The organism is Pseudomonas sp. 7P_10.2_Bac1 (assembly GCF_025465935.1).
GTDB lineage: Bacteria > Pseudomonadota > Gammaproteobacteria > Pseudomonadales > Pseudomonadaceae > Aquipseudomonas.
The window spans coordinates 173,014-230,684 of the sequence record NZ_JANLNV010000090.1; the positions used below are offsets into that span (position 1 = coordinate 173,014).

The window sequence follows — 57,671 nt, forward strand, 5'->3', positions numbered from 1 at the left end:
CGCTGCAACAACATCGCGTGACCCTGTGGAACAGCGTGCCAGCCCTGCTCGACATGCTGCTGGAGGCCAACACCCATGACCGTCAGCCACTGGCACTGAAGGTAGCGTTGCTGTCGGGCGACTGGATTGGCCTCGACCTGCCGCAGCGCCTGCAACTGCAGGCGCCGGGCTGCCGCTTTATCGCCCTCGGCGGCGCCACCGAAGCGGCGATCTGGTCTAACCACTTCGAGGTGCGGCAAGCCTTGCCAGGCTGGCGTTCGATCCCCTACGGCGTACCGTTGGCCAACCAGGCCTACCGGGTGGTCGATGCCCTGGGCCGCGACTGTCCGGACTGGGTCACGGGGGAACTGTGGATTGGCGGGGCCGGTGTCGCCCGCGGCTACCGGCATGCGCCACAGTTGAATGCCGAACGCTTTGTCGACGGTTGGTACCGCACCGGCGACCTTGGTCGCTACCACCCCGACGGCCTGCTGGAATTCCTCGGGCGCGCCGACAGCCAGGTGAAAATCCGTGGCCATCGCATCGAGCTGGGCGAAATCGAAGCCGCCCTGGCTCGTCACCCTTGCGTGAATAGCGCCGTGGCGCTGGTCGCGGACAACCGGCTGATGGCCGCAGTGACCGCCAGCACCTGCGCCGAGGTCCTGGCGCAGCACCTGGAGCAGTGCCTGCCGGCGTATATGCGCCCGGAACAGATCCTGGTGCTGGAAAGCCTGCCTCTGAGCAGCAACGGCAAGGTCGATCGCCGGGCGCTGCTAGCCCCGTTGGCCGCCGCTGCCCAGCCACGCCCTCCCATGGACGAACAACCACTGAGCCCCGGCGAACAGAGGATCGCCGAGCTCTGGCAGCAATTGCTCAACGTGCCGAGCGTGTCGCGCCACGACAACTTTTTCCGCCTCGGCGGCGACAGCCTGCTGGCCACGCGTTTTCTCGAAATGCTGCGCACCCGCCTCGGCCTGGAACTGCCCATGGGCCAGTTGTTCGGCGCCGCCACCCTGATGGAAGTAGCACAGACCCTCGAGCGCCAGCCCGCCCCGCATACCGTTGAAGAAGGCGTTATCTGATGCCCGCGCAATCTCCCTTTTTCCAGGAGCTGTACCCATGCCCGCCGCCACACTGTTGAGCGAACTCAAGTCCCTGGGCGTCGAGCTCTGGCACCAGGACGGACAACTGAAATTCCGCGCGCCCCAGGGCCTGCTCGATGCCGAACGCCTGGCGCAACTGCGCGAACACAAACAGCAAATCCTGCACCTGCTCGAGAGCCAGGAACGCCCCCTGGTCCAGGCCGACTCGGCGCTTCGGCATGCGCCCTTCCCCCTCACCGACGTGCAGAACGCCTACCTGCTGGGCCGCCAATCGTCGTTCGGCTACGGCAATGTCGCCTGCCATGGCTACCTTGAACTGAGCTGGCCAACACTCGACCCGCAGCAGGTGGAACAGGCGTGGAACCGCCTGATCACCCGTCACGACATGCTACGCGCGGTGATCGCTAGCGAAGGCTCGCAGCGCGTACTGGCCGACGTTGCCCATTACCCGGTGGCCGTCGCGGACCTACGTGGCGCCCCCCTCGAGCAACATCAACACGCGGTGCAACAGATTCGCCAGGCCATGGAACAGAAGCTCTACCCCACCGAACAATGGCCACTGTTCGAGCTGCGCCTGAGCCACAGTGACAGCGGCGACACCCTGCACTTCTCCATGGACTCACTGATCGCCGACTGGGCCAGTGCGCAGTTGCTGTTCAATGAGCTGGAGCAGTTGCTGCAGGATCCCCACACCGAGCTGCCTCCACTCGACATCACCTTCCGTGACTACCTGCTCGCCGAGCGTGGTTTGCTCGAAGGCAGCCGCCATCAACGGGACCGCGAGTATTGGCTCGCGCGCATCGATGAACTGCCCGCCGCACCGCAATTACCTGTGCCTCTGAGCGGTGAAGACACGAGCGTGCCGCGCTTCCAGCGGCACTCGGCACAACTCGACCGGGCGCAATGGGCCGCCCTGAAAACCGCCGCCAGCGAGCGTGGCCTGACCCCGTCGATCGTGGTGCTCAGCGCCTATGTCGGCACCCTGCAACGCTGGAGCCAACAACCCGTCTTCAGCCTCAACCTGACGTTGCTCAACCGCTTGCCGCTGCACCCGCAGGTGGACCGGCTGGTGGGGGATTTCACCTCGGTCAGCCTGTTGCAGGTCAATGACCCCCAGGGCCAGGACTTCACTACCCAGGCACGGCAACTGGGCAGCCAACTGTTTGCCGACCTGGAGCACCGGCTGTTTTCCGGTGTCCAGGTGATGCGCGAAATCGGCCGTCGACGCGGGCGTGAAGCCTCCGCCATGCCGGTGGTGTTCACCAGCGCCATCGGCCTGTCGATCGACCCACCCGCGGCCAGCCAGCGTAGGGTCGGCCATGGCCTCACCCAGACCCCGCAGGTCACCCTCGACTGCCAGGTGATGGATGACACGCGCGGCTTGCACATCCACTGGGATGTGCGCCAAGGCGTGTTCCCCGATGGCTTGGTGGACGACATGCAGCAGGCCTTCCTGGCCGAACTGCAGCTATTGGCCCTGGACCCGGCCGCCTGGGAACACCCCATGCAAGTGCCGCTGCCGGCCTGGCAACGACGTGAACGCCTAGCGGCGAATGCCACCGCAGCACCGCTGCCCAACGGCCGTTTGCACGACGGCCTGCTGGCCATGGCCTGGGAGCATCCGCACGCCCTGGCGGTGATCGACGCCAGCGGCAACCTGACCTACGCCGCACTCGCCGAGCGCGCCCTGGCCGTGGCCGCGACCCTACAAGCTGCCGGTTGCACCGCCCAGGAGCCGGTGGCAATCCTGATGCCCAAGGGCCTCGACCAGGTCGTCGCGGTCTACGGCGTGTTGCTCGCCGGCGCCGCCTACCTGCCCCTCGACAACAACGCCCCGGCCGCCCGCCGCGATCGCGTGCTGCGCAGCGCCAAGGTGCGTCATGTGCTCGGCCAGTCCCAGGCCCAGCCCCACGAGCCGCTGCCCGAGGCGTTGCACTGGCATGCGGTGGACGGCCTGTCGCCGGCCAGGCCTGATTTCGAAGTCGTCGACGGCAGCCCCGATGACCTCGCCTACGTGATCTACACCTCCGGCTCCACCGGTGAACCCAAAGGCGTGATGATCAGCCATCGCGCCGCCCTCAATACCGTGCAAGACATCAACCGCCGCTTCCAGCTCAACGCCGATGACCGTGTACTGGGGTTGGCGCAGTTGAGTTTCGACCTGTCGGTGTATGACCTGTTCGGCCCCCTCGCGGTGGGTGGCACCCTGGTATTGCCCGACCCGGCACGCGGCGCCGACCCATCGCACTGGGCCGAACTGGTACAGCGCCATCAAGTGACGTTGTGGAACTCGGTGCCGGCGCAGTTGCACATGCTTGCCCACTACCTGCACGCTGAGCCACGCCCGCTGGACAGCCTGCGACTGGCGCTGTTGTCCGGGGACTGGATTGCGCTGAACCTGCCGCCGCAACTCCAGCAATTGTTACCCGGCCTGGCGCTGGTGGGCCTGGGTGGCGCCACCGAAGCCTCGATCTGGTCCAACCTGCATCCCATCGGTGCGATTGACCCAGCGTGGCGCAGCATTCCCTACGGCCTGCCCCTGGCCAACCAGGGCTTTCGTGTACTCGACAGCCAATGGCGCGATGCGCCGACCTGGGTACCGGGCGACCTGTACATCACCGGTGTCGGCCTGGCCCAGGGTTACCTGGGCGATCAGGCATTGAGCGACGCGCGGTTCTTCGCCCACCCGCTCGACGGCCAACGCCTGTATCGCACCGGCGACCGTGGCCGCTACCTGCCGGGAGGTGAACTGGAATTCCTCGGTCGCGAAGACGGCCAGGTGAAAATTCGCGGGCATCGCGTGGAACTGGGCGAGATCGAAGCCGCCTTGCTCGCCACTCCCGGCGTGGACAGCGCGGTCAGCCTGGTCACTGGCGAGGCGAGCGGCGAACGAAGCCTGCTGGCCTTCGTCACCGCTGCGCGGGTAGAACCCGAACCGCTGCCCGACGTGCCCTTGCTCGCGGCGATCAACCGTTATGCCGATAGCCAGATCGGCACGTTTGATGCGCAACAGGTGCGCGATTATCAGGCCGACCTCAGCGCTGCCGCATTGAGTTCGATGCTGGAGGTCATGCTCAAGGCCAAGCTGTTCAGCGGCGAGCTGGCCGAGCCCGATGCCCCCGCCATCCTGCACGCCTTGCAGGCCGAGCCGCGCCATCACTGGCTGGTGCGCCGCTGGTTGGGCGCGCTGTGCGAAGCAGGCCTGTTGCTCCAGGAACAATCACGTTATCGCCTGCCGCACACCGCGCCAAACCCGGCATTTGCCTGGGGCCGGGTGGAGCAGGCGGTCGCCACGGGGTTGTGCAGCCAGGCGCTGTTCGACTATCAGCTCAACCATGTACGGCAATTGCCGCAACTGCTCAGGGGCGAGGTCAACCCCTTCGACCTGCTGTTCCCCCAAGGCCAACAGAACCTGGCCTTTCAGCTGTACGGCGGGGATGCCGTGTCGCGCTACAACAACCACAGCGTCGCCGCGCTGATCAACCGACTCGCCACTCACCATGCCGGTGACGGTCCGCTGCGCATCCTGGAAATCGGTGCCGGCACCGGGGCTACCAGCACGCCGGTGATCAGCCTGCTCGATGGCCTGGAGGTCGATTACCTGTTCACCGACATGACCGCGTTTTTCCTGCCGGCGGCCAAACAGCGCTTTGCCGACCACGTCTGGGTGCGCTATGGCGTGCTGGACATTGACCAGGACATCCGGCCGCAAGGGCTGGCCAGCAACACCGTGGATATCGTGCTGTGCGCGGGCATGCTCAACAGCGTCAAGGACATCGACAATGCCCTCGGCCAGATCACTGAATTGCTCAGCCCCGGTGGGTGGCTGGTGTTCAGCGAACCCACCGGCGAATGGCCGCCGATCCTGTTGACCCAGGGCTTCATGATGACGCCGGTCAATGGCGACCACGACCAGGGCCGCAGTGGCTTGCGCAACGCCGAGATCTGGCAGGCGCAGGTCAAGGCGTTTGGCGGTGAATGCCTGCCCGCCCTGCCCCGCGCGGACCACCCGTTGGCCGCCCTTGGCATGCAGGTGTTTGCCGCACGCTTCAAGGCCGGGTTCCAGCGCCTGGACGTCGAGAGCCTGCGCCGTGCCCTGGCGCAGCGCCTGCCGGACTATATGCTGCCGGCGCACCTGCAAGTGCTCGACCGTTTGCCACTGACCGCCAACGGCAAGGTCGACCGCAAGACCCTGGCCGGTTGGCGCCCCGCCGCCGATGCCCAGGCACCAGCTGGCCAGGAGGCACCGATCGATCCGTTGACGGCCGAGTTGTGCCGGTTGTGGGCCGAGGCCTTGGGCCTGGCGCAGATTGGCGTCGACGACAGCTTCTATGAGAAAGGCGCCGACTCGCTGATCCTCGCCCGCGTCGCCGGCCAACTGCGTGAACAACTGACCCAGGCCCAAAGCCTGAGCTACGACACACTGCTGCGGCAGATGCTCAACGAGCCGAATGTCGCCGCCCTGGCGCGCCTGCTCAACCATGGCGAAACAGCGCCTGCCGCCACAGCAACGAGCGGCGAAGCCCAGCGCTCATCGAGCAGCAACGCGTTGGTGGTGCCGTTTGGCGGTGGCGAGGTTGGCCCAGTGCGAGTGATGTTCCATGCCGCCCTCGGCACCCTGGATTACTTCCAGCACCTGGGCCGCGCCCTGGCCGAGCAGCAGGCCGGGCCGGTGATCGGCTTTGCCGTGGCCGACACCGCGCAATACCTGGCGCTGGAGCCCAAGCGCCTGATCGAAAGCGTGGCCCAGGACTACGCCGAACGCTTGATCGCCGAGGGCCATCAACGCTTCCAGTTGATCGGTTACTGCCTCGGCGGGCTGCTCGCCACCGAGGTCGCCCGGCGCTTGCTCGAACGCGGCATGGAAGTGGTGGACCTGAGCCTGATCGACAGCATCCCGATGTTCATCGACACCGACGAAGAGCTGGCCTACGAGGCGATCTTCGTGCCCAACCTGAACCTCGACCCGGTCAAGACCGTGTTCGGCGCACATATCGAAGACTACGACGTGTACCGCGCCATCGACCTGTTGATGGCCCGCGACAACCGCCGCGTCCCCGCCGGGGCCATGGCGGCGTTGAGCGGCGATCCGGGGCTGGAAGCCTTGGCGCTGGCGGTGCAGCAACAGTCGGCGCGCAGCCAGGAAGAACGCCTGGCCGAGTACGCGCGCCTGGCGTCCGGCCAGGCCGGTGTGCCCATCGGCCCCGAGCTGGTGCCGACGCTGTTCCGGGTGTGCCGCCACAGCATGCGCGCGGCGCGGTTCGACCCGCCGCCGTTGCTCGGCAACATGACCTACCTGCGCTGCCTGGAGCAGCAATCGTTCGGCATCACCGGCGGTGTCGGCCACCTGGCGGCACCGTTCTGGGAAAACGCGTGCCTGGGGCGGTTCGACTTGATCGATGTGCCCGGCAACCACTTCAGCGTGATCGAACCGCCCCACGTCCACATCGTCACCGCACACCTGCTCGAGGCCCTTCGGAAAAACTCATGACGACCGCTCTGGATACCCTGAAACGCCCGGTCAACCGCCTGATCCGCATCGGCGTGGTGTTTGCCGCGATTGGCGCGCTGGTCAACCTGGTGCCCTTTATCGGACTGACCGAACTGGGCCGCTTGCTGCTGGCCGGCAGCGCCGACAGCCACACCTTGTGGCTATGGGCCGCGCTGGTGGTGATCGCCCTGAGCCTGGGCTGGATGGCCAGCGGCGTGGCCCTGTGGCTGACCCACCTGGCCGACCACCGCTTGCAGGCCAGCCTGCGCGAAGCCATGGTGCGCAAGCTGGGGCGCGTGCCCTTGGGCTGGTACACCGACACCACTTCGGGCGCCGTGCGCAAAGTGGTGCAGGACGACCTCGAAGACCTGCACCACCTGATCGCCCACCATGCGGTGGAACTTACGGCGGCGATCGTCACGCCCCTGGCCGGGCTGGCATGGCTGGCCACGTTGAACTGGCGCCTGGCGCTGCTGGCGGTGCTGACCCTGCCGATCTATGCGGTGGCCTACAGCCTGATGATGCGCGGCTTCGGCGCCAAGATGCAGTTGCTGGACAAGAGCATGACCCGCGTCAGCGCGGCGATTGTCGAGTTTGTGCATGGCATTGCGGTGGTCAAGGCGTTTGGCCGCGTAGGCCAGGCCCATCGCAGCTATCAACAGGCCGTCAACCAGTTCAGCGAGCAATACGCCGGCTGGGTCAAGCCGCTGCTACGCCTGGAAGCGTTTTCATCGATGGCCTTGAGTGTGCCGGTGATTCTGCTGGTGAGCCTGGGGGTGGGCAGCCTGTTGCTGGCCAGGGGCTGGATCACGCCCCTGGAACTGTTTGCCGAGACGCTGGTGGCAGTGGTCATTCCACAATCGTTGCTGGTGATCAATCAGAGCCTGACCGCCCAGCGCACCGCCCTTGCCGCGGCCGACCGTATCGAAGCGCTGCTGGACGTCGAAGAACTGCCCACGCCCAAGGTCTGCATGCAGCCCCAAGGCAGCGACATCACATTTGAACAGGTGCAGTTCGGCTACGACCCCGCGCACCTGATCCTCAATGGCGTGGACCTGCACTGCCCGGCCGGCAGCGTGACCGCTCTGGTCGGCGCTTCCGGTTCCGGTAAATCGACCCTGGCCAAGCTCGTACCGCGCTTTCACGACGTGAATGCCGGCCGCGTGCGGGTGGGCGGTGCCGATGTGCGCGAGATCGACCCGCGCCAGCTGTACCAGCAGGTCGGCTTCGTGTTGCAGGACGCGCAACTGGTGCACGGCACCGTCGCCGATAACCTGCGCCTGGGCCGCCCCGAGGCCAGTGACGAGGACGTCGAGGCGGCGGCGCGTTCGGCACAGATTCACCAACGTATCCAGGCCCTGCCCCGGGGGTATCAGTCGATGATCGGCGAAGACGCGATTTTCTCCGGCGGTGAAGCACAGCGCTTGTCCATCGCCCGCACGCTGTTGGCCGACACCCCGGTGCTGATCCTCGATGAGGCCACCTCCCATGCCGACCCCGAATCCGAGGCGCTGATCCAGGACGCTCTGTCGGCCTTGGCCCGAGGCCGCACGGTGCTGGTGATCGCCCACCGCCTGGCGAGCATCAGTGGCGTGGATCAGATCGTCGTCCTCGGCCAGGGCCGCGTGCTCGAAAGCGGCCGCCATGAGCAATTGCTGGCGGCCAACGGCGCCTATGCCCGCCTGTGGCGCGCCAGCGCCGAGACCACCGCCCCCGACCTGGAGATGCCCCTGTGATCCGCAGCCTTGTGACTTTATTGGGCCCGGCCCATGCTACGCGTCTCTACCGCTACCTCGCATGGCTGGTGACCAGTGCCGTACTGCAAGGCCTGGCCGTAGCGTTGCTGGTGCCGATCCTGCACGCGCTGTTCGCCGGTGACCTGCCCACGGCCATGGCCTGGCTGGCCGGCCTGGCGGCAATGGTAGTGTTGACCTGCATCGCTCATTACCAGCAGGCGATGAAGGGCTTTGCCCTGGCCCTGGTGGTGCTGACCACCCTGCATGATCGCCTCGGCCAGCACCTGGTCAGACTGCCATTGGGCTGGTTCAACTCGGAGAAAGTCGGACGCCTGTCGCGCAGCGCCACCAGCGGCACGCTGATGGTCACCGGGTTGTTTGCCCATTACCTGGGGCCGGTGGTATCCGGCGTGGTGGTGCCGGCCACGGTCGCGCTGACCCTGTTCGTGTTCGACTGGCGCCTGGGGCTGACCGCCGTGCTGTGCGCGCCGCTGATCTACTTCACTCATCATTGGTCGGCCGCCGCCATCGGCAGCAACGATGCGCGGGTTGAAGCCGCCGCCACCCTCGCCGGTAACCGGGTCGTGGAGTTCGCCCGCTACCAGCAAGTACTGCGCGCCTTTGGCCGGACCCAGCACGGTTATCAACCATTGCAGGCGGCCAACCTGGCACAGAAACAGGCCGGCGGTTCGATGCTGTCCCAGACCTTTCCCAAGCTGCTGGCCGGCGGGCTGACCGTGCAACTGGCGTTCGCGCTGCTGGTGGGCGTGGGCATTGCCCTCGCTGCCCAGGGCGAGATCGACGCTATCCAACTGGTCGCCCTGCTCGCCCTGGCGGCGCGGTTTGTCGGGCCGCTGGCCGAAGCGGCGGCGCGCAGCGGCCTGTTGCGCATGGCCGGCAACGACCTGGATCAACTGGTAGGCATCCTGCGCGAGCCGCCGTTGCCGGAACCCGTGGCCAGCCAGCCGTTGACCGCACCCGGCAGCCTGGCCTTCGAACAGGTGAGCTTCGCCTACCCCAGCGGCCCCACGGTGTTGAGAAACCTGACGTTCGACGCGCCGGCCCACTCGATGACCGCGATTGTCGGTGCCTCGGGCTCGGGCAAGACCACCGTCACTCGCCTGCTGATGCGTTTTTTCGATGCGACCGAGGGCCACGTCAAGGTCGGCGGCGTGGACGTGCGTGAGCTGTCCAACGAGGCGCTGATGGCGCAACTGTCACTGGTGATGCAGGACGTCTACCTGTTCGACGACAGCCTCGAAGCCAATATCCGCGTGGGCAGCCCGGATGCCAGTGCGCGCCAGGTGGCCGAAGCGGCAAGGCTGGCCGGCGTCGATGAAATCGTCGCGCGCCTGCCCCAGGGTTGGAACACGCCAGTGGGCGAAGGCGGCGCATCATTGTCGGGTGGCGAACGCCAGCGGGTGTCCCTGGCCAGGGCGTTGCTCAAGCGCGCGCCCATCGTGCTGCTGGATGAAGCCACCGCCGCGCTCGACCCGCAGACCGAAGCCTTTGTGCAGGCCGCCATTCGCAGCCTGATGCAAAGCTCCACCGTGCTGGTGATCGCCCATCGCTTACCGACCATCATGGCCGCCGACCAGATCCTGGTACTGGACGAAGGCCGCCTGATGGAAGCCGGCACCCATGCGCAGTTGCTGAGCCTCGAGGGCCGCTACGCCAGGTTCTGGCATGACCGCCAGCGCGCCGGTGGCTGGCGCCTGAATGCGCAGGCCGAGCCATGCTGATCGGTGTAGTGGGCGCCAGTGGCGACGTCGGCCTGGCCAGCGTCCAGGCGCTGTTGAGCTTGGGCGTGAACGACCTGCGCCTGGGCGGGCGTAACCCGAAAAACGGTGCGCGCTGCCTGGCGCTGCTCCAGCAGCAATGGCCCGACGCACGCCTGCAATGGACAACGGTGGACTTCAACGACGCGCCTGCCCTGGCCGCGTTCGCCCGCCGCTGCGACGTGCTGCTCAACTGCGCCGGCCCGTCCTGGCAAGTGCAGGACCGTGCCGCGCAGGCGGCGCTGAAGGCCAATGCCCATTACGTCGATGCAGCAGGCGATATGCATCTTGAGCCGTCGCGGTGGCGTGGTCGTTGCGCGGTACTCGGCGCTGGCCTGCAACCGGGATTTACCGGCCTGCTGCCACGCTGGCTGGCGGAGCAGGCATTCACCCAGGTGCAGGGCCTGACCAGCTATTTCGGCCTGCGTGATCAATTCACCGCCGTGGCCGCCGACGACTTCCTGCAAGGCGCGGTGGACGGCTCCAGCGAACCCTTGGCCGCCTGGCGCAACGGCCGTCGCAGCCGCGCGCTGAGACGGCGCCGGGATGTGGTGTTGCCGTGTTTCCCAGGCCAAGTCCATCTGCTGCCCTACTTGAACCACGAAGGCGAACGCCTGGCCAGGGACCTGCGCCTGGACGTCGGTGAATGGTTCAACGTGATCACCGACGGCTACGTGCTGAAGGCCCTCGACCAGGCCCATGGCCTGCCGCGCGCCGACGCCGTGCAACGGTTGTGCGCAGCCAGCCTGCTGGACCTCAGCGGCCAGGCGCCCTTCGTCACCCTGCTGCTGCAACTCGAAGGTCTGTGCGACGGCCAGGCGCGAACCCGCAGCCTGATTTTCAGTGGCACAGGCAACGCGGCGCTGACCGGTGCAATGGCGGCGGCCACGGTGGTGAGCGTGCTGGAAGGCGAGATCAGCCCTGGCTGCCATTACGCCGCCGAGGCGTTGCCCCCCGCCGCCAGCCTTGAACGCCTGCAACGTACGGCGGCGATCCGCGCGCTGAACCTGCTGCACGGCCCGCTCGATCACTTGCACCGCGTCGAAGAAGGTTGCTTATGAATGCCGCCCTGAATGAGCTTGAACACCTGAGCCTGTGCGTCATGGCCCAAGTGCTGCTGCACACCCAGGCTTTGCCGGTGCAGCTCTGGCGCAGCCCTGCGCATATCAACCAGGCCCTGGGCACGGCCCCACGTCATGCCTGGATTGTACGGCGCTGGCTGGCAGCACTGTCACGCACCGGTGTTGTACGGGACGACGGCGAACGCCTCGCCTGGCAGGGCACGCCGCCACAAGCAGCAGTCGGCGAGTTGCCACGGCTGTATGCCGCCCTGGGCTTCCCCGCCAACATGGCGTTCCTGCACACCCAGGTCATCGAGTACCTGCCCGCGCTGCTGCGCGATCATATCGCCCTGGCGCCCTTACTGCTGCAAGCCGGTGACCCTGTGGCGGTGCTTGGGGCCTACCAGCAGAACCACTTCACCACGGCAATCAATCAAGCCCTGGCGGCACGGGCTCGCGAAGTCAGTGCCGCCGGCGATCGGTTACGTGTGCTGGAACTGGGCGGCGGTGCCGGCTACACCACGCGCGCCGTGCTGGCAGCGCTGGAAGACCGCGAAAAAGACTATCGCTTTACCGACATCAGTACGCTGTTCACCGGCGCGGCCCAGCGCCAATTTCGCCTGGAACCGGGGATGCAATTCGGCTTGCTCGACCTGGACCGCGACTTCAGCCACCCGGGCATCGAGGCCCGCGGCCAGGACCTGGTGATCGCCGGCAATGTGCTGCATAACGCCCGCGACCTGCCACGCAGCCTGGCGCAAATCCGTGCCTGCCTGCGCGATGGCGGCACCTTGTTGTTCAGTGAGTCGATCGCCGACAACCCGGCGATGCTGACCTTCATGCACCTGTTGCTGTCACCGCCCGCCGATGCGCCACAGCGGACCTCGGATGAAGCGTTCATGGCGCCCGACGCATGGCGCCAGGCCTTGCAAGCCCAAGGTTTTCAGTTGCTGGGCGTATGGCCCGATGCAGCCGACCCACTGGCGACTGCCGGGCAACGCTTGTTCCACGCCACAGGAGTTTCATGATGACGCTGAACGTCGACACCCTGCTGATCGACCTGCCCAGCGGCCGGCACCCGTGGCACTTGCCCGCCTTCACCGACCTGGGCAGTCATCACCTGGCCCCGGCGCGTCTATTGGCCGTGCTCGAACGCCAGCGCCCGGCGGTGGTGGTGATGGGCGCCGAACAACTGGAGCGGCTGCTGGATTTCCCCGCCCTGCCCTTGAGTGACCTGAGCCACCTGGAGCAGGTGTTGTTTATCAGCCCTCATCCGGGCGACTGGCAGCTCGCGGAACGGGCGGCGGGGCAACTCAATTGCCAGGTCCAGGGGTTCACGGATGCTCAGGGCACATGGCGAGACCTGGCCAGCGTCAAGCTCGAACACCAACGCTGGCGCGAACGTGCCCTTGGCCATCCAGACGTGAATGCCGTCACGCTCCACGGCCAGACGTTATTCGCCGTGCCGCGCCTCTGCGAGATAGCGCCGGTCGAGGATCACCTGGCCGCGACCGAGGCCGCCCTCGACCAGCAGTTTGCCGCCGGGCACTTGACCGAAGCGGTGCAACTCAACGATCAGCTCGGCCACGCCGCCTTACTGTCAATGCTCAATGGGCTGGACCATTGCGGCCTGCTGCCCGCGCCGCTGAACGATGTGGCCCAGGCCCTGGCCCATGCGGGCATCGCGCCTGGCCACCGGCCATTGATTGCGCGCTGGCTGGATGTATTGCAGGCGCAAGGTCTGTTGCGCCGTGAAGGCACGCAACTGCTGCCCACCCTCGACGCCAGCGTCTGGAGCGACGCAACCCTGGAATCTATCTGGGCGCGACTGACGGTAGACTGGGCCCGCAACACCGGCGGCAGCGGCACCCTCGAGTATGCGCGGGACAATGCCCGCCAGTTGCCGTCGTTGATGCGCGGTGACTGCGCGGCGGTGCACCTGCTGTTTCCCGAGGGCCGCACCGAGCGCGCGGCGGCGTTGTACCGCGAAAGCCTCGCGGCGCAATACCAGCACCGCGCCGTGGCCCATTGGATCGGCGCCTGGGCTGCGCGCCAGGCAATCGGCGTGCCGTTGCGCGTACTTGAAGTCGGCGCCGGCACCGGGTCCACCACCCAGGCCGTATTGCCCGCCCTGGCCGACGTGTCGGTGGACTATCTGTGCACCGATGTATCCCGCTACTTCAGCGAGCAGGCCGCCGAGCGCTTGCAGGCATGGCCGTGGGTACGCCACGGCGTCTTCGATATCGACCGCCCGGCCCTGGCGCAGGGTTATCGCAGCCAAAGCTGGGACCTGATCGTCGCCGGTGGCGTGCTGAATGCCGCCCGCGACATAGAGCGCTCCCTGGCCACCCTGCTGGCCTTGCTCAAACCGGGCGGCTGGCTGGTGTTCAGCGAGCCGACGCGAGAGGAATTCTGGGTGATGGCGTCCCAGGCTTTCATGCTCAACCAGGCCAACGATGAGCGCCAGTTGAGCAGCGCCACCTTCCTCGACCTCACGCAATGGCAAACCGCACTGGCCAGGGCCGGGTTCCAGGGCAACCGCAGCCTGCCTGCCGCCGGGCACCCGCTGGCGAGCCTAGGCCATCGCGTATTCGTCGCCCAGGTGCCCGCCCAGCGCCTGAGCCGCGCGAGGCTGGCCGATCATCTGGAACAACCCGCCCTGCACCTTGAACTTTCCGACCAGTTGCCCGACAGCCACACGCTGGGCCAGTGGGCCTCTTTCATTGCCATCAAGGACCTCACATGACCCCGCCCACCTGCCCCGTGGCCTACCCCTTCAACGCCTTCACCGACCTGGACCTGGCCGAACCCTATCGCAGCGCCCAGCAAGCGCCGGGACTGTTGCGCATCCAGATGCCCATCGGCGCGCCCGCCTGGCTCGCCACCCGCTATGACGACGTGCGCCTGGTACTCGGCGACCGGCGTTTCAGCCGCAGCGAAGCGTTTCGCCGCGACGATGCCCCGCGTGCCTTCCCGCGCATCGCCGGGGGCATTGTGATGATGGACCCGCCGCAACTCACCCGCATCCGCTCGCGCGCCGCCCAGGCCTTCACCCGTCGCCGCGTCGAAGCCTTGCGCCCTCACGCCCGCGAATACGCCCACCAGTTGATCGACCGCATGCTCGCCGCCGGCCCGCCCGCCGACCTGGTCAACGACTACGCATTACCCCTGCCCCTGGCATTGATCTGCGAACTGCTGGGCGTGCCGTTGCAGGACCGCGAACGCTTCAAGGCGTGGAACGATTCCTTGCTGTCCACCCGTGCCGAAGACGCCGCCCAGGCTCAACAACACCTGGGCGAACTGGCGGCGTATATCAAGGGCCTGGTCGCCGAGCGCCGACGCGAACCCCGCGACGACTTCATGACCGCCCTGACCCAGGCCGATGAAAAGGGCGAACACCTCAGCGAAGAACAATTGCTGCTGTTGTGCATCGCGATCCTGGTCGCCGGTTATGAGGGCAGTGCTTCGCAGATCCCCAATTTCATCCAGGTGTTGCTGGACAATCCCACACAGTGGCAACAGCTCAAGGACCATCCCGAACAGATACCGCAGGCGGTGGAAGAACTGCTGCGCTATATCCCGCTGGCGTCGGCGGCGATGTTCGTGCACTACGCCCTGGAAGATATCCAGATGGGTGAAACCCTGGTGCGCCAGGGTGAAGCGGTGTTCGCCTCCATCGGCGCGGCCAACCATGACCCGGCACGGTTTGCCAACCCTCAGGCGCTGGACCTGCAGCGCGATGCCAGCGGGCACTTTGGCTTTGGCCACGGCCTGCATCACTGCATCGGTTCGGCCCTGGCGCGGGTGGAATTGCAAGAGGCGTTGCACGCGCTGGTGGTGCGCCTACCCAACCTGCAACGCTGCGGCGAGGCGCAATGGAAAACCGCGACGTTCTTTCGCGGCGCCCACTGCCTGCCGGTGACCTGGTCATGAGCCGCGCACGCAAACGCGTGATCGTTGCCGGCACCGCGTTCGGCCGCATCTACCTGCAAGCCCTGGCCCGCGCCCATGACCGCTATGAACTGGCGGGCATCGTGTCGCGCGGCAATACCTACTCCCGGGCCTGTGCCGATCACTATGGGGTGGCGCTGTACGAAGCCGTCGAGCAAGTACCCGATGACGTCGATATCGCCTGTGTGGTGGTGCGCTCCGGCGCCACCGGCGGTGCTGGCAGCGAACTGGCCCAGCAACTGTTGCGGCGTGGCATCCACGTGTTGCAGGAACACCCGGTGCACCACCGCGAAATTGCCGCGTGCATGCAGGCCGCCCGCCAAGGTCAGGCGGCCTATGCGGTGAACACTCTGTACCCCAATATCCTGGCAATCCGTCGCTTTCTCGCCGTGGCCGCTTACCTGCGCGAACAACGGGGGCTGGCGTATATCGAGGCCGCCTGCAACAGCCAGGTGGCCTACCCGCTGCTGGATATTCTCGGGCGCCTGGCGGGCGGATTACGGCCCTGGGTGTTCGCCGCACCGGCAGCCGGTGTCGGGGCGCAGCCTTTCACGCGGCTCAATGCCAGTTTCAACGGTGTACCGATCAGCTTGCGGGTGCAGAACCAAGTGCATCCTCAGGACCCGGACAACCACTCGTTCCTGCTGCATCGCCTCGAAGTGGGCTGTGAAGCCGGGGTGCTGAGCCTGTGCGACACCCACGGCCCGGTGCTGTGGAACCCACGCCTGCACGCCCCACGGGACAACACCGACCGCCTGATCATGGCGGGCCCCGGCAGCGAGCGGCTGGCCGGGCCGACGATGGTGGTGCTCGACCCGCAGATGCCGGCGAGCTACCACCAGGTGTTCAACCAGATCTGGCCCGACGCAGTCACCGTCGCCCTCGGCGAGCTGTGCCGCGACATCGACGACCCCACGCGGCGCCTGCACAGCGGCGTATGGGCCACCGAGGTGTCCATGGCCTGGCGTGAAATGAACAGCCTGATCGGCATGCCCGCCTTGATTGAACCCGCGGTGCCCCACGCACTGCCATTGGCCGAACTGCACAACCGTGCCGACGCCGTGCACCCCCCTGGCGGTGACGACACCGCGCAACTGCTGGGAGCCTTGCCGTTTTGAACAGAGCCCTATTCCCTTCCACCTGCAGCCATGTGCTGTTGTGGGTGCGTGACTTGCACCAGGCCGTGGCGAATTTTCGCGCTGCCGGCTTCGAAGTGACCTACGCCACCGCCGAGGCCCGCGCCCAGCATGCGCATATCTGGTTCAGCCAGGGGCCGATCATAGAGCTGCTCACCACGCCGCGTCACGCCTGGCTATTCAAGTGGCCCATCGACTGCCTCGCCGGCCGTGGCGCCGGACGGCGCATGTTGCGCTGGGCCGCTCAGGGCGAAGGCTTTTGCGACCTGGCGCTGCGGTGTGACGACCCGCTCCTAGCGCCACGCGTCAAGAGCCTGGCGGCCTGTGGCGTGAGCATGGGCCGTGCGGTGAACTGGCGGCGAACCTGCGCGGACGGCAGCCACACACGCTTTCGTTTCGTCTACCCGCGCCATGATCGCCTGCCGTTCCTGGTCACGCCCTATGAGCCCGCCCAGCACCCGGCGCGCATGACCCACCCCAATGGCGCCACGGGGCTGGCGGCGATCCACCTGGGCGTACACCCCGCCGACCAGACCGCCCTCAACCTGCTGACCGGTGACGATCCGCTGCTGCAAATCCGACCAGCCGAACACACCGGCGTACAGGCGGTGCAAATCACCGGCCTGACGCACCCGCTGACTCTGCACGGCGCCCGCTTGCTGGGTTGCCCGACCGCTCAAGGAGATACCCATGCTTGATGGATGCACCGACTGGCCCGACGACTTTATCCGCCGCTATCGCGAGCAAGGCTACTGGCAAGGCGTGTCGCTGGGCCAACTGCTGCGCGAGCAGGCACAACGCACGCCACACAAGGAGGCGCTGGTAGACGGTACCCGGCGCTGGAGCTACGCCGAGCTGGACCAACAGGCCGACCGACTGGCGGCCGGCCTCGCCGACCGAGGACTGCGCGCCAGCCAGCGGGTGCTGGTGCAACTGCCGAATATCGCCGAGTTCTTCAGCCTGACCTTTGCCCTGCTGCGCCTGGGCGTGATCCCGGTGTTTGCGCTGCCGGCCCATCGCGAACATGAGCTGGCTCACCTGGCGCATCTAAGCCAGGCAGTCGCCTATGTGATTGTCGATCAGCACCTGGGCTTCGATTACCGACCACTGGCACGCACCCTGCGCAAACAAGTGCCAAGCCTGCAACAGGTGTGGGTGGTGGGTATGGCCGAGGAGTTCGTGGCCCTGGCACAGTGCGTTGCCAACCCGCGTGAGCTGCCGGCGCCGGACTCACGGGAGGTCGCCGTGCTGCTGTTGTCTGGCGGCACCACCGGCCTGCCCAAGCTGATCCCGCGTACCCATGACGACTTCGCGTGCAATGCGCGCCTGGCGGCGCGCGCATGCGGTTTCGATGGCGACACCCGTTACCTGGCGGCGTTGCCGGTCGCCCACAACTTCCCCCTGGCTTCGCCCGGCGCACTCGGCGTGTTCAGTGTCGGCGCCACCCTGGTGCTGGCCCCGGAACCGAGCCCGGACACCGCCTTCGAACTGATCGAACGCGAACGCATCACCCATACCGCCTTGATCCCGCCGCTGGTGCTGTTGTGGCTGGAAGTGGCGCAATGGTCCGACAACGACCTGACCAGTTTGCAATGGCTGCAGGTCGGTGGTGCGCGGCTCAAGGCCGAGATCGCCGCGCGCATCCGTCCGGCCTTGGGCTGTGGCCTGCAACAGGTGTACGGCATGGCCGAAGGGCTGCTGTGCTTTACGCCGCTGGATGACCCGCAGGAACGTGTATTCGACACCCAGGGACTGCCGCTGACGGTCGCTGATGAGATCCGTATCGTCGACACCGATGACGTGCCGGTCGCACCTGGCGCCGTGGGTGAATTGCTGGTGCGCGGCCCCTACACCATTCGCGGCTATTACAACGCTGGCGAGCAGAACCAACGTGCCTTTACCGCCGACGGTTTTTACCGCAGCGGCGACCTGGTACGGCGCCTGCCCGAAGGACATTTGATCGTCGAGGGGCGCACAAAGGATGTGATCAACCGCGGCGGTGAGAAAATTCCGGTGGAAGAGATCGAGAACCTGCTGCTGGGCCATCCGCTGATACGCGATGTGGCGCTGGTGGCCCTGGCCGATGAGCTGCTGGGTGAGCGCAGTTGCGCCTGCGTGCTGGCCCACGGCGCGTGTGTCGACCTGGCATCGATCAATGCCTGGCTGCGCGACCATGGTCTAGCCGCCTACAAATTGCCGGATCGCTTACAGGTGCTGCGCGAGTTCCCGCTGACGCACCTGGGCAAGGTCAACCGCAAGGCCCTGGCGGAACAGGTGCTGGCTTTATGAGCGGCGCCCCATCCCCCTGGCTGCGCGGGCTGCGTGAGGGTGCCCAGGCACGGGCACGCCTGGTGTGCCTGCCCCATGCTGGGGGCAGTGCGAGTTTTTTTCGCCCGTGGCTGGCGCACCTGCCGGGAGATATCGACTTGCTGGCCGTGCAGTATCCAGGGCGTGAAGAGCGCTTCAATGAAACGCATATCCCGTGCCTGGCCAGCCTGGCCGAACACATTGCCCACGCACTGCTGGCCCTGCCCGCCCGGCTACTGCTGCTGTTCGGCCACAGCATGGGCGCAGCGCTCGCCTACGCCGTGGGCCTGCGACTGGAAGCGGCAGGCTTGGGTGCCGCCCATGTATTCGTCTCGGCCCACCCGCCGCCACACCGGCAACCGTCGAGTGACCTGCACCGCCAGGACGACGCCGCGCTGATCGCCGACATCCTGCGACAGGACGCCGAAGCCGCCGGCCTGTGGGCCAACCCGCAACTGCGCGCGCTGTTCCTGCCAACCTTGCGCAGCGACTACCAGGCCATCGAAACCTGGCGCCCGGCGCGGCTCGCCCCCTTGGCGGCACCCATCGACGTACTGCTGGCCCGCGATGACGCGGAGGTCAGCCTTGACCAGGCCCGCGCCTGGGCCGACTTGACCGCTCACACCCCGGATATCCGCCTGTTCGACGGTGATCACTTTTACCTCAAGCAACAGCCGCGACCGGTGATCCATCACCTGTTGCAACGCACTGCCTACCTTCAGGGAGACTCGGTATGAAAACCCCGGAACACTGCACTGGCCTTTCGGACATTCGTCACGCCATCGACACCCTCGACCAGCAGATCATCGATGCCCTCGGCCTGCGCATGCAGTACGTCAAGGCGGCCTCGTCGTTCAAGCCCGACCAGGCCAGCATCGCCGCACCGGAGCGCGTCGCGGCGATGTTGCCCCAGCGCCGGCAATGGGCGCAAAACGTCGGGCTGGATGGCGAGTTTGTCGAAAGTTTGTTCAACCAGATCATCCATTGGTACATCGCCGAACAGACAGCCTACTGGCTGCAGAAAAAGAGCAAGGCGGTATGAACGCAGCCGCTTTGCTGAAGGTGTTTGAAACGGCCCGACAGCGGGCGGTACAGCACCAGCGCCCCGTTATCGCCGTGAGTGCGCACCCCGCGCCGACCCTGGCTCCCTTGGCGCTCTACGCAGCGCATCGTCAGGGTTTCTTCTGGTGTGCGCACTCACCGGACCTGACGATGTTCGGCCTGGGCTGCGCCTGGCAGATCGAGACCACGGGCCCGCAGCGCATGGCCGAGTTGGACCGGCAATGGTCCGCGCTGTGTGCCGATGCGGCGGTCGATGGCCCGTATTCGCCATTGTTGCTGGGCGGCATGCGTTTTGATGAGCAGCAACCTTGCTCGCCCCATTGGGCGCCGTTTGCCGACGCCAGTTTTCAACTGGCCCATTGGTTGCTCAGCGAGGATACCAACGGCCGCTGGCTGCGCTGCCAGCGGGTGGTCGCACCCGACAGCGACCCGGCGGCGCTGGCACGCGAAAGCCTGGCCGCCTATCAGCAACTGCTCAACCCGCCCACCTCGGCGGCCACTGCGCCCGACGTTATCGAACGCAACGCGCTGCCTTCGCACCAATGGCAAGCCAAGGTCGATACGGCGTTGCAGGCCATTACCCGCGGCGACTTGAACAAAGTGGTGTTGGCGCGGCATATCGAGTACCAACTGGACGCGGCCCTCGACAGTGGTGCAGTGATGCAGCGGCTGCACGCACGACGCAACGCGTCCCATCTGTTCGCACTGCACCGTGGCAAACATTGCTTCATGGGAGCCACCCCGGAACGGCTGCTCAATTCCCAAGAAGGCCACCTGACCACCCACGCCCTGGCCGGCAGTGCGCGACGTGGCATCACCGCGGACGAGGATCACGCCATCGGTGAACGGTTACTGGCCGATCCCAAGGAACAACATGAACACCAACTGGTGGTACAGACCATCACCCATGCCCTAGGCGACAAGGTCAGCGACATCCAGGCCGCGCCATGCCCCGGCCTGCTGAAACTGGCCACCGTGCAACACCTGAGCACACCGATCGCGGCACAACTCAACCCCGACAAACGTTTACTGGACGGTATCCAGGCACTGCACCCGACACCGGCGGTCGGTGGCTTGCCGAGGGCACCGGCCTTGAATTTCATCCGCGACCACGAAGGCTTCGACCGGGGTTGGTACGCGGCGCCAGTGGGCTGGCTGGACTCAAAGGGCAATGGAGATTTTCTTGTAGCCCTGCGTTCGGCATTGATCACTCATCAACACTGTCATTTGTTCGCAGGGTGCGGGATTGTTCATGGCTCCTGGCCTGCCGATGAGTATGAGGAAACTCAAATCAAGCTTGCCAGCATGGAGCATGCATTACTGCTCTTCCCACACCGATCAATAACGTAGGAGCGAAGTTTAGCTAAAACTGGACAATGCCCCATTCGATAACTACAAAAATCTTTTTGGAGCACGCGTCTAACTTGAGTGAATTTTCTTCTACGTTCTAAAAGCGACTGAACATACTTCAGATTTTTTACTGAGTGAGTAATCTGCTCACTTGATGCTGCCTCCAGACTCACACGGGGCAGCATTATGCTAATTAAAAATATCCGCAATTTGTTGCTACTTCCAATAGCATTGGCCTACAGCAGTAGCTATGCCGCCTTGGCTCATGAGCAGGTGTAGTGGTCAACCAGCAGATACCGCGCACCGCGCGTCTTTAACTGCATCGAGCTCCAGCACGTCACCACGAGAAATATCCGCGATCGGAAGATCGCCCAAACACGGCAGCATGTCCTTCTTCAGGTATTTGCTGGCTTGCCCTGCACTGCCCTTATTACTTTTCTTCAGTTTTTTACTTCGGAACTCATGCCAGCGATCAGCAACCGCTTCAAATGTGTTGCTGGCGGCGTGAGAGGCTTTCTGCCGCTCGGCGCGACGATGTGATCGGGGATCAATATGTTGGCCACCAGCGTACGTGCAGCCCTCTCCGCTGGCGAGCCTCCTTGAGACTCACGTCGGGATAGGTGCCAAGGGAAATACGCAATTGCTTGTCATGCCAATAGAAACGGAAATGCCAGCGGTGTACTTAAATATGTACTTAAAACCGTGGTTGGAGATGGATTCCAGTGGAATTCAGAAAACGAAAAAAGCGGCTCAAGGCCGCTATTTCCGTGACTTCCAGGCATTCAGTGGGCCTTAGTGGAAGCGAATATGGCGCAGCGGACGGGACTCGAACCCGCGACCCCCGGCGTGACAGGCCGGTATTCTAACCGACTGAACTACCGCTGCGTATCGCTCGGACTTGCGTCCGTTTGAATCGTTTAAACCGTTGATTGAAAGGCTTCGGTGCTTTTCAATCGCAAGCCAGGCTAACCTGACTTGTACGAATATGGCGCAGCGGACGGGACTCGAACCCGCGACCCCCGGCGTGACAGGCCGGTATTCTAACCGACTGAACTACCGCTGCGCGTCGGTTGGTAGCTTCGTTAGAAGCGACCTTCTCTTTCGAGAAACTCAAGAAGTGGTGGGTGATGACGGGATCGAACCGCCGACCCTCTGCTTGTAAGGCAGATGCTCTCCCAGCTGAGCTAATCACCCTTTGCTTCGTTGAGGCCGCGAAATTTACGCAGGTATCGAAGCTAAGTCAAGGGGATTATTGGGTTTTTTTCAAAAAACAGTAAAAACAGGCGCAACCTTCAAGCGGCAAGTAAAAGCCATAAAGCAAAAGCTCGGTTACAGCGCTTGTACTTTTACTTGCCGCTTGCAGCTGCCTCATCCCCCATAAATCATTTTCTTGCTCATGCCACCGTCGACCACAAACTCTTGGCCGGTGACAAATCCGGCATTGCGTGACAGCAGCCAGGCCACCATTGCCGCAACGTCTTCCACCGTCCCTACTCGACCGGCCGGGTGCTGCGCATGATCCTCGTCAGTTAACGGTTCTGCACGCCGCACCGCGGGGTCGCGCGCGTCGATCCAGCCAGGGCTGACAGCATTGACGCGAATTTCTGGCCCAAGACTAATGGCCAACGCGTGGGTCAAGGCAACCAGGCCGCCCTTGCTCGCCACGTAAGCCTCGGTGTCCGGCTCGGATTGACGGGCGCGGGTAGACGCCAGGTTGACGATCGAACCGCAGTGCGCGCGCAAGTACGGCGCACAGTGCTTGGCCAGCAGCATCGGCCCAGTCAAGTTGACGGCAATGACGCGGTTCCAATGCTCCAGGTCGAGGCTTTCAAGAGTCATATTGTGCGGATCGGCAATCGCGGCGTTAGAGACCAACGCATCGAGCCGACCGAACTGGCCGAGCACCTGTGCCACGCACTGGATCACGTCGGCTTCTACCGACACATCCATGGCCACGAACCAGGCGCGCTCGCCAAGCGCCTTCACAACCCTGGAGCCGCGCGCGCGATCAATGTCGGTCAGCACCACTTGCCAACCTTCACTGATCAACCACGCCGCAATCCCCAACCCAATGCCCCGCGCAGCACCTGTCACCAGCGCTACACGGCCATTGCCTTCAATCGGTTCCTGAAGCGCCCATTCGGTCACAGTACGGCCAAGCCTCTCGACAGGTCTGCTTGCAGGTCGACGACGTCTTCCAGGCCGACCGCGATGCGGATCAGGCTGTCACGAATGCCGGCCGCCTCACGCTCTTGTGGCGCCAGACGACCGTGGGAAGTGGTAGCCGGGTGGGTAATGGTGGTTTTGCTGTCACCCAGGTTAGCGGTGATCGAGATCAGGCGGGTGGCGTCGATAAAGCGCCAGGCGCCCTCTTTGCCCCCCTTGACCTCAAAGCTGACCACCGCGCCAAAGCCACGCTGCTGGCGCTGGGCCAAGGCATGCTGCGGATGGCTCTTGAGGCCCGCATAGTGGACTTTCTCGACTCCGTCCTGCTGCTCCAGCCACTCGGCCAGCGCGAGTGCACTGGCGCAGTGAGCGCGCATACGCAGGTTCAGGGTTTCCAGGCCCTTGAGGAAGATCCAGGCATTGAACGGGCTGAGGGTCGGCCCGGCAGTGCGCAAGAAGCCGACCACTTCTTTCATCAACTCGCCGCGCCCGGCAACCACACCCCCCATGCAGCGGCCCTGTCCATCAATGAACTTGGTGGCCGAATGCACAACAATATCGGCACCCAATTTGATCGGTTGCTGCAAGGCTGGGGTGCAGAAGCAGTTGTCGACCACCAGCATGGCGCCCTTGGCATGGGCAATCTCTGCCAGCGCACTGATATCGACCAGCTCGGCCAGCGGGTTGGACGGCGACTCGACAAATAGCAGTTTGGTGTTTGGCTTGATGGCCGCATCCCAGCCTTGCAGCTCGGCCAGCGGCACGTAATCTACTTCAATGCCGAAACGCTTGAAGTACTTCTCGAACAGGCTGATGGTCGAACCAAAGACGCTGCGCGAAACCAGAACGTGGTCTCCAGCGCTGCACAGGCTCATGACCACCGACAAGATGGCCGCCATGCCCGTGGCGGTGGCCACGGCCTGCTCCGCCCCTTCCAGTGCCGCGATACGCTCTTCGAACGCCCGCACCGTCGGGTTGGTGTAACGCGAATAAACGTTGCCTGCCACCTCACCCGAGAACCGCGCCGCCGCATCGGCCGCCGTACGGAACACGTAGCTGGAGGTCAGGAACATTGCATCACCGTGCTCGCCTTCTGGCGTACGGTGCTGGCCGGCACGCACAGCCAAGGTGTCGAACGCTACGCCCTCGAGGTCGCTGTCCAGCCGACCGGCATCCCAATCCTGACTCATGCTGCCCACTCCTTGCTTTGTATGAATTGCTTTGTGTTGGAACAATGCAAACCGGCCCCTCAGGGCCGGTGTGTTGAAGCTTAGTTGTTGTACAAGCCTATCGTTGCACCGACACCTTGAGCAATAACCTTGGATGCATCGTTGCGCTCGCGCTCGATACGGTCCAGGTAGTTCTCGTCAATGTCGCCAGTCACGTACTTGCCGTCGAACACTGCGCAATCGAATTTTTCGATCTTGATCTTGCCGCCGCCGACCGCTTCGATCAGGTCTGGCAGGTCTTGATAGATCAGCCAGTCAGCGCCGATCAGATCAGCCACGTCCTGGGTGGTGCGGTTGTGAGCGATCAGTTCATGGGCGCTTGGCATGTCGATGCCGTACACGTTCGGGTAGCGCACAGCCGGCGCCGCCGAGCAGAAGTAGACATTCTTGGCACCGGCTTCACGGGCCATCTGAATGATCTGCTTGCAGGTGGTGCCCCGCACGATCGAATCGTCAACCAGCATCACGTTCTTGCCACGGAACTCAAGTTCGATGGCGTTGAGCTTCTGGCGCACGGACTTTTTACGCGCAGCCTGGCCCGGCATGATGAAGGTACGGCCGATGTAACGGTTTTTCACGAAGCCTTCGCGGAACTTGACACCCAGGTGGTTCGCCAGCTCAAGCGCTGCAGTACGGCTGGTATCCGGGATCGGGATGACCACGTCGATGTCGTGGTCTGGACGCTCGCGCTGGATCTTCTCGGCCAGCTTCTCGCCCATGCGCAGACGCGCCTTATAGACCGAAACGCCATCGATGATCGAATCCGGGCGCGCCAGGTAGACGTGCTCGAAGATGCACGGGGTCAGTTGCGGGTTTACCGCGCACTGACGGGTGTGCAGTTGGCCGTCTTCGGTGATGTAGACCGCTTCACCCGGTGCCAGGTCGCGAATCAGGGTAAAGCCCAGCACGTCGAGCGATACGCTTTCAGAGGCGATCATGTACTCGACACCTTCATCGGTGTGACGCTGACCGAAGACGATCGGACGAATACCGTGCGGATCGCGGAAACCGACGATGCCGTAGCCGGTGATCATCGCCACAACGGCATAGCCACCACGGCAGCGGTTGTGCACGTCGGTGACGGCAGCGAAGACGTCTTCCTCGGTCGGCTGCAACTTGCCGCGCTGTGCCAGTTCGTGGGCAAAGACGTTGAGCAGTACTTCCGAATCGGAGTTGGTGTTGACGTGACGCAAGTCAGATTCGTAAATCTCCTTGGCCAATTGTTGAACGTTGGTCAGGTTGCCGTTGTGCGCCAGAGTGATGCCATAGGGCGAGTTGACGTAAAACGGCTGAGCCTCTGCTGAAGTCGAGCTACCTGCAGTCGGGTAACGCACGTGGCCAATGCCCACGTTACCGACCAGGCGCTGCATGTGGCGCTGTTGAAACACATCACGCACCAACCCGTTGTCCTTGCGCAGGAATAACCGGCCGTTATGGCTGGTTACAATACCGGCAGCATCCTGGCCGCGGTGCTGGAGGACGGTTAGCGCGTCATACAGCGCCTGATTGACGTTCGACTTACCGACGATACCGACGATGCCACACATGCGACGCAACCCCTACTTAATGGATCTGAACTGAACACCACTCACTTGGGCTGGATAGCCGGCGAGAGGTGTTCCTTGAACGGAATATCAGCAGGTACGCTGATACCGCTGGCCAACCATTGGCTACTCCACCCCAGAATGAGGTTTTTCGACCAATCGGCGACCAATAGAAATTGTGGCATGAGCCTGGACTCCTGCCACCACGAGTCTTGCTGCACCGGCCCCAGGCTCAATAGCCCGACCCCCACGACCACCAGCAGCGCACCACGCGCAGCGCCGAAGGCCATGCCGAGAAAACGATCGGTCCCGGACAACCCGGTGACGCGAATCAGTTCGCCGATAAGAAAGTTGATCATTGCGCCGACCAGCAAGGTGGCGACAAACATGATGGTGCACCCGGCGATGATGCGGGCGGAAGGTGTTTCGATGTATCCGGCGAGGTACTGGGACAGTGAACCTCCGAACATCCAGGCGACTACCCCGGCAATGATCCAGGTGCACAGCGACAGCGCCTCTTTAACGAAGCCGCGCTTCAAGCTGATCAAAGCGGAAATGGCGATGATTGCAACGATCGCCCAGTCAACCCAGGTAAATGGCACAGTTCAGTCTACAGACAGATGAGGCGGCGCATTTTAGCAGAGCGCCGCCTCTCAAGTCAGGCGATTTATCAGTGCATTGGCTATCAGATCCAACCTTTTTATGCGCTTAGCCACGCTCAGGCTGGAAGCGCACCACAAAACCCTTGAGATTCTGCTGTTTGTCGAGCACATCGCGCAGGCGATCAGCCTCTGCACGCTCCAGCAGCGGACCGACAAATACCCGATTCATCCCGCCCGAAGAACGCACATACGCGTTATAACCTTGATTGCGAAGGTTTTTTTGCAAAGTATCGGCACTTGCACGGTTCGACAAGCTGACCAATTGGATCGACCAACTGATTGGCAAACCGTTAGGGTCTAAACGCTTTTGCGTGGTATCGAGCTTGGCTGGCGGCTGCGCCACCGCCTGTGCCGGGGTAACGGCAGGTGGTTTGGGCGCTACTGCCGGCTTGCTCGCTACCGGTGCAGTCGGTGCAACCACCGGCTTTTGCGGAGCAACCACTTGCGGTTCAACCGGGGGTGCCGGCTCTTCGGCAATGGGCTGCGGCTCCGGGACGGGCACTGGCTCGACCTGAATCTGAGGCATGGCAGGCGCTTGCGGCGCTGGCGGTGCATCGACCTGAACCTGACGCTGCTCATCCTGACGCGAAAACAGCATCGGCAGAAAAATCACCGCCAGCGCGATCAGCACCAGCGCACCCACCATCCGTTGCTTGACGACCTTATCCAGCACAGCCATTTGCAGCCTCCTCCTTGGCACGCCGCTCCAGCCATTCAAGCGCCTGAGCGACACAATAAAATGAGCCGAACAGCAAAATCTCGTCCTGAGCCGTAGCGCGTTCGCACTGCGCCTCAAGTGCAGCATCCACGCTTTCAAAAGGGGTAACCGATGCCCCCAGACCTTGCAACGCGGCCTGCAACTCAACTGCAGGACGCGAACGCCCGGTGTTCAGGGGCGCCACCGCCCAATGCTCAACCACCGGAGTGAGTTGCGACACCACGGCATCCAGGTCCTTGTCAGCCAGCAAACCAAACACCGCCAGGCGCTTGCCAGCCGGTGGGCGTTGCTTCAAGCGTTTGAGCAAGTACTCAGCGGCATGGCCGTTATGCCCGACATCCAGTAGCAGGTTGAGTGTCTTGCCGTGCCAGTTGACCTGACGACGGTCCAGCCGCCCGGTTACCTGGGTCGCCTGCAGCGCCTCGGCAATCCGCTCAGGCTGCCACGGCCATTGCGTCAACGCATAAGCCTGCAGCGCCAACGCGGCGTTTTCCATTGGCAGATCCAGCAGCGGCAAGTCACGCAGCTCAAGCACTTGCCCCTGAGCATCTCGACCTTGCCAATGCCAAACTGTTTCAGCAACGCTCAAGCTGAAATCGCGTCCGCGCAGAAACAGCGGGCAATCCAGCTCCTTGGCCTTGTCGAGCAGCGGCTGAGGCGGGTCAAGATCACCACACAAGGCTGGCTTGTGCGGGCGGAAAATCCCGGCCTTTTCAAAAGCGACCGATTCCCGGGTATTACCCAAGTACTCCACGTGATCCACACCAATGCTGGTCACCAGCGCCATATCGGCATCGACCAGGTTGACCGCATCCAGCCGCCCTCCCAGGCCGACTTCAAGCACCACCACATCGAGTTGAGCACGCTCGAACAGCCAGAAAGCCGCCAGCGTGCCCATTTCGAAGTAGGTTAGCGATGTCTCGCCGCGGCCTGCATTCAGCGCTTCAAAGGCTTCGCACAATTGCTGGTCAGAGGCTTCTACACCGTCAATCTGCACGCGCTCGTTGTAGCGCAGCAGGTGCGGCGAGTTGTAGACCCCGACCTTGAGCCCTTGTGCTCGCAGCAGTGATGCTACAAATGCACAAGTCGAACCTTTACCGTTGGTGCCAGTGACCGTCACCACCCACGGCGCGGGCTTTTGCAAGCCCATGCGGTTCGTTACCTCTCGTGCGCGGTCCAACCCCATGTCGATGGCAGCCGGATGCAACTGTTCAAGATAGGCGAGCCACTCGCCGAGGGTGCGCTGGGTCATAGGTTTGCTGGTGCCGGTGGGACAACGACAGTTTCAACAGGCGCAGCCACGAACTCAGGTGTTGGCAGGCCCATCATTTGTGCAAGCAGATTGCCAAGGCGCGGACGCAATTCCTGACGGGAAACGATCAGGTCAATCGCACCGTGCTCCAGCAGGAATTCACTGCGCTGGAAGCCTTCTGGCAGTTTTTCACGAACGGTCTGCTCGATGACACGAGGACCGGCGAAACCGATCAATGCTTTTGGCTCAGCCACGATCACGTCACCCAGCATTGCCAGACTGGCAGAAACGCCGCCGTAAACCGGGTCGGTCAATACCGAGATAAACGGAATGCCTTCTTCGCGCAGACGCGCCAGCACCGCAGAGGTCTTGGCCATTTGCATCAGGGAAATCAGTGCTTCTTGCATCCGCGCACCGCCCGAAGCAGAGAAGCAGACCATCGGGCAGCGATTTTCCAGCGCGTAGTTGGCGGCGCGTACGAAACGCTCGCCGACGATGGCACCCATCGAGCCGCCCATGAAGTTGAATTCAAACGCCGAGACCACAATCGGCATGCCCAACAGCGTGCCGCTCATGGACACCAGGGCGTCTTTCTCGCCCGTCTGCTTTTGCGCGCCGACGATACGGTCCTTGTACTTTTTGCTGTCGCGGAATTTCAACCGGTCGACGGGCTCCAGATCAGCGCCCAACTCGTTGCGGCCTTCGGCGTCCAGGAAGATATTGATGCGTGCGCGTGCATCGATGCGCATGTGGTGATTGCACTTGGGGCAAACGTCCAGGGTCTTTTCCAGCTCTGGACGATAAAGCACAGCGTCACAAGACGGGCACTTGTGCCACAGGCCTTCAGGTACCGAGCTCTTTTTGACCTCGGAACGCATGATCGAAGGAATCAGCTTGTCTACCAACCAGTTGCTCATGCTTTTTTTTCTCCAGTACCGGCGACCTGAACACTGCTGTTCAGGCCCCGTGTATGCCCTTGAGCCAAATTCATTAGGTAAGCGGCGATGATTGTCCGGTCACAGCGGTCAGCCCATGGCAAACCAGCGAATTCCCTTGAACCCTCAGCCTTTGCGCCAACACGCTGCAAGCGGTTGGTGCTTTAATTTCTGCCCGTCATGCCACCGGGCCCGCCTGTATCACTCAGCGGTAATGATGGACGGTGGCAGGCTGCCAACCGTCACATCGAGTATCAGTTTGTTGCGCGTACTGCCTGCATAAAGGCACGAATCTTATCGTGATCCTTGATGCCTTTGCCCTTTTCCACTCCGCCACTGACATCCACAGCGTAAGGCTGTACCTGGGCAATGGCCTGCGCCACGTTTTCAACAGACAAGCCACCGGCCAAAATGATCGGCTTGCTTAAACCTTGAGGTATCAAAGACCAGTCAAACGCCTGCCCGGTTCCACCCGGCACGCCTTCAACGTAGGTATCGAGCAAAATCCCGCTGGCCGAGGCATACGCGTCACAGGCGGCAGCGATATCATCCCCGGCCTTGACCCTGAGGGCCTTGATGTAGGGCCGGTGATAGCCTTCGCACTGATCCGCGGTTTCATCGCCGTGAAACTGCAGCAAATCGAGCGGTACAGCCTCCAGCGTCTCATTGAGTTCACACGAACTGGCATTAACGAACAGGCCAACGGTAGTCACGAACGGCGGCAATGCCGCAATGATGGCCCGCGCCTGCGCAGCAGTTACCGCACGCGGGCTTTTGGCGTAAAACACAAAGCCAATCGCATCAGCGCCGGCGGCCACGGCGGCCAGTGCATCATCTATGCGGGTAATACCGCAGATCTTGCTGCGAACGGCTGGCATGTTAACGGCACCCCTTGGCTTAAGCGTGAAAGTGCCGGATGTTAACAAATGCTTACCCGGGCGTCAGCCGTCGAGTTCGTTAAAACCGGTCAAGAAATGTGGACCAATGTAACGCTCGGGCAACGGAAACTCGTCACGGTATTCCACTTGCACCAGATACAGGCCATAAGGGTGCGCCGTCACACCGCCAGAGCGACGTTCGCGACTTTCCAGTACCTCCTTGATCCATTCAACCGGACGCTCACCGGAGCCGATGGTCATCAGTACCCCGGCGATGTTGCGCACCATGTGATGCAAAAAGGCACTGGCACGAATATCCAGCACGATCATCCGCCCATGACGCGTCACGCGCAGGTGGTGCAGTTCTTTGATCGGCGATTTGGCCTGGCATTGCCCAGCACGAAAAGCGCTGAAGTCATGGACACCCAACAGATATTGCGCCGCTTGCGCCATGCGATCGACGTCCAGCGGGCGATGGTTCCAAGTGATTTCCTGATTAAGGTGCGCGGGGCGAATCTGATCGTTGTAGATGACATAGCGATAACGCCGGGCAATCGCCTTGAAGCGCGCATGGAAATGCGCGGGCATCACCTTGGCCCACGTGACACTGATGTCGTGAGGCAAATTGATATTCGCCCCCATGACCCACGCCTTCATTGAGCGCTCGGCCTGGGTATCGAAGTGCACAACCTGCCCGCAGGCATGCACCCCGGCGTCGGTGCGCCCAGCGCACATCAACGAAACCGGCGAGGCAGCGACTTTGGAAAGCGCATCTTCCAGGGTTTCCTGGACCGTCAGCACGCCATTGGCCTGACGTTGCCAGCCGCTATAGCGTGAGCCTTTGTATTCCACGCCCAGGGCGATTCGGGAAAAGCCTTCGGCGGCCATTTCGGCTGCCGGGTTATCTATATTTGCCAAGGAGTTACAGCCTGCTCATAAACGCAAAGGCGGCCATTATAAGGCGCACCCGCCAAGACGCCATGAATCAAATGACCGGCGCGAGCAAAATGAGCGTTGCAGGAGCGAGCTTGCCTCACGATCTTTTGATTTTTTTAAAAGATCGCAAGGCAAGCTCGCTCCTGCAGGGAGGGATCAGGCCAGACGGGACAGCAGTTCGATGGCCTCGGCCTGCTGCTCAGGGCTGCCCTCACCCATGACCTCCGTGAGGATGTCGCGCGCGCCTTCGTCGTCGCCCATGTCGATATAAGCCTGCGCCAGATCAAGTTTGGTCGCAGCTTCGTCGGCACCCGACAGGAAGTCGAACTCGGGTTCTTCATCTGCTCCTGCAACCGTCTGGGCAAACGGCTCGGCCATGGCAGGCTCTTCCAGACTCTGGGACAAACGCTGCAGTTCAGCATTAACTTTGTCCAACTCTATCGAGAAGCTGTCGGGCGCTTCCGGCGCTTCCGGCGCTTGCGGTACAACTGGCGCTTCTTCTGCCAGCGACAAATCGAAGTCATCCGGCAGGTCGAGGTCAAAGTCAGTGGGTTTATCCAACGCCGATTGCGTTTCAGCCTGCTGCTTGAGCACCGCATCGAAACTCTGCTCGTGCTCAGAGGCCAGTTTGGCGGCGCTCTGATCAGGTGACAGCTGAGTCGGCGAAGCGGCCTCAAGATCATCCAGGCTCAGGTCAAAGTCGTGATCAAACTCTTCATCCGGCGGCGTCACCACGGGCGTCGGTTTGAGTTGCGGCTCAGGCTCGACCACACGATCGTCGCGCATCATCTCCCTGACGAAATCAGCCTGGAATTGCGAAGCAACCGCTGCGGCGACGATGCCGGCAGCCACTGCCGCCATGGCGGGATAGCGAAGTTTGAGCTGCGCCACTTCAGCGTAGTTTTTACCATTGGCTACCAACTGGCGCTCTTGAGCGATAAAGGCTTCACGCTCACCCAACTCGCCATACACCTGCATCAGCTTCAAACGCAGGTCGCTGCGCTGTGGCGCGTGACTGACCGCGCCTTCAAGCAGACCGGCAGCTTCGTGAAACTGCTGCTGTTGGATCAAGCGCTCAGCTTCAACCAGCACTTCAGCGCCGGAGATGTCCGGCGCCGCAACGGGCGCAACCACAGGTGTAGGTGCAGGAGCCGGTGCAGGCGGCACGGGGGATGGTGTCGGGGCAGCGTCCAGCTTCACGCTCGGCGGTGGAACCTCAATGCCCTCGAAGCTGCTCTGCGGCAGGTCGAAGTCTGCCGCAAAGTCAGGTTCTTCTTCTTCGAGTGCCCGCGCCATACGTGCATGACGCTCAGCCGCTTGCTGAGCCTTGCGCCGACGAACCAGAAGGAGCAACAAGAGCAGCAGCAACAAGACCGCTGCGCCGCCTGCCGCCACCGTCAGAAGCGGGCTGGCGAGCAGGTCCTGGAGCTTGCGTTCGTCGCTGGGGGTAGCGCCCTGCGGTGCGGGCGCCACGGCTGTCGCCGCCGCGCCTTCGGTTGCCGGTGCAATATCGTCTTCCGGAGTATCGGCCGCCTCACCGACCAGATGGGCAGGCAGTGCAGCCCCCGCATCAAGCGGCGTGGCCGCCTCACCTTGCAGCTTGGCCAATTGGTTGTTTTTAAGCTCGATCAGGCGTTGCAGCTTGTCGACCTGGCTTTGCAGGTCTTTTACCCGACTTTGCAACTCGGCACTTTCACGACGGCTGGTGTCCAGGCTTTCCTGGGTCATGGCCAGCTTGTCATTGATATTCTTGGCGTCCCCGCCGGCGCCCTTACCCGCCTGCCCTGCCACAAGGCTCAAACCATCTTTGGTCTGGGTCTTGGCCACAGGTGTTGCCTGCGGGGTGCGGGCAGTGGCGTCCAGTTGCTGCGCTCGAGGCGCCGTACGCCGACCACTGCGCCAGTCCGCATTCTGCGACGCCACTTCGGCGACCGCCTTGGACTGAGACAACTCCACGCTTTGCGCTGCATTCGGTAAACGCAGCACCTGTCCGGTTTTGAGTCGGTTGATGTTGCCACCAATAAAGGCATCCGGATTGAGCGCCTGAATCGCCAACATGGTTTGTTGAACCGAGCCGCCGTTACGCGCCTTAGCGGCAATTTCCCACAACGTGTCTCGAGACGAGGTGGTGTATTGCCCCGCCTCTGCGCCTGGCGCAGCGGCAGCAGTCGCCACTGATGTGGCCGCAGCTGCCGCGGCGGTTTGTGGCGAGTACTTGGCCGGGTCCAGCAACACACTGTAGTCGCGCATCAAGCGGCCGTTCGGCCACATGACTTGCACCAGAAATTTTACAAAGGGTTCAGACAACGGCTGGCTGGAAGTCACTCGCAGCACACTCTTGCCATTGGCATTGATCACCGGGGTAAAGCGCAGGTCATTCAGATAGTCCGGGCGCGGAACCCCGGCCTTGCTGAATTCATCTGCCGGGGCCAGACTCGGCACCACTTCGGCGGCGTTCAGGTCCTTGACGTCCAACAACTCGATCTCAGCCAGCAGCGGCTGGTTCTGCGCCGACTTCAGGGTCAGCTCGCCGAGCCCAAGCGCCTGTGCCATACCGGATGACAGCGCCGAAGCGGCGGCTATTGCTAACACTAATTTGCGAACCTGAACCATAGCCTCTTCCTTATTGGTACAGGCCTCGTCCTACGGGACCTGTAAGCTGCTGCCTGACGACGCTTGCGCGGCTGTAATCTACCCGCGTACTGCCTCATTGAATCTGTAAGCCCTGACAGCAGCCTGACTGCGACACAGGCTCTGAAGTCCTGCTAAAAAGCGACGCCAAGTATCTTTTACAGTTAGCCTTTTATCAACAACTCAGCCAGTTGCACGGCATTCAATGCAGCACCTTTGCGTACGTTATCTGACGTCAGCCACAGATTAAGTTCACTGCTGTCGTCAACACCGTGGCGAACGCGACCGACATACACTACATCCTGGCCAACTGCATCGCCCACCGCAGTCGGGTAATCGTCAGCATCAACCAGCTCGACCCCCTCAGCTCCCTCAAGGGCTGCATTCACCGCCGCCAGGTCAACCGGCGCAGCCAGCTGAAGCGACACACTATAGCTATCGCCAAAAAACACCGGAGCTTGAATGCACGTCACTGCAACTTTCAGATCCGGTTTCCCCAGTACAGCACGCAATTGGGTGACCAGCTGTTTTTCCAGCGGTACATGCCCCTGCGCGTCTGGCTTGCCGACCTGGGCCAGCAGGTTGAATGCCATCTGCCGGTCAAAGAATTGGGTTTCCAGCGGGTGCATATTCAGCAACGAGGTGGTTTGACGGGCCAGTTCAGACACAGCCTCGCGCCCCTGAGCTGATACCGCAAGGCACGCGGTGACCGTAACGCGCTGCAGGTCAAGTACCTCACGCAAAGGCGCCAACACCACCGCCAGAGCGGTAGCCGATGGGCTTGGGCTGCTGACCTGAAACGGTTGCTCCAGGCCATCCAGGATCTGCGCATTGCACTCGGGCACCACCAACGGGGCTTGATCGCCGGGCAATGCACCCGACAAGTCGATCACACTGCAACCGGCTGCACGAGCCTTGGCGGCGAAGCTCAGGGTCACCGCCGGGCCGGCAGCAAAAAAGACCAGGCGGGCTTTGCTGAAGTCGAATTCGTCGACCTCACGCACTCTGACGTTTTTCCCTCGAAAGGGCACCGAACTGCCGGCCGATTCGACACTGGCCAGCAGATGCAGGTTGGCGACCGGGAAGTCGCGCTCCTCAAGTATCTGCACCAGTGTTTCGCCGACAGTGCCGGTGGCGCCGACGACGGCGATATCAAAGGACTGGTTCATTGATCTACCTCAGGCGAAACGTGGGGAGGCGCACTTTAACTGCCCGGCGCAAGCCAGGCAATTAAAGCGATAGCGGTGTGACGCCATCACCTTACAACTGCGTGGCAGTCGAATGCTGCCTTGTATTAATGATTATCAAGGGGCAAAAACCAGCGCTTAACAAGCTCGCTGCCGATCACACCGTAATAAACATTGACCGTGGCCTGGGGGCTATTCGATTTGTTGAGCAGCGAGTAATAGCTTTCTCTACGTTGGGATTTGAGCTTCAAATGGGCCACGCCGTAGTTTTCCTTAGGCGTATCCGCTGCAGCATAGTGAATGTGGGCATACCAGATCGGGAAACCATTCTTGTCATTGATCGCGTATTCCTGAATGAAGTCCTTACGCTCGCCGGCCAGTTTTATCCGTTTGCCCAACCCTGCAATCTGTACACGGTCCTGATCAAGCAGGTACTGAAGGTTGCCGTGAGTGGGCGGTAATTCAAGGCTTAACTGGATGCGTAGCTCTTTACCTTTATCGGCCAGACGCGCGGCCCCATTGCGCAGGCCATCGACCAAATTCAGATCTGACTGCATAACTGCGTCCAGAATTTGAGCATCGATGGCTTTGCTGAGCTCTGTTGCCAAGTGATTGAGGCGATCTGCCTCATATTGAAGAACTTCTTCGACTTCCTGCGGGTATCGGGAAGTTTTTTTATATTCCTCTGCCCTGCGCAGATTCATGTCGAGGTCGGCGTAGCGTTTGCGAGCCTCACCCTTGAGGATATTGAGTGGCCGCGTGGCGGAGGGAGCCTTAGGCGCAGCTACTTTTATTTCGTCCCATACTTCACCGTGCTCTGAATAAGTACCAAGTAGTTGATCATTTTCTTCAGAGCGAACTTCGACTACCTCAATGGGCCACTCCCCTCCTGCGGGTATCAGCTTGCCAATCAACCGTCCGCTATTGCGGGTTTTAATAATTCGTTTGGGGGTATTCGATGGAGGTGCACGGTGGGGTTTGAGCGGCAATTTCGCCCCCTTGCCACTTGGCTTAATCTCGGCAGCCATTTTTGTTATGACGTCTTGGTAAAGGCCATCCAGCATTGTGACGATTTTGTTGAAGAAGACGCTATCCAATTCATCCGCACTGATAATACCCAGGCCTCGCAAGGCATCCAGAGATTGAGCATAGGAATCGACAAGGCTACTCAATACTTCCAGGCTTTCGCCGCTGCCGAAATCAAACGTATTGAGCTCCGCATGGGTACTGATAAGTTTTCTCACCGGCGTGACGAGGGCCTCCAGAGTTTCTACCAACGCGGTATTAAGGTGCCACTCTTTAACACTGGGTTTTATCAACCAGTTCAAATATGAATTTTTAATGGGAATATCAAAAAAATCCACGTTTGCCTTTTCAAGACTCACGTTTTCGAGAGAATTTTCATAGCGCTGCATGCCCGCCTCATCCAGACGGTCCAAAAAACGAGTTCGAAGTTCAAGCGTGGCAAGCATCTTTTCATAGATTTCTATATAGGCCTTCATGATCTGATCAGACCGTAGATTGCCAGAGCTGCCCGGCAACTCAAATATTCTATTGGGAACCCCCTTCAAGTCATGATCATAAATGACCATAAGATGATTACACTCAGTGGCCAGCGCCAATATACGGCCATCAATATCGTATTTCTTTACATCGGGAAAAAGGTTCTTGAACTCATCGAGATTCGCCAGCAACAGCAGGTATGAGTCGATCATCTGCTGAGTGGCACTTTCGGCTTTACGGCGATACACACTGCGTTGTTCTTCGGTAAAACGCGGATCTTTTTCAGCGCGCTCCATCACGGATATCGAGATCTGGAATGCTGCGTTCATCTTCGGCGTTTCATCGTTTAGCCTTATCCACTGGGCTAGCATCTCCTCTCTTCGCGCTTCTTTTTCTTGGCGCAAAGCCTGCAATCGGGCCTTCGGCATACCGCCAGACAAGCGCAGCCGCAAATCCAGTGACCAGCGCCCGTCCCCACTGGACTTCAAATAGGGGCCCAAATGATTGCTGTCTGCAGGGTCAACAATCACGACGCCTTCGGACAACACACTGATCTCATATAACGCGCCATCAACCAAGGCATGCCATTTATTGTTAATCACATACAGCCCCTTACGCGGGACATCGGCACTTGGGTTGTGCAAGACAGGCAGCGGCATTTGAGCGGGCTTATTGACCTGGAAACGCGACAGCAACTTTCTTTGACTGGGCGTTAACCAATTTTGGGAACTGGCAAAACTGAAGTCCAGAGGCGAGCTCTGTGTATCGGGCAACTCGCCTGGAAATGCAACAGCGCCCGCGCTCACTTGCGCAGACGGCAGCTCCGGCCACCGCTCAGCACTGCGCGCAGGCGCCCGAGGTTTCACCACCTGCTGCCGGACCCCAGAGGCCAACGATGGGCGCGCAGGAACCGACGCAGAGGGTGGCAACAACACCATGACCAGATTAAGCAGTAGATCGACCAAGGCGAGCTCGCGAGTGATTGGATCTTCACTGTTGAGTGCCGGGATATCCTTGATGGCTGCCAGCAACATGACCGATAACCCAACAGTGAGCAGAGTAGGCACACTCAAAAAAGGCAACAGCACGAGGTTGAAAATCAGATTGGTTCGTTCACGCAACACACCCCAGCGACTCTCGGTGTTGGATACAGAGTCACTTTCGGCCTGACTCACCAGCGCACTGGCATTACTGTTATACAGAAACTGCAATAACTTGCCGTTATGCAAATATTGCAACAACTCGTCGCTGACACCATCGACGGACAGCGTGGCAGGCAGCGGCACGTCTATAGGCGCGAACTCGCTGCCCAGCCCAAACCGCACGTAATGGGGCTCCTGAAAGCCGCCATTGTCGTATATCGGGCGAGCGGCATTGTTCAGCCAGACCAGGACACTGGTTTGCAGCTCTCCCGGCCGGGCAATAGCCTCCAGAAGTGCGGCACGCGTGGGAAACTCATGCAGCGATTGATGATAGAACGGCCGGTATAACAGGTGCGGGCCGACACTCATATCAGCCTGTTCAATGATGAACATATTGTTGACTACATCCGGGTCTGCCCCAGGCTTGCGTACCATTGCCAGATGCCGAATAACCACCGGTGCACCATCGACCTGACGGTCGACAGTATTGCTCTGCATCAAGGCCGCTACGTAGCGCGCCCCCCGAGGGGTGAGGCCGTTTTCTTTCTTGAGACTGAGTTCCAGCGCCTGCAAGGGCAAATACGCGCCGATTTGGTCAGCGAACAGTTGCTCACGCATGCGCACATCACTCGTCGCGCCCAACAGTAAACTCTTGAGTCTCTCTGGATATACCTTGCCAATGTCCGCCCGTTCAATCAGTCCATTGCTGCTGATGATGTAAAAGGGCGTCAGCCAAACAGGCAATGCCATGCCGTGTAAATGCGTCAGACTCAACACTCCCTGTGGCCGCCCCACCAGATTTTTGAGTGCAAGATCGGTCAGGCTCATGACCACCTTTTCGGTAACGGGGATCGCATTGGGAAAACCAGCTGCGGAAAAGAATGTCAACTCTATGTGGTCAGGGTTAAACGCCTCGACAGGGACATGACGGGAAGAATCAGGCTCCAGCCGCTGCTGGTCCAGCTGCATTTGCTGCGACAAGACATCGGCAGCAAATGAGCGAATATCGGCAATACCGCTCAGGAAGGTTCGGCCTTGGCTGCTTTTCTTGGCCCGAGCCAAGGCCAAGCTGTAGTGGCGGTACTGGGCCTTTTCGGCGGCAGATGCCTGCCTCAACCAATCAGGTAAGTGAGCCTTGAAATCCCTGACCTCGGGGGCATCCTTCGCAGACACGGTGAGCATGTACTGCGCAGGGTCACTGAGGGCAAGACACACCGTTTGCAATGCCTCAACTCCAACACGCGAAGGCAATTCCAGTGCGCCGAGGTGCTCCAGTTGCCTGCCCAGTATGATCGCGGATTGAGCGTCGAAGACATTGCCCTCGAGTTCGTAACGCTTGATACGGATTTCATCAGCCAAATAGGCTGATCCCATGCGCTGCCCACCGTATTCAATGAGCGCGTCGACGGTGGGAAAAGGCTTGATCGTGCCATTGGGTTCACATATTAGAACTTGATTGGCACGCACCAGCACGATGGATGAAGACAGCCGGGCACTTTTGAGTTGTTCACCCATGAGGGTGGATTCCAGGCAATAAACCTGTGTGCAGTCTTCACCGTATTGGATTATTCGCCCTTCCCGTTCAGGGCATAGAATCACTTGGTTCACGGTTTCACGAGCCAAGTCACTCAGACCTTCTTGACGGATCAAAGCAATGCTCAGTGCATCCTTGAGCACATCGCTGAACCAGCGCCAGCGGCTGACACCCGTATCTGCCTGGCCGGACCAATATTCAGCCAGCGCATCTTGAAAGCCGATAGGCACTGTCCAGGTCAAGTCCCTTACCAGGGTCTCTATGACCTTCATATCAATCAGATCAGGCTGCAGCCAATTAGGCGCCTCATCGCATAGATAATAGGGCTGACCATCGATCATCTCGACATTCAATGCATTGCCGTTGGCCAGATAATCCATAACCCGTGCCACAAACGGCTGCAATCCCCAGCCACCGCCCGCCACGGGCACGGCCAGCCGGGTACGCGACAAGTCAATTTCAAGGGTGGGGTATTTTTGTGATAACGCCGCAGCAAGCAGTTGCCGGGTGACACCTTCCAAGGTCGGACGACCGGCAAACTGTGCCCTGACAGCATTTACCGTTGAAGCGGATGTGAGAGACGGGGTGGGAGTTGACATACAAAGTCCTCGTTAAATGGTGATCAATCGTGTAACCGATCACGCATTTACGCCCGGACGCTGCAAGGCAAGGTGTTAGATGGATATATCCGCCGCGGCATAGCTGAGACAGCATTTAAAACGCACAAAAAAACCGTGCTTCTTTGTACAAAGCACGGTTTTTTGTAATGCATCAGCGAATCAACGCTCCAGCAGAATCCGCAGCATGCGGCGCAACGGCTCGGCCGCACCCCACAGCAATTGGTCGCCCACGGTGAATGCACCAAGGAACTGCGAACCCATGTTCAGCTTGCGCAGACGGCCAACCGGCACATTCAGGGTGCCTGTCACTTTGGTCGGGCTCAGCTCTTGCATGCTGATTTCACGCTGGTTCGGCACCAGTTTGACCCAAGGGTTGTGCTGGCTGATCAAGTCTTCGATGTCCGCAATCGGTACATCCTTGTTCAACTTGATGGTCAACGCCTGGCTGTGGCAACGCATGGCGCCGATACGCACGCAGATACCGTCTACAGGAACCGGGTTCTTGAAACGACCCAGGATCTTGTTGGTTTCAGCTTGCGCTTTCCACTCTTCGCGGCTCTGGCCGTTTGGCAGCTCTTTGTCGATCCACGGGATCAAGCTGCCCGCCAATGGCACGCCGAAGTTCTCAGTCGGGTAAGCGTCACTGCGCATGGCTTCTGCTACACGACGGTCGATATCGAGAATCGCGCTCGCCGGGTCAGCCAGTTGATCGGCCACTGCCGCGTGGGTCGCGCCCATCTGCTTGATCAGTTCACGCATGTTCTGCGCACCGGCGCCAGAGGCGGCCTGATACGTCATGGCGCTCATCCATTCAACCAGACCGGCTTCGAACAGACCGCCCAGCCCCATCAGCATCAGGCTGACGGTGCAGTTGCCGCCGATGTAGTTCTTGGTACCGGCATCCAGCTGCTGGTCGATGACCTTGCGGTTGACCGGATCGAGAATAATGACCGCGTCATCCTGCATGCGCAGGCTGGACGCCGCATCGATCCAGTAACCTTGCCAACCCGCCTCACGCAGCTTTGGGAACACCTCATTGGTGTAGTCGCCGCCCTGGCAGGTCAGAATCACATCGAGGGTTTTTAACTCTTCAATGCTGTAAGCATCCTTCAGCGGGGCAATGTCCTTGCCCACGGAAGGACCCTGCCCACCGACATTGGAGGTAGTGAAAAACACCGGCTCAATAAGATCGAAATCCTGCTCTTCCAGCATCCGCTGCATGAGCACGGAACCGACCATACCGCGCCAACCGACAAGACCTACACGTTTCATCGCAACTACACCTTTAACAAAAAGTGGGGTCGTTACTTCCACCAACAGGAAGTAACGGGCCCGAGAGATTACAGATTCTGTAGCGCCGCGACTACTGCATCGCCCATTTCCTGTGTACCGACCTTGGTGCAACCAGCCGACCAGATGTCACCAGTACGCAGACCTTGATCCAGAACCAGGCTCACAGCTTGCTCGATGGCGTCGGCAGCAACCTGCTGGTTGAAGCTGTAACGCAGCATCATCGACACCGACAAAATGGTCGCCAATGGGTTGGCAATGCCCTGCCCGGCGATGTCTGGCGCAGAACCGTGGCACGGCTCGTACATGCCTTTGTTGTGAGCATCCAGGGAAGCCGACGGCAACATGCCGATCGAACCGGTAAGCATCGACGCTTCGTCAGACAGGATGTCGCCGAACATGTTGTCGGTCACGATCACGTCAAACTGCTTGGGCGCACGCACCAGTTGCATGGCCGCGTTATCGACATACATGTGGCTCAGTTCAACGTCCGGATAGTCCTTGGCCACTTGCTCGACCACTTCGCGCCACAGCTGGCTGGAGGCCAACACGTTGGCTTTGTCGACCGAGCACAGCTTTTTACCACGCACACGGGCCATGTCAAAACCGACGCGGGCAATGCGGCGAATTTCGCTTTCGCTGTACGGCAGCGTGTCATACGACTGACGCTCGCCGTTTTCCAGCTCACGGGTGCCACGCGGTGCGCCGAAGTAAATACCGCCGGTCAGCTCACGAACGATCAGAATGTCCAGGCCCGAAACGATTTGCGGTTTGAGACTCGAGGCATCTGCCAACTGCGGGTACAGAATCGCCGGGCGCAGGTTACCGAACAGGCCCAGTTGTGAACGGATCTTCAGCAGACCGCGCTCAGGACGGATGTCACGCTCGATGGTGTCCCATTTCGGGCCGCCCACAGCGCCCAGCAACACAGCGTCAGCAACACGGGCACGCTCCAGGGTCTCGTCGGCCAGCGGCACGCCGTGCTTGTCGATGGCTGCGCCGCCGATCACGTCGTGGGTCAACTCAAAATCGAGCTGAAACTTGTCATTGGCCAGCTCAAGCACTTTTACCGCTTGAGCCATGATTTCTGGACCAATACCGTCGCCTGGGAGAATCAGAATCTGCTTGCTCATGTGTTCCTCTGTCTTGTCGGTTGATGCCCCCGTGGGCGCATCCTGAAAATTTCAAACAACCACTGCGGGAGCGAGCTTGCTCGCGATTCTGGCGCCTGGACCCAAGACTCGAACCCAGTGCGCCATCGCGAGCAAGCCCGCCCCCATCCTTCAACCAATACGCTGATCAAGCGTCGCGGAATAACCAGGGCTGGCTTGCGCGGTGCTTGCTTTCATAGGCAGCAATTGCATCGCTGTCCTGCAAGGTCAAGCCGATGTCATCCAGGCCGTTGAGCAGGCAGTGCTTGCGGAAGGCGTCAATCTCGAAGCTCAACACTTTGCCGTCCGGACGGGTCACGGTCTGGGCTTGAAGGTCGATGTCGAGCTGATAACCCGGCTCGGCTTCGATCTGCTCAAACAGCTCGTCCACTTCGGCATCGCTCAAAATAATCGGCAACAGGCCGTTCTTGAAGCTGTTATTGAAGAAGATGTCGGCATAGCTAGGCGCGATGATACTGCGAAAACCGTACTCTTCCAGCGCCCATGGCGCGTGTTCACGGCTGGAGCCGCAACCAAAGTTTTCACGGGCCAGCAACACGCTGGCGCCCTGATAACGCTCGGCGTTGAGTACAAAGTCTTTGTTCAACGGGCGCTTGGAGTTGTCCTGGTAAGGCTGGCCCACGTCCAGGTAACGCCATTCATCAAACAGGTTCGGGCCAAAGCCGGTGCGCTTGATCGACTTCAAGAACTGCTTGGGAATGATCTGGTCGGTGTCGACGTTGGCGCGATCCAAAGGTGCGACAAGCCCGGTGTGCTGGGTAAAAGCTTTCATGCGGCCCTCCTTAAATCAATTCACGGACGTCGACAAAACGACCGTTTACAGCAGCGGCAGCGGCCATGGCCGGGCTCACCAAGTGGGTACGACCACCGGCGCCCTGACGACCTTCGAAGTTACGGTTGGAGGTCGAGGCACAGTGCTCGCCCGACTCCAGGCGGTCCGGGTTCATCGCCAGACACATCGAGCAGCCCGGCTCACGCCATTCAAAACCGGCTTCCAGGAAGATCTTGTCCAGACCTTCGGACTCCGCCTGCGCTTTAACCAACCCAGAGCCTGGCACCACGATCGCCTGCTTGATGGTCGAAGCCACTTTACGGCCCTTGGCAATGACTGCCGCAGCGCGCAAGTCTTCGATCCGTGAGTTGGTGCACGAACCAATGAATACGCGGTCGAGCTGAATATCGGTGATCGCCTGATTGGCGCTCAAGCCCATGTACTTCAACGCACGTTCAATCGAGCCACGCTTGACCAAGTCAGCTTCCTGCGCTGGGTCCGGCACATTCTGGTCCACAGCCAGGACCATTTCCGGCGAAGTGCCCCAGCTCACCTGCGGCTTGATCTGCGCCGCATCCAGCTCAACCACGGTGTCGAACTGCGCATCAGGGTCGGACACCAGGTCCTTCCAGGCTTCAACCGCCAAGTCCCACTCAGCGCCTTTGGGGGCAAACGGACGGCCTTTGACGTAAGCCACGGTCTTCTCGTCAGCCGCCACCAACCCCACACGGGCACCGGCTTCGATGGACATGTTGCAAATGGTCATGCGGCCCTCGACCGAGAGATCGCGAATCGCGCTACCCGCAAACTCAATGGCGTGGCCATTGCCGCCGGCGGTGCCGATCTTGCCAATCACGGCCAGGACAATGTCTTTGGCGGTCACGCCGAACGGCAATTGCCCCTCGACCGACACCAGCATGTTCTTCATTTTTTTGGCGACCAGACACTGTGTGGCGAGCACGTGCTCGACCTCGGAGGTGCCGATACCGTGTGCCAAAGCGCCAAATGCACCGTGAGTCGAGGTGTGCGAGTCACCGCAAACCACCGTCATGCCCGGCAAGGTTGCGCCTTGCTCCGGGCCGATCACGTGAACAATGCCCTGACGAACGTCGTTCATCTTGAATTCGGTGATGCCGTACTCGTCACAGTTGTCGTCGAGGGTCTGCACCTGCAAACGAGACACCTGGTCAGCAATCGCCTCGATCCCGCCCTTGCGCTCTGGCGTGGTCGGTACGTTGTGGTCCGGGGTCGCGATGTTGGCATCGATGCGCCATGGCTTGCGCCCAGCCAGACGCAGGCCTTCAAAGGCTTGCGGCGACGTCACTTCGTGAATGATATGGCGGTCGATGTAGATCAGCGCCGAACCATCGTCGCGCTGTTTGACCAAATGCGAATCCCAGAGCTTGTCGTAGAGCGTTTTGCCGGCCATCAGACGGTTTCCTCATCAGCTTCTTTCTATGCCAATAACCACTTGGCTTGTGAGGTCGATGCTATGAGGTTACAGTGAATAACTCAAATTCATATTTTTCATGCTTTGGATAACCGAAAGGAATTCACACAGATGGACCTCGCGAATCTCAACGCTTTCATCGCCATTGCAGAAACCGGAAGCTTCTCCGGCGCCGCCGAACGGTTGTTTTTAACCCAGCCGGCAATCAGCAAACGCATCGCCAGCATTGAGCAGCAACTCAAGCTGCGGCTGTTTGATCGGCTGGGCCGCGAGGTGAGTTTGACCGAGGCTGGCCGGGCGTTGCTGCCGCGCGCCTATCAGATTCTCAACGTCCTGGATGACACCCGTCGGGCATTGAACAACCTCAATGGCGAGGTCAGCGGGCGCCTGACTCTGGCCACCAGCCATCACATCGGCCTGCACCGCTTGCCGCCTTTGTTACGTGAGTTCACTCGCAGGTACCCCAAGGTAGCGCTGGATATTCAGTTCCTGGATTCAGAAGTTGCCTACGAAGAAATTTTGCACGGTCGCGCCGAACTGGCCGTTATCACCCTCGCGCCAGAACCTCACTCGCTGATACGGGCCGTACCGGTGTGGAACGACCCGCTGGATTTCGTGGTCGCGCACGAACACAGTCTCACCCAGCAGGCAGCCGTCAGCCTGTCGGATATTGCACTGCATCCGGCGGTGTTTCCGGGGGGTAATACGTTCACCCACCATATCGTGCAGCGCCTATTCGAAGCTCAGGGCCTAACACCCAATATCGCCATGAGCACCAACTACCTTGAAACAATCAAAATGATGGTGTCCATTGGCCTGGCCTGGAGTGTGTTGCCGCGCACCATGCTCGACGAACAAGTGGCCTCGATTGCCTTGCCGGGCATACAACTGACACGTCAGCTAGGCTATATCGTGCACACCGAAAGAACGTTATCGAACGCCGCGCATGCGTTCATGACGCTACTGGATACCCAGGTCGACACGCTGCACACTGAGCAACCCTGAAAACACGGGTTCAGGCATGGATTTTTTCAAGATTCTCAGCCCAAGGACTGCGGTACATGTCAAACCCCACCGATGCGTTGCGATCTACCCCTGATGCCCCAGACATCGACCTGTCAGCACTGGAGCAGGATGGGCTGAGCGCCACGCAATTGCTGGCCGCGCTGAACGCTGCGCAACTGGGTGCATGGTGTTGGCAACTGGAGAGCGGCGAACTCCATTGGTCGAATGGGGCACATGCTTTATTTGGGCTTGAAACTGCACAGGCACTGCCCGGCAATCTTCAGCAATTGGCCACCCTGCCCTTTGATGACTGGCCCAAGGCCCAAGAGGCCTTTGAAGCGATCCTTAGCGGCGAGCCTCTGCAAAAACCCATTCACTACCGGGTGCGCTGGCCAGACGGCAGCCTGCATTGGCTGGAAATCCACGGCAGCCGGGTCCCGGGCGATAACGTCAGGCCACGCATCATGGGCGTGATTCGCGACGTCACCCTGCAGCGTCAACGCCAGCAAGCCCTCAACAGCTCTGAACAACGGTTTTCCACGCTGTTTCAGTTGTCTCCGCACATGGTACTGCTGGTGCGGATCGAAGACGGGCTGATCAGCGAAGCCAACCATTGCTTTGAAAGCCTGCTGGGCTGGAAAGCCAGCGAGGCCATCGGCCGTACCACCCTGGAGCTAGGGATCTGGCGCGACCCGGCGCAGCGCCAGCAATTCACCCAGGCAGTCAACGCCCACAACGCCCCCATCTACATGGAAGCTCAATTGGTCGCACGTAACGGCCAGCTTCACGACGGCATTCTCAGCGCTCAAAAGGTCGAACTGGAGGGTGAGGCGTACCTGATCAGCACCTTCGTCGACAACAGCATTCGCAAAGAAGCCGAACAAGCGCTGATCGAAAGCCAGGAACGGCTGGACCTGGCGCTCGACTCTGCGCAGTTGGGCACCTGGGACTGGCACATCCCCAGCGGCCGTCTTTATGGCTCGGCACGTGCGGCGCAATTGCATGGATTGCCGGCCGAGCCGTTCAATGAATCTTTCGATGCGTTTTTCGACGGCGTGCCTAAAGAAGAGCGTTGGACCATGCGCAACGCCTACCGCTCGCTCCGCGAAGGCCCGGCAGGCAATTATCAGCTGACCTACCGCGTGCCGCTGGCAAACGGCACTTCGCGCTACCTGGAAAGCCGCGCCCGGCTGTACCGCGATGCACAGGGCATGCCCCAGCGCATGGCCGGCACCTTGCTCGATATCACTGATCAAGTGGAGCGCGAGCAGCGCCTGAGCGCGTCCGAAGAAAAGTTCGCCAGTGTGTTCCAGACCAGCCCCGACCCGATTTGCGTGATGCTGGCAGACAGTGCCCACTTCATCGAAATCAACGCCAGCTTCACCCAGACCTTCGGTTGGACCGTGAACGACCTACAGGAGGGGCCGCAGCCCGACTGCAGCCCGAACGACGCCTGCACCCAACACTTGCAGCAGTTACAAAGCATTATTCGCGCACCGGCGCAGAACAATACCGCGCTGTCCCTGCATCACAAAAATGGCGACCCACTGACCTGCGTGATGTCCAGCCGCCACATCGAGGTCGACGGCCAGCCCTGCATCGTCACCACCCTGCGTGACATCACCCAGCAACAACGGGCCGAGGCCGCCTTGAAGGCCAGCGAAGAAAAATTCGCCAAGGCATTTCACTCAAGTCCGGACGCCATCACCATCAGCGAACTCGCCACCGGGCGATACCTGGAGGTCAATGACGGGTTCACCCGGCTCACGGGCTACAGCAGCGACGAGGTGATCGGGCATAGCCCGTATGAACTGGGGATTTGGGGCGACCATTCAAAACGTCAGGAACTGCTCGACGAGCTGCAGGAAAAAGGCCGCATCAGCCATCGAGAAGTACTTGGCCGCGCCAAGAACGGCAAGCCACTGACAGTCGAGATTTCCATAGAGCAGATCACCCTTAACGACCTGCCCTGTCTGCTGCTGACCGCCCGCGATATCAGCCAGTTGAAAAGCGCACAGGCGCAGATCCGGCACCTGGCCTACCACGACTCACTGACCAACCTGCCAAACCGTGCCCTGCTGATGGATCGTCTCAGCCAGCAAACCTCACTGCTCAAGCGTCATGACTTACGGGGCGCGTTGCTGTTCTTGGACTTGGACCACTTCAAGCACATCAACGACTCGCTGGGGCACCCAGTGGGCGACTCGGTGCTGCGCATTATCACTGCGCGGCTGGAAGTCAGCGTTCGCAGTGAAGACACCGTGGCCCGTCTGGGCGGCGATGAGTTCGTGGTGTTGCTGACCGGGCTCAAAGGCTCGCAGCAAGAGGTCACCAGCGCCGCGTGCCATATTGCCGACACCATTCGCCAATTGCTGGCCGAGCCGATGTTCATCGACGGCCAGCGCCTGCAAGTGACACCCAGCATTGGCATCGCGCTGATTCCCGATCACGGCTCAAACCCGGCAGACCTGCTCAAACGCGCCGATATTGCGCTGTATCGGGCCAAGGATGCAGGGCGCAACACCATCCAACTGTTTCACTTTGACATGCAGACCGCGGCCAGCGAACGCATGCGCATGGAAAGCGATTTGCGCCAGGCACTGGCACGCAATGAGTTCACCCTGCATTTTCAGCCGCAAATCGACGCACGCAGCAACCGCATCGTCGGCGCCGAGGCCTTGCTGCGCTGGAGCCACCCCGAGCTGGGCCCTCAGTCACCGGGCGAGTTCATTAAGATTCTCGAGGATAGCGGCCTGATTCTAGAAGTTGGCACCTGGATTCTGGATGAAGCCTGCCGCGCTTTCGGTCTGCTGCTCAAGGAAGGTCTTCTCGATCCGAATGATTTCAGCCTGTGCGTCAACATCAGCCCACGGCAATTTCTGCAGAGTGACTTCGTTGATAGGGTCCGGCTCAGCCTGTTGAAACATCACCTGCCCTACTCGATGCTCAAACTTGAAGTCACCGAAGGCATCGTGATTCAAAACCTGGAAGACACCATCGAAAAAATGCACCAGTTGATTGCCTTGGGCGCCAGCTTTGCGATGGACGATTTCGGCACCGGCTATTCCTCACTGACCCACCTCAAACGCTTGCCAGTCGATACCCTGAAAATTGACCAATCGTTCGTGCGGGACGCGATCCAGGACCCCAATGACGCCGAGATCATTCGCGCCATCGTCGCCATGGCTCACAGCCTGGGCCTGACCGTGGTGGCCGAAGGGGTTGAGCAGTTGGCCCAATTGAAGTTTTTGCAAACACTGGACTGCCACTTGTACCAAGGCTATCTACACAGCCGGCCAGTACCCTTGGCGCAATTTCGCGGGCTATTGCAAAAAACCCCGTAGGGGCTGCCGCAGCCTGCGGCAACCCCTACGGGGTGAGTGGTTTACATCCGGCCAAATTTGCCCGACTGGAAGTCCCTGAAGGCCTGATGAATCTCAGCCTCGCTATTCATCACAAATGGCCCGTGACCCACAATGGGCTCGTCGATCGGCTCGCCACTGAGGATCAACAACACGGCATCGTCGCTGGCGTGCAGGCGAACTTGCGTGCCCTCACGCTCGAACAATGCCAGTTGGCCTTCACCTACGGCATGCTGGCCATTGACCTCAACTGAGCCATGCAGCACCACCAACGCCGAAGTGTGGTCCTGAGGCAGGTCGAAAGTTGCCGATTTGCCTGCGTTCAAGCGAATGTCCCACACATCGATGTCGGTAAACGTGCGCGCCGGGCCACGCTTGCCGTCGAACTCACCGGCGATCAGACGCAACGTGCCGGCATTGTCCTTGAGAGTCAGCACGGGAATGTCACGGTCCAGAATGCCCTGGTAACCCGGCTCGGCCATTTTGTCCTTGGCAGGCAAGTTCACCCACAACTGCACCATCTCCAAGGTGCCGCCACGGCGGGCAAACGCCTCGGAGTGGAACTCTTCGTGCAGAATGCCGGACGCTGCCGTCATCCATTGCACATCGCCGGGTCCGATCACGCCACCGTTGCCGGTAGAGTCGCGATGCTCCACTTCTCCCTGGTAAACGATAGTCACCGTTTCAAAACCACGGTGCGGGTGTTGACCTACGCCACGACGCTCGGTAGTCGGCGTGAATTCGGCAGGGCCCGCGTAATCAAGCAGCAGAAACGGGCTGACATGCTTGCCCATCGAGTCGTAGGAAAACAACGTGCGCACCGGAAAGCCATCGCCGACCCAATGACCTCTGGGAGCGGTGTAGAGACCCAAAATGTTTTTCATATTGCACCTCCTGTCATGCAGGGTTGCCATTCTAGATTCACACCATTTATATGACTAGACAGCCTTTATAAGTCTTAGCGTCCTATTAATAGAACAATCGACTACCCATCATGTAAATTTCTGCCTCTGCCTCTCGTCCCCTCCTGATAGCAAATGCCGGACACCGGCGGATTTCTACTGAGGTGGCGATGACTAAACCACGCACAACAAAGGCCCTGTTAATCGGTATTCCCCTGACACTGGCGGTGGCCGTCGGGGGCGGTTTTCTGGCTTGGGAGACGTTCTACGCAGGCAACGCGGGGTATCCGCAGAAGATCGTCAAACAGGCCGATGAGCTTCAAGAGCGCATGCTCTCGTTCGACAGTCATATCACCGTTCCCCTGGAATTCGGCAGCGCCGGCAATGAGGCCGACAAAGATGGCCCCGGCCAGTTCGACCTGGTCAAGGCGGCCAAAGGTCGATTGTCAGGGGCCGCCCTGACCATTTTTGGCTGGCCGGAAATCTGGAACGGCCCTAACGCCCCGCACCGCCCCACGGCCGGTTTTGTCGAGGCGGCACGCAATGAGCAAGAGGCGCGTTACACCATCATCACCGGCATGGTCCGCGACTTTCCTGATCAAGTGGGAATTGCCTACACCCCGGATGATTTGCGCCGCCTGCAGGGTGAAGGCAAGTTTGCGATTTTTATCAGCATGCTCAACGCCTATCCGCTGGGTCATGACCTGGACCAACTCGACAAATGGACAGCGCGCGGCATGCGCATGTTCGGTTTCAGCTATGTCGGCAACAACGACTGGGCCGACTCTTCGCGCCCGCTGCCCTTTTTCAATGACACCCCTGACGCCCTTGGAGGCCTGTCAGAGATCGGCAAACAGGCCGTACAACGCCTGAACGACCTGGGCGTGATCATCGACGTGTCGCAAATGTCGAGCAAAGCACTGGAACAAGTCAGCCAACTCAGCCGCACGCCTCTGGTGGCCTCACACTCCGCACCGCGAGCGCTGGTCGACATTGCGCGCAACCTCAGCGACAAAGAGATGCAATTGATCAAGGACACGGGGGGCGTTGTGCAAATTGTCGGCTTCGGTACGTACCTGCGGCCTCTGAGCCAAGCCACCCAAGACAAACTCAACAGCTTGCGCAGCCAGTTCGATTTACCGCCCCTGCCTAACCTTGAGATGGCTCTGATGCCCGGCGACGCCATCATCACAGTCTGGCCCGAACAACGCTTTGGCCAATACGCCAGCGGGCTGTACGACATCGTCGAGCATGAGCCCAAGGCCACGCTCAAAGACTACGGCGACGCGATTGACTACGCGGTAAAAAAAATCGGCATCGACCATGTCGGCATCAGTTCGGACTTCAATGATGGCGGCGGGCTGGAGGGCTGGAAGGACGTAAGCGAGAGCCGCAACGTCACCGCCGAACTGCTGCAACGCGGCTATAGCGAGGCAGATATCGCCAAGCTCTGGGGCGGCAATTTCCTGCGAGTCTGGGACACCGTGCAAAAAGCTGCCAAACCTACCGCCAAATGAAGTGTTCACCCATGCCTACGTTGAAACCGATGTATTGCTTGCTATTCGCCAGCCTGCTGCCTGCCCTTGCCCACGCCAAGCCTGATACCAAGCCAGGTACAGTCTTTAAAGACTGCAAGAACTGCCCGCAGATGGTGGTGCTGCCTGCGGGCAGTTTCGTCATGGGCACGCCTGATGATGAAGTCGGCCGTGAACCCGATGAAGGCCCGATGCACACCGTAACTTTTAGCAAACCAGTGGCCATCAGCCGTTTTCAAGTCACGGCGGCTGAGTTTGACGCTTACATCAAGGAAACCGGGGTCACGATTGCCGATGGTGACGACCGCCCCGGCCGCAAATGCACTGCGAGCAAGCCCAGTTATCCGCAAGGGCCGCGCCAGCCTGCGGTGTGCATGGATCTGGAGGATGTCAGACAGTACGTCAAATGGCTGGCGAAAAAGACCGGCCAGCCCTACCGCATGGTCAGCGAAGCCACTCGCGAATACGCGGCCAGAGCCGGATCGACCGGTCCGTTCCCCTTCCCGATGGATGAAGGCAAGGCCTACAGCATCGCTAAACACGCCAACACCTATGGCCCGGCAGATGGCTACAGTTACAGCTCGCCGGTGGGCAGTTATCCAGCCAATGCCTTTGGCGTTTATGACATGCACGGCAACGTGTACGAATGGCTGGCCGACTGCAAACACAACGATTACGTGGGAGCGCCCACCGACGGCAGCGCCTGGGTAACAGACTGCGCCGGTGAACTGATGCAGATTCGCGGCAACGATTGGGGCGAAGCCCCGGTGTTTTCTCGCTCGGGCAACCGCAACGACATCTACCCGCAAACCCGTGGCGACTGGATCGGTTTTCGGGTAGAGCGCGACCTTTAACGATCAAAATGCCCGCGTCCAGAGGTTTATGCGCAACCTGTGACAGTGGCTAAATCCCCACTCCAATCACTCGTTCACAAGAGACTGCCCTTCCCTTGATCCAAGGAACTCTTGTTTATGAGCCAGCCCTCCACACCCCGGACCTCGCCCGGGGTTCTTCAAGAATTGTTTATCCTGCTCAAGCCCTTGCGCCTGATCGTCATCCTGTCGATCGTGCTGGGCATGATCGGCGGGTTAAGCATCACGGTGCTGCTGGCAACCATCAACAGTGCCCTGCATGCAGAAAGCGGTCTAAGCCAACACGTGGTCACGCTGTTTGCAGGGCTTTGCGTGCTGGCGCTGGCCAGCTCAATTGGCTCAGACATCGGCAGCAATTATGTGGGCCAACACATTATCGCCAGGCTGCGTCAGGAGCTCGGCGAAAAGGTGCTCTGCGCGCCTATCGCGCACATCGAACACTATCGCAGTCACCGGCTGATCCCGGTGCTGACCCACGATGTCGACACCATCAGCGATTTCGCCTTCGCATTTGCCCCACTGGCGATTTCACTGACCGTGACCTTGGGCTGCATGGGCTATCTGGCCATGCTGTCGTGGCCGATGTTTGTGATGATGCTGGTGGCGATTGTGATCGGCACGGTGATCCAGTACATCGCACGCGGCCACGGCCTGAACGGTTTTGCCCAGGCCCGCGAGGCCGAAGATGAACTGCAAAAGCATTACAACGCGATTGCCGAAGGCGCCAAGGAACTGCGGATCCACCGCCCGCGCCGGCAACGCATGTTCGTGGACGGGATCCAGCGCACCGCAGCCAAGATCTGCAACATCCAGGTGCGCTCTATCAATACGTTTGTCATCGCCAAGAGCCTGGGCTCGATGCTGTTTTTTGTGGTCATCGGTCTGGCGCTGGCCATGCAATCGTTATGGCCCAGCAGCAACCCCGAGGTGACCAGCGGTTTTGTGCTGGTGCTGCTGTACATGAAAGGCCCGCTGGAACATTTGATCAGCACCCTGCCGATCATCAGCCGGGCGCAGATCGCCTTCCGGCGCATTGCGGATTTATCCGAACAGTTCAACTCACCCGAGCCGCACCTGTTGCTCAACGCCCAGGGCACGCCAGACATGACGCTCAATCGCCTGGAACTGGCAGACGTCAGCTACAGCTTCCCGCCCGTGCAAGGTAGCGCGCCGTTCCGCCTGGGGCCGGTGAACCTGACGATCAATCAGGGCGACATTGTCTTCATCGTCGGTGAGAACGGTTGTGGCAAAACCACGCTGATCAAGTTGCTGCTGGGCCTGTACACCCCACAACACGGCGAAATCCGTCTCAATGGCCAGCCTGTTACGGCCGAAAACCGAGATGACTATCGCCAACGGTTCACCACTATTTTTGCCGACTACTTCTTGTTCGATGACGTGGTGCAAGGCGACATGCACATTCCGCAAGACGCCGAGCAGTACCTCAAGCGTCTGGAAATTTCTCACAAAGTCAGCATCACCGACGGCCACTTCAGCACCACCGACCTGTCGACCGGCCAACGCAAACGCCTGGCACTGGTCAACGCCTGGCTCGAAGAGCGCCCGGTACTGGTGTTTGACGAATGGGCAGCCGACCAGGACCCGACGTTTCGGCGCATTTTCTATACCGAACTGCTGCCCGACCTCAAGCGATTGGGCAAGACCATCATCGTGATCTCCCACGACGATCGCTATTTCGATGTCGCCGATCAATTGGTGCGCATGGACAGCGGCAAAGTCAGTACGGCGCTGGACGTAGCGTAATTCAACGCTCCAACACGTTTTTGGGAGCAAGGCCGATTTTTTTCAGGAACTTTTATCCGGTTTCTCAATCGCGCTGCGTCTAATAATTATTCCCATTAACAAAAAAGAATTTTCCTACGGAGCCTAGCTAAAAACATGCAACGACCAACCTTGACCCGTACCCCTCTCTCGATTGCTACCCAGCGCCAGAGTGTTCGCCGCACTCTGCTGTCCAGTGCCTTTGTGGCGTCGGTTTTACTCGGATCTTCACTGGCTCAGGCCGCCCCGGTTGCCGTGAATATTCCCGCACAATCGCTGGCCAGCGCTCTGAACGAATTCGGCAAGCAAGCCAACCTGCAAGTGTTGTACAGCCCGGACCAGGTGCAAGGGATCAAATCGCGCTCGGTGTCGGGTTCGCTTGAGCCAATCCAGGCACTGGAAACCTTGCTGCAAGGCAGCGGGATTTCCTATCAGCTCAATGGCAACACCGTGATCATCAACACGCATCAGGGTAAAGGTCTGGAACTGGGTACGACGACTATTTCCGGCAAGGGCCTGGGCAATACGCTGATCACTGAAGACTCCGGTTCCTACACCACTGGCGCTACCGCCACTTCCACCAAGCTGCCCCTGTCGATTCGCGAAACCCCGCAGACAGTGACCGTTGTCACGCGCCAGATGATGAACGATCAGGCCGTTCAAACCATTGGCGATGTCCTGCGTAACGCACCGGGTATCTCGACCCAGGCCTACGACAGTGACCGCATGGAGTACTCGGCACGCGGCTACGCCATCACCAACTACCAGTACGATGGTGTCAACAGTTTGTATGACGGGGTGTTTGAAGAGGGCGCGACCAAGGTCGACATGGCCTTGTATGACCGGGTCGACATTGTCAAAGGCGCAACAGGCCTGTTGTCCGGTTCGGGCGAACCTTCAGCCACCGTTAACCTTATCCGTAAAAAACCGACCCGCGAATTCAAGGCTTCGGTCAGCGGCACCGTTGGTTCGTGGGACGATTACCGCACTGAGGGTGATATCTCTGGCCCACTGAATGAAGATGGCAGCGTGCGCGGCCGTGTGGTGGCGGTCTATCAGGACGCGGATTCGTACCGCGACCACTATTCAAAAAAGAATGACGTGTTCTACGGCATCATCGAGGCCGATCTTACTCCCGACACACTGTTCACCTTTGGCATGGATTACCAGAAGATCAAGCCACGCGGCTCGTCCTGGACCGGCAACCCCTACTATTTCTCTGACTTCACCAAGACCGACTTCAGCCGTTCGTTCAACCCGGCCACTGACTGGAGCCGTCGTGACGTGGTGGCCAAAACAACCTTTGCTTCTCTTGAACACCGCTTCGCCAACGACTGGAAAGTCAAAGGCACCCTGACCCAGCAAACCAACGACCACGATACCCAACTGGGCTCGGCCAGCGGTGGCAATCCAGACCCGGTGACCGGCAAAGGGATGTTCTTCTACTGGGGCAAATGGGAAGGTCATCGCGTACAGAATACAGCTGACATCAATGCCACTGGCCCCTTCACGCTGTTCGGCCGCGAGCATGAACTGGTGGTGGGCGCCACGTCGCAATCCTCACGTCAAACCGGTGCAACCTTTGACGGCAGCCTGTTCGGCCTGGTGCCTGGCAGCATCTTTGACTGGAACGGCCATTACCCGAAACCGGACTTCCCGAAAAACGGCAAATACCAAGAAAACACCAACCAGAACAGCGCCTACATCGCTGCGCGCTTCAAGCCCGCCGACGATTTGTCGGTCATCCTCGGTAGCCGCATCAGCGACTTCCAGTACAACGAGAGCTACAAGTATTACGTGCAGTCTCAGACGTTCAGCGACAACAAAACCACTTCCAAGCAACACGGCAAGGTCACTCCTTACGCCGGGGTGGTGTATGACCTGAACGATACCTACTCGACCTATGCCAGTTACACATCCATCTACAAACCGGTGACTCAGCGCAGCCAGTCCAACACCACCCTGGCGCCCACCGAGGGCAATAGCTATGAAATCGGCCTGAAGGGTGAGTATTTCGATGGCCGCCTGAATGCCAGTGTGGCGGTGTTCCGCACGGAACAGAAAAAGCTGCCGATCTATGCAGGCACCAACCCGGATACCGGCCGCGACTACTACGAGTCGGTTGACGGCGCGAAGACCAAAGGCATCGAGTTTGAACTGACCGGCGAACTGATGCCGGACTGGAACATCATGGCCGGCTACACCTACGCCCAGACCAAGACCGATGACGGCAAACGGCTGTACGGTTACCCGCTGGAAACCACCAAGCCGGAGAACGTGGCACGAGTATTCACCACGTATCGCCTGCCGGGCGCGCTGAACAAAGTCACTGTGGGCGGTGGCGTGAACCGGCAAAGCCCGTTCTACGGCAAGATCTGGAACGACCCCAAGGGCGACTACGACATCATCGAGCAGAACAGCTACGCGCTGGTTAACCTGATGACCCGCTACGAGTACAACGAACACTTGTCGTTCAACCTCAACGCCAACAACGTGTTCGACAAAAAATACCTGTCGGGTCTGGGTAACTTCAGCACTGTTTACTATGGAGAGCCGCGCAGCCTGTCGCTGACCACCAAGTACACGTTCTAACCCCTCTACACACGGATGATGGGTGCACAACAGTAGTCGCTGACGAAGGATGACACTGCGATGGGTTGCCAAGCGGCCCCTTGGTGGCGAGGCCGCATCGCAGCCTTCGCTCCTCGTCAGCGACTACCGTTTCGTGATCGCGAGCAAGCTCGCCGGGTGCCCATGTGTTTTTCGTGCATTGCCCTTACACTGAGCACCCCTTGCTCACTGGCGCGATCATGGACCTCGACCTGGCCCGTACTTTCCTCGAAATCGTTCGCTGCGGCAGCCTCGCGGCGGCGGCCGAGAAACTTTACATCACCCAGACTGCCGTAACAGCCCGCGTGCAGAAGCTCGAAAGCCTGCTCGGTACCGGGCTGTTTGTGCGTAACCGCGCCGGCGCCAAACTGACCCCTGATGGCGAAGCCTTCGTGGTGTATGCCAACCAGCTGATGCAGACCTGGGAGGCCGCCCGCCGCGATGTACCGCGCCCCGAAGGCCTGCACAAGATGCTGCACATCGGTGGTGAAGTCAGCCTGTGTAACCCGCTGATTTTGAGCTGGGCGAAAACCCTGCGCGAACACCTCACCAAGCACGCTTTGCGGATTCAGATTCGCGACGGCGAATTCTTGTTGCGTCAGATCGAAATGGGCCTGCTGGATGCCGCGTTGGTGTATCAGCCTGCCTATTGGCCGGGGATGCAGGTCGAGCAGTTGCTGGAAGAAAAACTCATCCAGATTCGCCGCCCTGCCCTGCCCGAGCCTTACGTGTACGTAGATTGGGGCGAAGATTTCCGCCGTCAGCATGACGCAGCCCTGCCAGACAAGGCTCGGGCGCCGATCAGCTTCAACCTGGGGCCGGTGGCGTTGCATTTCATTCTGGAAAACGGTGGCAGCGGCTACTTTCGCACCCGGGTGGTCAAGAGCTACCTGGACAGTGGCGCGCTGGAGCGTGTGCCCAAAGCGCCCGAATTCAGTTACCCGACTTACCTGGTGTACTCGCGCGAACGCGACAGCCCGGCGTTGCAACACGCCATCGAACTGCTGCGCGAGTTGGTCAAGGAGGAC

40 protein-coding genes and 3 tRNA genes (2 of these 43 only partly in view) are annotated in these 57,671 nt (G+C 60.8%); 21 read left to right on the forward strand and 22 right to left on the reverse strand.

Annotation, left to right across the window (positions count from 1 at the left end):
* The 14 genes in view from NTD86_RS22075 to NTD86_RS22140 are tightly spaced (at most 37 nt apart) and all read left to right on the forward strand, a layout consistent with a single transcriptional unit that may run on beyond the window.
* Positions 1-1,061, forward strand: partial view of a non-ribosomal peptide synthetase gene (locus tag NTD86_RS22075; RefSeq protein WP_262205447.1) — the 3' portion only. The gene continues 5,371 nt to the left of window position 1, outside the view; only the last 1,061 of its 6,432 coding nucleotides appear in the window; its start codon lies off the left edge, out of view; its stop codon occupies positions 1,059-1,061.
* Between the two features lie 37 nt (positions 1,062-1,098).
* On the forward strand, positions 1,099-6,573 hold the full coding sequence (locus tag NTD86_RS22080; protein ID WP_262205448.1) for a non-ribosomal peptide synthetase: 5,475 nt from the start codon (positions 1,099-1,101) through the stop codon (positions 6,571-6,573).
* Positions 6,570-8,309 carry an ABC transporter ATP-binding protein gene (locus NTD86_RS22085; protein WP_262205449.1) on the forward strand — a complete coding sequence of 580 codons (1,740 nt, stop codon included), beginning with the start codon at positions 6,570-6,572 and terminating at the stop codon, positions 8,307-8,309. Before NTD86_RS22080 ends, NTD86_RS22085 begins: the two co-directional genes overlap by 4 nt.
* Positions 8,306-10,051 (forward strand): ABC transporter ATP-binding protein, encoded by a 1,746-nt coding sequence (locus tag NTD86_RS22090; RefSeq protein WP_262205450.1) that lies wholly within the window; start codon positions 8,306-8,308, stop codon positions 10,049-10,051. Before NTD86_RS22085 ends, NTD86_RS22090 begins: the two co-directional genes overlap by 4 nt.
* Positions 10,045-11,148: a saccharopine dehydrogenase NADP-binding domain-containing protein gene (locus NTD86_RS22095; RefSeq protein ID WP_262205451.1), complete on the forward strand. Its 1,104-nt coding sequence runs from the start codon at positions 10,045-10,047 to the stop codon at positions 11,146-11,148. Before NTD86_RS22090 ends, NTD86_RS22095 begins: the two co-directional genes overlap by 7 nt.
* Positions 11,145-12,176 (forward strand): class I SAM-dependent methyltransferase, encoded by a 1,032-nt coding sequence (locus NTD86_RS22100; protein ID WP_262205452.1) that lies wholly within the window; start codon positions 11,145-11,147, stop codon positions 12,174-12,176. The genes NTD86_RS22095 and NTD86_RS22100 overlap by 4 nt, the downstream gene beginning before the upstream one ends.
* Complete coding sequence (locus NTD86_RS22105) at positions 12,173-13,894, forward strand: class I SAM-dependent methyltransferase (RefSeq protein ID WP_262205454.1); 1,722 nt, start codon at positions 12,173-12,175, stop codon at positions 13,892-13,894. The genes NTD86_RS22100 and NTD86_RS22105 overlap by 4 nt, the downstream gene beginning before the upstream one ends.
* Positions 13,891-15,081 carry a cytochrome P450 gene (locus NTD86_RS22110; protein WP_262205455.1) on the forward strand — a complete coding sequence of 397 codons (1,191 nt, stop codon included), beginning with the start codon at positions 13,891-13,893 and terminating at the stop codon, positions 15,079-15,081. Before NTD86_RS22105 ends, NTD86_RS22110 begins: the two co-directional genes overlap by 4 nt.
* Complete coding sequence (locus tag NTD86_RS22115; protein ID WP_262205457.1) at positions 15,024-16,217, forward strand: Gfo/Idh/MocA family oxidoreductase; 1,194 nt, start codon at positions 15,024-15,026, stop codon at positions 16,215-16,217. Before NTD86_RS22110 ends, NTD86_RS22115 begins: the two co-directional genes overlap by 58 nt.
* A complete protein-coding gene (locus tag NTD86_RS22120) occupies positions 16,214-16,933 on the forward strand; it encodes a VOC family protein (RefSeq protein ID WP_262205458.1) in 720 nt (239 codons plus the stop codon). Before NTD86_RS22115 ends, NTD86_RS22120 begins: the two co-directional genes overlap by 4 nt.
* Entirely contained in the window at positions 16,926-18,524 is a 1,599-nt protein-coding gene (locus tag NTD86_RS22125; RefSeq protein WP_262205459.1) for a (2,3-dihydroxybenzoyl)adenylate synthase, read from the forward strand. Before NTD86_RS22120 ends, NTD86_RS22125 begins: the two co-directional genes overlap by 8 nt.
* On the forward strand, positions 18,521-19,279 hold the full coding sequence (locus NTD86_RS22130) for a thioesterase II family protein (protein WP_262205460.1): 759 nt from the start codon (positions 18,521-18,523) through the stop codon (positions 19,277-19,279). The genes NTD86_RS22125 and NTD86_RS22130 overlap by 4 nt, the downstream gene beginning before the upstream one ends.
* Positions 19,276-19,584, forward strand: coding sequence for an isochorismate lyase (locus NTD86_RS22135; protein ID WP_261753965.1), 309 nt, complete (start codon positions 19,276-19,278; stop codon positions 19,582-19,584). The genes NTD86_RS22130 and NTD86_RS22135 overlap by 4 nt, the downstream gene beginning before the upstream one ends.
* Positions 19,581-20,954 (forward strand): isochorismate synthase, encoded by a 1,374-nt coding sequence (locus NTD86_RS22140; RefSeq protein ID WP_262205462.1) that lies wholly within the window; start codon positions 19,581-19,583, stop codon positions 20,952-20,954. Before NTD86_RS22135 ends, NTD86_RS22140 begins: the two co-directional genes overlap by 4 nt.
* A gap of 282 nt (positions 20,955-21,236) precedes the next feature.
* Here NTD86_RS22140 and NTD86_RS24400 read toward each other — a convergent pair whose 3' ends face one another.
* The 21 genes from NTD86_RS24400 to leuC form a co-directional block, all read right to left on the reverse strand.
* Positions 21,237-21,506 carry a phage integrase central domain-containing protein gene (locus NTD86_RS24400; RefSeq protein WP_410017010.1) on the reverse strand — a complete coding sequence of 90 codons (270 nt, stop codon included), beginning with the start codon at positions 21,504-21,506 and terminating at the stop codon, positions 21,237-21,239.
* Positions 21,502-21,594 (reverse strand): hypothetical protein, encoded by a 93-nt coding sequence (locus tag NTD86_RS24405; protein ID WP_410017008.1) that lies wholly within the window; start codon positions 21,592-21,594, stop codon positions 21,502-21,504. Before NTD86_RS24405 ends, NTD86_RS24400 begins: the two co-directional genes overlap by 5 nt.
* Before the next feature lie 168 nt (positions 21,595-21,762).
* Positions 21,763-21,839 (reverse strand) — tRNA-Asp (locus NTD86_RS22150).
* A 101-nt stretch (positions 21,840-21,940) separates the two neighbouring features.
* Positions 21,941-22,017: transfer RNA gene (locus NTD86_RS22155), tRNA-Asp, on the reverse strand.
* 55 nt (positions 22,018-22,072) lie between these two features.
* Positions 22,073-22,148: transfer RNA gene (locus NTD86_RS22160), tRNA-Val, on the reverse strand.
* A gap of 174 nt (positions 22,149-22,322) precedes the next feature.
* Positions 22,323-23,102, reverse strand: a complete 780-nt coding sequence (locus tag NTD86_RS22165) for an SDR family oxidoreductase (protein ID WP_262205463.1) — start codon at positions 23,100-23,102, stop codon at positions 22,323-22,325.
* The gene (locus tag NTD86_RS22170; protein ID WP_262205464.1) at positions 23,099-24,310 is read right to left on the reverse strand and encodes an O-succinylhomoserine sulfhydrylase; all 1,212 of its coding nucleotides are present in this window, start codon (positions 24,308-24,310) and stop codon (positions 23,099-23,101) included. The genes NTD86_RS22165 and NTD86_RS22170 overlap by 4 nt, the downstream gene beginning before the upstream one ends.
* A gap of 80 nt (positions 24,311-24,390) precedes the next feature.
* Positions 24,391-25,896, reverse strand: coding sequence for an amidophosphoribosyltransferase (gene purF / locus NTD86_RS22175; RefSeq protein WP_262205465.1), 1,506 nt, complete (start codon positions 25,894-25,896; stop codon positions 24,391-24,393).
* A gap of 41 nt (positions 25,897-25,937) precedes the next feature.
* Positions 25,938-26,495, reverse strand: a complete 558-nt coding sequence (locus NTD86_RS22180; protein WP_262205466.1) for a CvpA family protein — start codon at positions 26,493-26,495, stop codon at positions 25,938-25,940.
* 106 nt (positions 26,496-26,601) lie between these two features.
* Positions 26,602-27,234, reverse strand: a complete 633-nt coding sequence (locus NTD86_RS22185) for an SPOR domain-containing protein (protein WP_262205468.1) — start codon at positions 27,232-27,234, stop codon at positions 26,602-26,604.
* Positions 27,218-28,525, reverse strand: a complete 1,308-nt coding sequence (folC, locus tag NTD86_RS22190) for a bifunctional tetrahydrofolate synthase/dihydrofolate synthase (RefSeq protein WP_262205469.1) — start codon at positions 28,523-28,525, stop codon at positions 27,218-27,220. Before folC ends, NTD86_RS22185 begins: the two co-directional genes overlap by 17 nt.
* Positions 28,522-29,442, reverse strand: a complete 921-nt coding sequence (gene accD, locus NTD86_RS22195; protein WP_262205471.1) for an acetyl-CoA carboxylase, carboxyltransferase subunit beta — start codon at positions 29,440-29,442, stop codon at positions 28,522-28,524. Before accD ends, folC begins: the two co-directional genes overlap by 4 nt.
* Before the next feature lie 272 nt (positions 29,443-29,714).
* The gene (locus tag NTD86_RS22200; RefSeq protein ID WP_262205473.1) at positions 29,715-30,338 is read right to left on the reverse strand and encodes a phosphoribosylanthranilate isomerase; all 624 of its coding nucleotides are present in this window, start codon (positions 30,336-30,338) and stop codon (positions 29,715-29,717) included.
* 63 nt (positions 30,339-30,401) lie between these two features.
* The gene (gene truA / locus NTD86_RS22205) at positions 30,402-31,226 is read right to left on the reverse strand and encodes a tRNA pseudouridine(38-40) synthase TruA (protein WP_262205575.1); all 825 of its coding nucleotides are present in this window, start codon (positions 31,224-31,226) and stop codon (positions 30,402-30,404) included.
* A gap of 204 nt (positions 31,227-31,430) precedes the next feature.
* Positions 31,431-33,887 carry a FimV/HubP family polar landmark protein gene (locus tag NTD86_RS22210; RefSeq protein ID WP_262205474.1) on the reverse strand — a complete coding sequence of 819 codons (2,457 nt, stop codon included), beginning with the start codon at positions 33,885-33,887 and terminating at the stop codon, positions 31,431-31,433.
* 182 nt (positions 33,888-34,069) lie between these two features.
* Positions 34,070-35,074: an aspartate-semialdehyde dehydrogenase gene (locus NTD86_RS22215; RefSeq protein WP_262205475.1), complete on the reverse strand. Its 1,005-nt coding sequence runs from the start codon at positions 35,072-35,074 to the stop codon at positions 34,070-34,072.
* 125 nt (positions 35,075-35,199) lie between these two features.
* The gene (locus NTD86_RS22220) at positions 35,200-39,870 is read right to left on the reverse strand and encodes a dermonecrotic toxin domain-containing protein (RefSeq protein ID WP_262205477.1); all 4,671 of its coding nucleotides are present in this window, start codon (positions 39,868-39,870) and stop codon (positions 35,200-35,202) included.
* A 180-nt stretch (positions 39,871-40,050) separates the two neighbouring features.
* Positions 40,051-41,163 carry an aspartate-semialdehyde dehydrogenase gene (gene asd / locus NTD86_RS22225; RefSeq protein WP_262205478.1) on the reverse strand — a complete coding sequence of 371 codons (1,113 nt, stop codon included), beginning with the start codon at positions 41,161-41,163 and terminating at the stop codon, positions 40,051-40,053.
* Positions 41,164-41,231: 68 nt separating this feature from the next.
* The gene (gene leuB, locus NTD86_RS22230) at positions 41,232-42,314 is read right to left on the reverse strand and encodes a 3-isopropylmalate dehydrogenase (RefSeq protein ID WP_262205480.1); all 1,083 of its coding nucleotides are present in this window, start codon (positions 42,312-42,314) and stop codon (positions 41,232-41,234) included.
* A 166-nt stretch (positions 42,315-42,480) separates the two neighbouring features.
* Entirely contained in the window at positions 42,481-43,125 is a 645-nt protein-coding gene (gene leuD / locus NTD86_RS22235; RefSeq protein WP_262205481.1) for a 3-isopropylmalate dehydratase small subunit, read from the reverse strand.
* Between the two features lie 10 nt (positions 43,126-43,135).
* On the reverse strand, positions 43,136-44,554 hold the full coding sequence (gene leuC / locus NTD86_RS22240; protein WP_262205483.1) for a 3-isopropylmalate dehydratase large subunit: 1,419 nt from the start codon (positions 44,552-44,554) through the stop codon (positions 43,136-43,138).
* A gap of 132 nt (positions 44,555-44,686) precedes the next feature.
* Here leuC and NTD86_RS22245 point away from each other — a divergent pair, with 132 nt between their 5' ends.
* Entirely contained in the window at positions 44,687-45,580 is an 894-nt protein-coding gene (locus NTD86_RS22245; protein WP_262205484.1) for a LysR family transcriptional regulator, read from the forward strand.
* Between the two features lie 56 nt (positions 45,581-45,636).
* Positions 45,637-48,924, forward strand: a complete 3,288-nt coding sequence (locus tag NTD86_RS22250; protein ID WP_262205486.1) for a bifunctional diguanylate cyclase/phosphodiesterase — start codon at positions 45,637-45,639, stop codon at positions 48,922-48,924.
* Positions 48,925-48,965: 41 nt separating this feature from the next.
* Here NTD86_RS22250 and NTD86_RS22255 read toward each other — a convergent pair whose 3' ends face one another.
* Positions 48,966-49,826: a pirin family protein gene (locus tag NTD86_RS22255; RefSeq protein WP_262205488.1), complete on the reverse strand. Its 861-nt coding sequence runs from the start codon at positions 49,824-49,826 to the stop codon at positions 48,966-48,968.
* A 188-nt stretch (positions 49,827-50,014) separates the two neighbouring features.
* On the opposite strand from NTD86_RS22255, the gene pvdM reads away from it, so the two are divergent.
* From pvdM to NTD86_RS22280, 5 genes are all read left to right on the forward strand, one after another.
* The gene (pvdM, locus tag NTD86_RS22260) at positions 50,015-51,361 is read left to right on the forward strand and encodes a pyoverdine-tailoring dipeptidase-like protein PvdM (RefSeq protein ID WP_262205490.1); all 1,347 of its coding nucleotides are present in this window, start codon (positions 50,015-50,017) and stop codon (positions 51,359-51,361) included.
* Positions 51,362-51,372: 11 nt separating this feature from the next.
* Positions 51,373-52,233 (forward strand): formylglycine-generating enzyme family protein, encoded by an 861-nt coding sequence (locus NTD86_RS22265; RefSeq protein WP_262205491.1) that lies wholly within the window; start codon positions 51,373-51,375, stop codon positions 52,231-52,233.
* Between the two features lie 117 nt (positions 52,234-52,350).
* The gene (locus tag NTD86_RS22270) at positions 52,351-54,015 is read left to right on the forward strand and encodes a cyclic peptide export ABC transporter (protein ID WP_262205493.1); all 1,665 of its coding nucleotides are present in this window, start codon (positions 52,351-52,353) and stop codon (positions 54,013-54,015) included.
* 135 nt (positions 54,016-54,150) lie between these two features.
* Positions 54,151-56,625, forward strand: a complete 2,475-nt coding sequence (locus NTD86_RS22275; protein ID WP_262205494.1) for a TonB-dependent siderophore receptor — start codon at positions 54,151-54,153, stop codon at positions 56,623-56,625.
* A gap of 218 nt (positions 56,626-56,843) precedes the next feature.
* A protein-coding gene (locus NTD86_RS22280; protein WP_262205495.1) for a LysR family transcriptional regulator crosses the window boundary here: on the forward strand, positions 56,844-57,671 show its 5' portion. It continues 36 nt past the right edge of the window; only the first 828 of its 864 coding nucleotides appear in the window; its start codon is at positions 56,844-56,846; its stop codon lies beyond the right edge, outside the window.

What these genes read in the sequence shown, in the direction of transcription:
- NTD86_RS22080 (WP_262205448.1), top strand. Translation starts at nt 1,099, where the DNA reads ATGCCCGCCGCCACACTGTTGAGCGAACTCAAGTCCCTGGGCGTCGAG.
- NTD86_RS22085 (WP_262205449.1), top strand. Translation starts at nt 6,570, where the DNA reads ATGACGACCGCTCTGGATACCCTGAAACGCCCGGTCAACCGCCTGATC.
- NTD86_RS22095 (WP_262205451.1), top strand. Translation starts at nt 10,045, where the DNA reads ATGCTGATCGGTGTAGTGGGCGCCAGTGGCGACGTCGGCCTGGCCAGC.
- NTD86_RS22100 (WP_262205452.1), top strand. Translation starts at nt 11,145, where the DNA reads ATGAATGCCGCCCTGAATGAGCTTGAACACCTGAGCCTGTGCGTCATG.
- NTD86_RS22105 (WP_262205454.1), top strand. Translation starts at nt 12,173, where the DNA reads ATGATGACGCTGAACGTCGACACCCTGCTGATCGACCTGCCCAGCGGC.
- NTD86_RS22110 (WP_262205455.1), top strand. Translation starts at nt 13,891, where the DNA reads ATGACCCCGCCCACCTGCCCCGTGGCCTACCCCTTCAACGCCTTCACC.
- NTD86_RS22115 (WP_262205457.1), top strand. Translation starts at nt 15,024, where the DNA reads ATGGAAAACCGCGACGTTCTTTCGCGGCGCCCACTGCCTGCCGGTGAC.
- NTD86_RS22125 (WP_262205459.1), top strand. Translation starts at nt 16,926, where the DNA reads ATGCTTGATGGATGCACCGACTGGCCCGACGACTTTATCCGCCGCTAT.
- NTD86_RS22130 (WP_262205460.1), top strand. Translation starts at nt 18,521, where the DNA reads ATGAGCGGCGCCCCATCCCCCTGGCTGCGCGGGCTGCGTGAGGGTGCC.
- NTD86_RS22135 (WP_261753965.1), top strand. Translation starts at nt 19,276, where the DNA reads ATGAAAACCCCGGAACACTGCACTGGCCTTTCGGACATTCGTCACGCC.
- NTD86_RS22140 (WP_262205462.1), top strand. Translation starts at nt 19,581, where the DNA reads ATGAACGCAGCCGCTTTGCTGAAGGTGTTTGAAACGGCCCGACAGCGG.
- NTD86_RS22170 (WP_262205464.1), bottom strand. Translation starts at nt 24,310, where the DNA reads ATGAGTCAGGATTGGGATGCCGGTCGGCTGGACAGCGACCTCGAGGGC.
- purF (WP_262205465.1), bottom strand. Translation starts at nt 25,896, where the DNA reads ATGTGTGGCATCGTCGGTATCGTCGGTAAGTCGAACGTCAATCAGGCG.
- NTD86_RS22185 (WP_262205468.1), bottom strand. Translation starts at nt 27,234, where the DNA reads ATGGCTGTGCTGGATAAGGTCGTCAAGCAACGGATGGTGGGTGCGCTG.
- folC (WP_262205469.1), bottom strand. Translation starts at nt 28,525, where the DNA reads ATGACCCAGCGCACCCTCGGCGAGTGGCTCGCCTATCTTGAACAGTTG.
- accD (WP_262205471.1), bottom strand. Translation starts at nt 29,442, where the DNA reads ATGAGCAACTGGTTGGTAGACAAGCTGATTCCTTCGATCATGCGTTCC.
- NTD86_RS22200 (WP_262205473.1), bottom strand. Translation starts at nt 30,338, where the DNA reads ATGCCAGCCGTTCGCAGCAAGATCTGCGGTATTACCCGCATAGATGAT.
- truA (WP_262205575.1), bottom strand. Translation starts at nt 31,226, where the DNA reads ATGGCCGCCGAAGGCTTTTCCCGAATCGCCCTGGGCGTGGAATACAAA.
- NTD86_RS22210 (WP_262205474.1), bottom strand. Translation starts at nt 33,887, where the DNA reads ATGGTTCAGGTTCGCAAATTAGTGTTAGCAATAGCCGCCGCTTCGGCG.
- NTD86_RS22215 (WP_262205475.1), bottom strand. Translation starts at nt 35,074, where the DNA reads ATGAACCAGTCCTTTGATATCGCCGTCGTCGGCGCCACCGGCACTGTC.
- NTD86_RS22220 (WP_262205477.1), bottom strand. Translation starts at nt 39,870, where the DNA reads ATGTCAACTCCCACCCCGTCTCTCACATCCGCTTCAACGGTAAATGCT.
- asd (WP_262205478.1), bottom strand. Translation starts at nt 41,163, where the DNA reads ATGAAACGTGTAGGTCTTGTCGGTTGGCGCGGTATGGTCGGTTCCGTG.
- leuB (WP_262205480.1), bottom strand. Translation starts at nt 42,314, where the DNA reads ATGAGCAAGCAGATTCTGATTCTCCCAGGCGACGGTATTGGTCCAGAA.
- leuD (WP_262205481.1), bottom strand. Translation starts at nt 43,125, where the DNA reads ATGAAAGCTTTTACCCAGCACACCGGGCTTGTCGCACCTTTGGATCGC.
- leuC (WP_262205483.1), bottom strand. Translation starts at nt 44,554, where the DNA reads ATGGCCGGCAAAACGCTCTACGACAAGCTCTGGGATTCGCATTTGGTC.
- NTD86_RS22245 (WP_262205484.1), top strand. Translation starts at nt 44,687, where the DNA reads ATGGACCTCGCGAATCTCAACGCTTTCATCGCCATTGCAGAAACCGGA.
- NTD86_RS22250 (WP_262205486.1), top strand. Translation starts at nt 45,637, where the DNA reads ATGTCAAACCCCACCGATGCGTTGCGATCTACCCCTGATGCCCCAGAC.
- NTD86_RS22255 (WP_262205488.1), bottom strand. Translation starts at nt 49,826, where the DNA reads ATGAAAAACATTTTGGGTCTCTACACCGCTCCCAGAGGTCATTGGGTC.
- pvdM (WP_262205490.1), top strand. Translation starts at nt 50,015, where the DNA reads ATGACTAAACCACGCACAACAAAGGCCCTGTTAATCGGTATTCCCCTG.
- NTD86_RS22265 (WP_262205491.1), top strand. Translation starts at nt 51,373, where the DNA reads ATGCCTACGTTGAAACCGATGTATTGCTTGCTATTCGCCAGCCTGCTG.
- NTD86_RS22270 (WP_262205493.1), top strand. Translation starts at nt 52,351, where the DNA reads ATGAGCCAGCCCTCCACACCCCGGACCTCGCCCGGGGTTCTTCAAGAA.
- NTD86_RS22275 (WP_262205494.1), top strand. Translation starts at nt 54,151, where the DNA reads ATGCAACGACCAACCTTGACCCGTACCCCTCTCTCGATTGCTACCCAG.